Consider the following 55,976-nt stretch of genomic DNA (forward strand, 5'->3'; position numbering starts at 1 on the left):
GCCGGAGCCGGAGCAGCGCCCGCGGCCGGCGCGGCGGCGCCGTCGGCCGGAGCCGCGGCGGCGGCCGGACGCGGCGGCGGGACCGGCAGCTTGCTGCCCAGGCTGTGCAGGTAGGCGATCATCGCGATGCGGTCTTCCGGCTTCTTCAGACCCACGAAGGTCATGTTGGTGCCGGGGACGTCCTTACCCGGGGCCTTCAGGAAGGTGTAGAGGGCGTCGTAGTCCCAGATGGGCTGCTTGCCCGCGAAGTCCTTCATCGCGCCCGAATAGTTGAAGCCTGGGTGCGCGGCCGGCTTGCGGCCCACCACGTCCCACAGGCCGGGGCCGGTGGCGTTGGCGTTCGACGCGTCCAGCTTGTGGCAGGCGGCGCACTTGGCCGAGACGGCCTGGCCGGCGGCCACATTTGCCGGCGTCAGCACGGCGTTCCAATCCGGCGGGGTGTCCTCGGCGGCGGCGCCGCCGCCGGCGCCTTCTTCCTGGACCGCGATTTCGTAGCCGGCCTTCTCGACTTCAGTCTTCTTGAAGACGATGTCCGATGCTTCCCGCAGACCGAAAATAACGAGGCCGGTCAGCAGCACGCCGCCAGCGATCTTGTTGAACGTCAGGTCGCTCATGTCAGCCTTGTCAGCCTCTTGCCAGCCCGCCCTACGGCCGGGCTCGTATCCTTCGACGCCGTGGGGCCCGCGGACGAGTCCCGATGCGCGTCATGTTGCGCTCGCGTCTCTTACACGCTACCGCCCCTCGCGCAACCGGGCAGCAAAGATTTGACGCCATGAACCCCATCGTCCTGATCCCCGCGCGGATGGCGGCGACCCGTCTTCCGGGCAAGCCGCTGGCCGACATCGGCGGCCTTCCGATGATCGTCCGGGTTCTGAACCAGGCGCGCGATGCGGCGATTGGTCCCGTGGCCGTGGCGGCCGGCGATCCGGAAATCGTCGAGGCGGTTCAAAAGGCTGGCGGGACGGCGGTTCTGACCGACCCCGACCTGCCGTCCGGCTCCGACCGGATCCTGGCGGCGCTCGCTGAACTCGATCCGGGTTTTGCGCATGACGTGGTGATCAATCTGCAGGGCGACATGCCGTTCGTCGATCCGGCCGTACTCAGCGACTGCGCGCGAATACTTAAGGAGTTTGGCGACGCCGATATCGCCACCGTCGTCGCCCCCGAAGCGTCGCCCGCCGACCGGTCCAACCCGGACGTGGTCAAGGCGGTTCTGGCGATGGAAGAGGACGGTCAAAGCGGCCGCGCCCTCTACTTCACCCGCTCGACCCTCTATGGCGACGGTCCCGTCTGGCGCCACATCGGCATCTATGGCTATCGCCGCGAGGCGCTGGAGGCCTTCAACGCCGCCGCGCCGTCGCCGCTCGAAAAGCGCGAGAAGCTGGAGCAGCTGCGCGCCATGGAGCTGGGCCTGACGATCCGCGCCGCCGTGGCCAAGACCGCCCCGATCTCCGTCGATAACCCTTCCGACCTCGAGGCGGCCCGCGCGGCCGCCGGAAAGTAAGTTCATGAGCATCCTCAAAAAGATCGCCTTCCAGGGCGAGCCCGGCGCCAACAGCCACGAGGCGTGCCGGACCTACTTTCCTGACTATGAGGCCTATCCCTGCAAGACCTTCGAGGAGGCCTTCGAGGCGATCAAGACAGGCGTCGCCGCCCTGGGCATGATCCCGATCGAGAACTCGATCGCCGGCCGCGTCGCCGACGTCCACCACCTGCTGCCGGCCTCGGGGCTGAAGATCATCGGCGAGCGCTTCAAGCCGATCCGTTTCCAGCTGATGGCCAACAAGGGCGTCAAGCTGGCGGACGTAAAGACCGTGGCCTCGATGCCGATCGCGCTCAGCCAGTGCCGCAACAGCCTCAAGAAGCTGGGCGTCGCCACCGAGGCGGCCGGCGACACCGCCGGCGCGGCCAAGGACCTGGCGGCCAAGCCCGATCCTACCCGAGGCGCGGTCGCTCCGGCCCTGGCGGCCGAGATCTACGGCCTCGACATCCTGGCCCGCGACATCGAGGACGAGCGTCACAACACCACGCGCTTCCTGGTGATGACGGCCGACAAGACCCCCGAGCCGCCGCCGTTCACCCACCGCTGCGTGACCAGCTTCGTGTTCCGCGTCCGCAACCTTCCCGCGGCGCTCTACAAGGCGCTGGGTGGCTTCGCGACCAACGGCGTCAACATGACCAAGCTGGAAAGCTACATGGAGGGCGGCAACTTCACGGCCACCTTCTTCTACGCCGAGGTCGACGGTCGGCCCGAGGACCGCAGCCTGGCCCTGGCGCTGGACGAGCTGAAGTTCTTCTCGGAGAAGTTCGAGATCCTGGGCGTGTATCCGGCTGACGCGTTTAGGGATCGAGGAAAATAGCGGTTTTTTGTCGGCAGGGCGTAGGCCACGCGTCTAGAAAACCGGAATGATTATCAATTCCATCGCTCCGATTTTCGATGAGGTGAAAGGAATAGACAGCGGTGTCTCCGGTCGTGGGGCAGCATAGCGCAGCCTATACCTCGATGCTTCGACAAGGATTGGCGCTCGCTTAATTGGCCAATTAAGGGTGGTTCCGTACGGTAGTGTTCTTGCGCGGACTACCCGCTATCCTTGCGATCATTATGCAATCATTTGGCGTGCGGCAATCTGTCGCTCGTGCTATGGTTTTACCATTTCGTTGCTGGCGCTCGGTTAGCGTTACCTCCTCAGGCATCCGCCAAATCCAAGGGGGGCGAAGTGCTGATCAAGCATCGTATGCTCGCGGCGGTCACCGTGCCGCTTCTCGTGTTGTCCGCTCTAAGCGTCAGTATTTGCGTCGGCCTCGCGGGCCAATACCGTTCCGCTAGCGAGGCGGCCGGCTCGATCTCCGCTGCGGGGCCGATAAGCGCGGCCGTCGACGCGCTGCAGGTCGAGCGCGGCGTGACCTCCGGCATGATGGGCGCGGCCGACCGCTCTCAGTTTCTCGGCAAGGTGACCAAGGCTCGCGTCAGCGCGGACGCAGCTATCCTCGCCCTGACCGACATTCGGGACGCCGGCCACCATAGCAGCGGCATGGAGTTGGCGCTCGACAAGGTCTGGAACAGGGTCGAAGGGGTCAAGGCCCTGCGCGCGAAGGCCGACGCGCCGGGCGCGGACCGCGCCGAGGTGGTCGGTGAGTACACTCGCGCCATCGACGGCCTGATCAGCGCCGCCGAACAGATTCAAGTCTCCAATCTCGGCCACGAGACGGTCGAGGCGGTCAACGCTTATTCGGCGCTGATGCGCGGCAAGGAGGCGTCCGGCCAGGAGCGCGCGGCCGGCTCGGCGGGCTTCGCCGGTCAGGCCTTCTCGGCCGACATCCTGGCCAAGATGCGGGCGCTGGAAGGCGAGCAGAAAGGGTGGATTGGCGACGCCTGCCGAGAGCGCGCGTCGGTCTGCGAGCAGGTCAAGGCCGTGGAGGCCAGCCCCGCCGGCGCGAAGGTGATCGCGATGCGCGGTCAGGCGCTGGCGGCCGTCCGCGACGGCGTCAAGGCGCCCGTGACGGGCCCCGAATGGTTCGACGCGGCCACGGCTCGCATCGCGGGGTATGGCGCTATTCTGAAATCCGAGAACCAGACGCTGCGCGCCATGGCCTCCAAGGCGGCGCAGCGCGCCCTGACCAGCCTGATCGTGGCGATCGGCTTCACCCTGGCGGGCGGCGCGGCCGTGCTGTTCGTCTGCAGCCGGGTCTGCGCCAGCATCCTGAAACCGCTGGCCGAGCAGACGGGCGCGATGCGCAAGTTGGCCGACGGCGACATCGACATCGAGATTCCCGGCAAGACGCGTCGTGACGAGTTCGCGGCCATGGCCTCGGCCCTCACGGTCTTCCAGGCCAACGAGCGCGCGCGGCGCGACAGCGAGGCCCAGCGCGAGCGCGAGCGCGCGGAGGCGGCCGAAGCCATGGAGCGAGCGCGCCTTCAAGCGCAGGCGGCTAGCGAGGCGGCGGTCAACAAAGCCTTCGGTGGCGCGCTCAAGCGCTTGGCGCAGGGCGACCTGACCACCCGCGTCGACGGCGCCGTGCCGGAAGCCTTCCGTCCCCTCCAGGCCGACTTCAACGCGGCCGCCGAGACGCTGGGCGCCACCATGACCAGCCTGATCGCGGTCTCGGGCGGCGTCGGATCGGCGTCCGGCGAGATCCGCTCGGCCGCCGACGACCTGGCGCGTCGCACCGAGCTTCAGGCCGCGTCGCTGGAGGAAGCCGCCGCCGCCCTGCACGAGGTCAGCCAGTCGGTGACGAGCGCCGCCGCTGCCGCCGGCTCAGTCCGCGACTATCTGGGCGAGATGCGCGGCGTCGCCACCAAGGCCCGAGACATCGTCCAGGAGACCTCCGAGGCGGTGTCGGGCATCGAGCGCTCGGCCAACGAGATCGGCAATATCATCGGCGTCATCGACGAGATCGCCTTCCAGACCAACTTGCTGGCCCTGAACGCCGGCGTGGAGGCGGCCCGAGCAGGCGAGAGCGGCAAGGGCTTCGCCGTGGTCGCCCAGGAAGTTCGCGCCCTGGCGCAACGCTCGGCTGAGGCCGCCCGGGAGATCAAGGCGCTGATCAACGACAGCAACAGCCAGGTTCAGAACGGCGTCGAGAAGTCGATGGCCTCCGGGCAGGCGCTCGAAGAGATTGTCGATCGTGTCGGCTCGCTGGTCGAGCGCATCCACGAGATCGCCGCCTCGTCTCGGGAACAGTCGGTCAGCCTGGGCCAGGTCACCGAGGCGATCACCGAACTGGACAACGTGACCCAGCAGAACGCGGCGATGGTCGAGGAGGCCACCGCGGCGGCCAATACCCTGGCCCGCGAGGCGCGGGGCATGAACGAGATGATGTCGGCCTTCGTGCTCGATAACGCCCAAGCCGCGCGGCACGCGGCCTGACCTAGCGGGCGCCTTTAAATAACGTCGTTCTTTGAATAGCCTCTCCGCTTTGGCGCGCTAGACGCCAAGCGGGGAGGACGAGTCGATGAACACGATGATCGCGCCGGTGATGGCGCTGGTGGCCTGGTCGCTGGTGGTCTGGGTCTGGATGTACGTCCAGCGGATCCCGGCCATGCAGAAGGCCGGAATCAAGCCGCAGGACGCGCGGTTTCCGGGTTCGCTGGACAAGCTGCCCGACGCCGCGCGCCAGGCGGCGGACAACTACAACCACCTGATGGAGCAGCCGACGATCTTCTACGCGGCTGCCCTGGCGATTCAGGTCGCGGGCCACGCCGACGGCATGGCCGTGCATTTCGCCTGGGTCTATGTCGGTCTGCGGGCGCTGCACAGTCTGGTCCAGGTCAGCATCAACCTAGTGGCGCTACGCTTCCTGTTGTTCGCCGCCTCGACCGGGGTGCTGGCGGCGATGGTCGTGCGGGAGCTGATGAAGATCTTCGGCTAGATAAAATCCGTGTCATCCCGGCCGAAGCGTAGCGTAGAGCCGGGACCCAGGGGCGACGCGCTCGGCGCTCTTTCACCCCCTGGGTCCCGGATAGCCTCTGCGAGGCTTCCGGGATGACACTGTACTTGTTTTGAAAGCCGCGCTTTAAACCGCGTCCAGGCCGATATCCAGCACCGGCGCCGAGTGCGTCAGGGCGCCGACGCTGATCACGTCGACGCCGGTCTCGGCGATCGCGCGGACGGTGGTCAGGTTCACCCCGCCCGACGCCTCCAGCACCGCGCGGCCCTTGGCGATCGCGACGGCGGTCTTCAGGTCGTCGAGGCTGAAGTTGTCGAGCATGACCACGTCCGGGCCGTGCTTCAGGGCCTCTTCCAGCTGATCGAGGCCGTCGACCTCGACCTCGACCTTCACGAGGTGCCCGGCGTGGGCGCGGGCGCGGCGGACCGCCTCGCCGACCCCGCCGCAGGCGGCGACGTGGTTGTCCTTGATCAGGATGGCGTCATCCAGGCCGAAGCGGTGGTTGACCCCGCCGCCGCAGCGGACGGCGTATTTCTCCAGCGCGCGCAGGCCCGGGGTGGTCTTGCGGGTGTCGACGATGGTCGCGCCGGTGCCCTCGACCAGGCGGACATAGGACCGCGTCAGGGTGGCGACGCCCGACAGGCGGCCCAGCAGGTTCAGGCCCGTGCGCTCGGCGGCCAGTACGGCGCGGGCGTTGCCCTCGGCGCGGGCCAGGATCGCGCCGGGCGCGGCGTCGGCGCCGTCGGGGGTGACCACCTCGAAGGTCGCGGTGGGGTCCAGGGCGGCCAGCGACAGGCGCGCGCAGGAAAGACCCGAAACCCTCCCATCCTGCCGACTGGCCCAGACCACCGACAGGCGAGCTTCAGGGTCGATGCAGGCCTGGCCGGTGATGTCGCCGGCGCGGCCCAGGTCCTCGGCCAGGGCGTGGTCGACGATCGGGCGGACGAGGATGTCGTCCAGAGGAACAATGCTCATTCGGCGGCGTAGCGGACGGCGGCGTCCGCGCTCTCCAGGGTCACGAAGGTGCGCAACGGTTCGGCGGTCGCCGGGAAGTCCGAACGGTAATGGCCGCCCCGGCTTTCCTGGCGGGCCAGGGCCGCCTCGACGATCAGCCGGGCGGCGACGATCGTGGGGCAGGGGCCGTAGGCCGGCTCCAGCGCCTCGATCTGAGCCAGCAGGCGAGTGAGGCCGGCGGCGTCGCGGATCACCCCCGCGTCGCGGCTCATGGCCTTGCGCAGCGTCTGCAGCGCGGCGTCGGGCAGGTCGGGCAGGGGTTCAAGGCTGACCGGCTCGCCGCCGTGCGTTCCTTCCGCCGCCGCCGCGCGGCCAGCGCGGGCGCCGAACACGGCCGCTTCCAAGAGGCTGTTGGAGGCCAGGCGATTGGCGCCCTGCACGCCGGTCGAGGCGCACTCGCCGGCGGCGTAGAGGCCCGGCAGGCTGGCGCGGCCGTCGAGGTCGGTGGCCACCCCGCCCATGTGGTAGTGCACGGCGGGCGTAACCGGGATCATCTCGCGGCGCGGGTCGATCCCCGCGCTCTGGCAAGCCTCGAACACGGCCGGGAACTCGTGCGGGAAGTGGGCGCCGACGGCCTCCGTCGCATCCAGGAACGCGCCGCGACCGGCTGCGCGCTCGGCGTGAAGCGCGCGCGCCACGACGTCGCGCGGGGCCAACTCCTTGGCCGGGTGGTAGTCGACCATGAAGGCGCGGCCATCCGCATTGCGCAGGATCGAACCCTCGCCGCGCAGGGCCTCGGTGGCCAGGGGGGCGGGGTCGCGGCCGATGTCGATGGCGGTGGGGTGGAACTGCACGAACTCCGGATCGGCGATCGTCGCGCCGGCCAGGGCGGCCAGGCCCAGGCCTTCGCCGCGCACTTGGGCGGGCGTGGTGGTCACGGCGTAGAGGCCGCCGACGCCGCCCGTCGCCAGGATCACGGCCGGGCTACGGATCTCGACCAGGGCGCCGTCGATCTCGGCGAGCACGCCGATCACGCGGCCGGTCTTGTCCTGCAACAGGCGGCGGGCGCGGGCGTTCTCGCGGATTTCGATGGTCGGCGTGGCGCGGACCGAGGCGATCACCGCGGCCATGATCGCCGCGCCGGCCCCGTCGCCGCCGACGCGGGCCACGCGGGCCTTGGAGTGGGCGGCTTCAAGGCTCAGCACGAAGCCGTCACTTTCGCCGTCTTTGGGGGCCTTGCGGTCGAACGGCGCGCCCAGGGCGGCGAGGTCGCGGACGGCCTGCGGGCCTTCGCGGGTCAGCAGCTCGACGGCCTTCGGATCGCACAGGCCCGCGCCGGCTGCGATCGTGTCGGCGGCGTGCAGGGCCGGCGTGTCCTCGCCGGAGAGGGCGGCGGCCATGCCGCCTTGGGCCCAGGCGCTGGAGCAGCCGGTCGCCAGCGGCGTCGGCGACAGGACGAGCGCCATCTTGGCGGCCAGCGCCGCCGAGAGACCGGCCAGGCCGGCGCCGAGGATGACGGGACCGTCGAAGGTGATGCGCTTGGTCATTCTACACTCCACTCCCTTCCCCTTGATGGGGAAGGGCCGGGGATGGGGTGAACGCGGCGGTTCAGCCTCATCGAGAAAGTCCGGAGAGGGCGGCGAAGCGGATCGGCCGCGTCACCCCCTTCCCCAACCCTTCCCCCATCGAGGGGGAAGGAGACCCTTTGTCTAGATCAGCTCGACATCCACGTGATGCCGGGCCTTCACCAGGTCGTACCGGGCCGGCGTCACCGGCGGCGGCAGGTCGATCATCCGCTGCACGGCCAGCCGCGCGCGGTCGAGGACGCCTTCGTCGACGCTCACCTCGAACTGCTCGTGGACCAGCGAGTCGTAGATGTTCTGCAGGGTGATCCGCTTCATGTGCGGGCACATGTTGCAGGGACCGATGAACTGGGTCGCCGGGCTTTCGGCCTGGACGTTGCTGGCCATCGAGCACTCGGTGATCAGCACCACCTGGGCCGGCTTTTTCGCGGCGACATAGTCGTTCATCGCCGCCGTGGAGCCGGCGAAGTCGGCGGCTTCCAGGATCTCGGCCGGACATTCCGGGTGGGCCAGCACTTCCGCGCCCGGCCAGGCCGCGCGCATGTCGGCGATGTCCTGGGCGGTGAAGCGCTTGTGCACCTCGCAGTGGCCGGCCCAGGCGATGATCTTGATCTCGGTCTGGCGGGCGACGTTGCGGGCCAGGAACTCGTCGGGGATCAGGATGACCTTGTCGGTCCCCCATTCCTTGGCCGCCCATTCGACCACCTGCACGGCGTTGGCGCTGGTGCAGCAGATGTCGGTCTCGGCCTTCACGTCGGCGGTGGTGTTGACGTAGGTCACCACCGGCACGCCCGGATAGCGCTGCTTGATCAGCCGCACGTCGGCGCCGGTGATCGAGCTGGCCAGCGAGCAGCCGGCCTTCAGGTCCGGGATCAGGATCTTCTTCTGCGGCGACAGCACCTTGCTGGTCTCGGCCATGAAGTGCACGCCGGCCTGGACGATGATCTGGGCGTCGCTCTTGGCCGCTTCCTTGGCCAGGGCCAGGCTGTCGCCCACGAAGTCGCCCACGCCGTGGAAGATGTCCGGCGTCATGTAGTTGTGGGCCAGGATCGCGGCGTTCTTCTCGCGCTTGAGGCGGTTGATCTCGACGATCAGCGGGGCCTGCGTCCGCCACTCCAGCGGCGTGACGTGGTGCTTGACCTTATCCCAGATCGACGCGGTCTGCGCCTCGATCTGCGCGGTGAACTCCCCCTTGAACGCTTGGGGGGCGGCGAACCCGTCGGCCATCTGATCCTCCGTTATGCTCAAAGTGAGCATTTCCAGGGCCTCAAAAAACGCCGGGACCTTTTCGAGGTTTCCGACGTCTGGGTTATGCTGAAACTGAGCATAACTGACCTGACACATATAGCGTCTCTCGCGGCAATTGCAAACCTGCCCCTGGGGCCGCCTTCGATGGACGGCCCAGGCGGGGTGTCAGCCTCGCCAGGCGGTGGCGACGATCGGCGTGGCCTCAGTGGCGAGATCGCGGGCGTCGAACGCGGGCGGCTTGCCGTGGTCCAGCACCATCGGGACCAGCGAGATCACCAGCAGCACGGCCATGGTAATATTGAAGCTCCGCAGGACGGCGGGACGATCCAGGAACGGCCGCAGTCCCTGGCCAAACCCCGCCCAGGCGGCGCTGCACGGCGCGCCGACCAGCATGAAGGTTCCGGCGAGCAGCGGCACAATCGTCCAGGAGCCGCCTTCGGGCGCATAGGTGGTGACCGCGCCCAGGGCCATGGCCCAGGCCTTGGGATTGACCCACTGGAACGCGGCGGCCTGGAGGAAGGTCATCGGCCGGCTGGCGGCCTGCCGGTCGCTGACCTTGTCCGAGGTCCCGATCTTCCAGGCCAGCCACAGCATGTAGCCCGCCCCGACCCAGCGCAGGACTTCGTGCAGCACGGGGAAGGCCTTGAACGCGCCGCCCAGGCCAAAGCCCATGCACAACACCATGAAGCCCAAGCCGCAGCTGATGCCCAGGATGTGCAGCACCGTCGCGCGGAAGCCGAAGTTCGCCCCGGATGCCAGCAGCATCATGTTGTTCGGGCCCGGCGTGCCGGCCGTGGCGAAGCAGAACAGGACGTAGGCGAGCAGCAGCTCCGGGGTCATGGCGGCCTCTTTGTCTCGATCAGCGAGAGCGGAATGTCACCGTCATGATTTCCATTGTATCGTGAGTCAAATTGCATATTGTCATCATGACAATAAAGGAGCTCGCGCGTGGTTTCGGCTTGGGCGCCCCAGATCCCCGATGGTGACGGCCCGCTTTACGAGCGGCTGGTCGCGGCGTTGCGCGCCGATGTCGCCTCGGGCGCCCTGGCGGCGGGGGCGCGGCTGCCGCCTCAGCGCGACCTGGCCTATCGGCTGGGGATCGGGCTTGGCACCGTCACCCGCGCCTATGTCGAGGCCGAGCGAGCGGGGCTGGTCAGCGCCCACGTGGGGCGGGGCAGCTTCGTCAACGCGCCCGCCGATCACCGCGCGCCGGTCCGCGACGGGCCGATCAACCTGGCCCAGAACATCGCGCCGACCGGACCCGCCGCCAGCCGCCTGGCGGAGGCCCTAGCGCGCCTGCGCCGGCGGCCCGACCTCCTGGAGCACCTGGCCTACGCCCCGGCGGCCGGACACGAGGCCCAGCGGCGGGCGGGGGCGCGGTGGCTGGCGCGGTTTGGCGGCTATGACGGCGCGACCTGGTCACGGCTGGTCTGCTGCAACGGCGCCCAGCAGGGCCTGGCCCTGGCCATGAGCGTGTCGGCGCGGGCCGGCGACACCGTGCTGTGCGAGGCCTCGACCTATAACGGGGTCAAAGCGCTGGCCGCCCATATGAGCCTGCGCCTGAAGGGGCTGGCCCTCGACGACGAGGGCGTGCGGCCCGACGCCCTGGAGGCGGCGGCGAAGGCGACGGGGGCGCGCGTGCTGTCGCTGATCCCGACGCTGCAGAACCCGACCGGCCGGATCATGAGCCTGGCCCGGCGCGAGGCCATCGTCGCCATCGCCCGGCGCCTCGACCTGACGATCATCGAGGACGATATCTACGGCGCCTATGCGCCCGACGCGCCGCCGCCTTTGGCGCTGTTGGCTCCCGAACGCACGTTCCACGTCTCGGGGGTGTCCAAGACCCTGGGGCCTGGCCTTCGCGCCGGGTTCCTGGTCGCGCCCAGCCAGGCCGCCTTCGAGCGGGTGCTGGACGCCGTCCGCGCCGTGACCTTCGCGCCCTCGGGCTTTGGCGGACTGGTCGCCACCCAGTGGATCGAGGACGGCGCCGCCGACCAGATCGTCGCCGAGGTGCGGGCCGAGGCGACCGCGCGCCTGTCCCTGGCGCGGGAGATCCTGGGGGCCGCGATCGAGGCGCCGCGCTCGGACTGCGCGCCGCATGTCTGGCTGCCGATGAGCGAACTGGAGGCCGAGCGCCTCTCGGGCCGCGCCCTGCGCGGCGGGGCCGAGGTCACCCCGCCCGACGCGCCGATCGTCGAGCCGGGCCTGGTCACGGGGGTGCGCGTCTGCCTGGGGGCGGCGCCGGACCTGCAGACCCTTCGCCGGGGCCTGGAGACCGTCGCCGGCGCGCTGTCGAGCGAGGTCGGCGAGCGGTCGCGGGCGGTGATCTAGTCGGCTACCACAGCAGGGTCTTGACCCAGATCGAGCCGTCGGGCGCGGGCGAGACGGTCTTGACCACCACCTGGCTGTCCTTGGCCAGCCAGAAGCGGGCCAGCGGCCATTCGGGGTGGTTGTAGTCGGTGGTGACCACCCAGCAGTCGACCTTGCCGCCCGCCGAGCTGGTCAGGGTTTCCGAGCCCGCCACCTTGAACAGATAGGCCGCCGGCGCCTCGCCGCCCGGATGGTGGAAGATCACCGACGCCTCATAGCCCGCCGCCCACGGCAGGGCCTGGAGAAACTCGGTGTCCGTTTCGAAATTGAAGGCCGGCTGGGGCGAGGCCATGTCGTAGGCGGCCTGGGTGTTGCCGGGCAGGTCCTTGAGGCCGACGATGCGGTCGGGCTTGAAGTCGAAGCCCTCGATCTTCGTCTGGCCGTCCTTGCCCGTCGTGCTGCGCTGGTGGGAGAACGGGCGGAAGGTGCCGAGCTCGAACCACGAGTCGAGCTTCTTGACCGTCCCCGGCGTCGCGCCGTCCCAGTGCTGGACGATATGCAGGCGCTTGACCCCCGCCGCGTCGGGCTCGATGCGGATCTCGCGCGTCCAGACGTCGATCGGCGTGATCATCTCGCCCATCTGGCGGTAGCGAAGGTAGCGGTGCGTGGCGGGCTTGAGCTTGTCGAAGCGGGCGAGGGCCTGGCCGACCGGCACGGGCGTCGGGGCGGCCAGGGCGGCGGTGGCTGCGGCGGCGAGCGTGAAGGCGAGCGCGGCGACGGCGGTCGCCCGGTACGGAAGACGCATGGGAACCCTCTGAGCGGAAAGCCCGGGCATGTGACCCCGTCGCGCCCGGAAGGCCTACTTAAGGTTCGGTAATGCGCCCTCAGAGCGCCTTTTCCAGCACCATGAACGCCAGGTCGTCGCGCTGCGGCTGGCCGAAGCGCTCGTCGCCATAGGGGAAGGGCTGGGTTTCGCCGGTCGGCTGGTAGCCGCGCCGCTGGTACCAGGCGATCAGGGTGTCGCGGATCGAGATGACCGTCATCCGCATCCGCCGGCCGCCCCGGGCGCGGGCGTGGGCCTCGCAGGCGTCCAGCATGGCGCGGCCGAGGCCCCCGTCCTGGCGCAGCGGCGAGACGGTGACCATGCCCACGTACCAGGCCTCGCCGTCGGTGGGCTCCAGCCAGGCGCAGGCATAGGGCTTGGCGGCGGCCGCGTCGCGGAAGGTCAGGATGGTCGCGCCCGGCTTGCCCGCGAGATCGGCGCGCAGGCTTTCCTCGTCGGTTCGCTGGCCGCCCAGCAGGTAGCTCTCGCTGGTCCAGCCCTTGGTCGCCAGCTCGCCGCGATAGGCGGAGTTCACCAGGGCGGCGATGTCGACGAGTTCGGAGTCTTGGGCGGGGACCAGCAGCATGGCGCGGTTTTAGCCGGCGCGCCCGGGCGAAGCCAGGCCGAGAGAATCGTCTAGTGTCGCGGCCTGGTTTGACGGCGTTTGGGGGACAACGATGCCGGAGCTTCTGATTGGCTGCGGCAATCGCCGCGACAAGCGCATCGGCTCGGCGGCCAGCCCCGGCTGGACCGAGCTGACCACCCTGGACATCGATCCCCACGCGGGGGCCGACGTCATCCACGATCTGAACGTCCTGCCGTATCCGTTCGAGGACGACCAGTTCGACGAGATCCACGCCTATGAGGTGCTGGAGCATACGGGCCAGCAGGGCGACTGGCGGTTCTTCTTCGCCCAGTTCAGCGAGTTCTGGCGCATCCTGAAGCCCGGCGGGCTGCTGTGCGCCACCTGTCCGTCGGTCGCCTCGCGCTGGGCCTGGGGCGATCCGGGCCATACGCGGGTGATCCAGCCCGAGACCCTGATCTTCCTGCAGCAGCCCCAGTACGCCCAGGCGGGGATCACCTCGCTGACCGACTACCGCGCGGTCTACCAGGCCGATTTCGACCTGCCGTTCAGCGAGGACAATGGCGAGACCTTCCGGTTCGCGCTGCAGGCGGTGAAGCCGTCCAGGATCCAGATCTAGCCTACCGGCGGCGCACCTTTCGCCAAGCCCCGCCGGTCATTCGCTTTACGGCGCCGGCTTCGCGCTTGATCAGGTCCCAGGGGTGGAAGGCCAGGCCCACCGTGTCGGCCATGGCCGCCCCGCGCGCGCCCATCGGCAGCTCCGGGCCAGTGGTGGAGTCGACGGCGGTCTGGTGCTCGATCTCGGCGTTCAGCTCGGCGCCGATCAGGATCGCCATGATCGAGAACCAGACCCAGACCATGAAGGCGATGATCGCCCCCAGCGGGCCGTAGGTCGCGTCGTAGTGGGCGATCTGGTTCACATAGACCGAAAAGCCCAGCGAGCCGATCAGCCAGCCGGCCGAGGCGGTGACCGCGCCGATCCACACCCAGCGCCACCGCGCCTGCGAGCGGCTGGGCGCGAAGCGGTAGAGCACGCCGAAGGCCACGGCCGTCATGCCCATCACCACCAGCCAGCGGATCGGCGTCAGCAGCGCGTCCAGCGACGACAGGCGCGCCGCCTTCAGCAGCCAGGGCGTGACGATCAGCATCGCCGAGACGGCGGCCGCATAGATCAGAGCGCACAGGGTGAAGGCGTAGCTGAGCAGGGTGCGCCGGACGATGTGGCGCTTTTCCTCCTCGTCGTAGGCGACGTTCAGCCCGTCGAACAACGCCCGCATGCTGGCGTTGGCGCTCCACACCGACAGCAGCAGGGAAAAGCCGAACGCTACGCCCAGCTTGGTCTCGCCCTGGCTGGCCAGGCGCAGCATCTGCTCGCCGACGATCTTGACGACGCTGGGCGGAAACACCCCGGACATGTCGCGTAGCTGCTGCTCGACCGTGCGCACGTCGGCGAACAGGCCATACAGCGAGACGAAGGCGCCGATGGCCGGGATCAGGGCCAGCAGGGTGTAGAAGGTCACGCCGCCGGCCACCGCCGGCAGCCGATCGACGGTGATCTCGCGCCAGGTCCGCCAGATGATGTCGCGCCATCCCAGCAGCGGGATGTGCGTCGGATGGCGGGCGGCGCGGCCCCGGCGCGGCTCGGCCGCTTCGAAGTCGTGCGGCGGCATGGCGCGCGGCTCGGAGAGGCCGGGCGGGGCGTCCAGGTCCGTCTGCGTCCGCTTGCGGGGTAGGGCGAACGGCGCGGCCGCCAACAGCACGATCCACGGCGCTAGGTGATAGGGCCGCGACTTCAGCCAGGACAGGATTGGACGCGGCTTAGCGTCGGCCATGGAACGCCTCCGACCTGCAAGAACCCCGACGGCCGCCCTCCGTTCCTGCCAAGCCTTGCCATGGGGCGAGTCGAGCCGGATGGTGCGCCCCCATGGACGCCAAGATCGCCTCGCTCTATCGCCACCCCGTCAAGGGCTTCACGCCCGAGCGACTGGCCTCAGCCGTGCTGGAGGCCGGGGCGTGCTTTCCCTGCGACCGGCTCTACGCCGTGGAGGATGGCCCCAGCGGCTTCGACCCGGCCGCGCCCCAGCACATCTCGAAGATGAAGTTCACGGTGCTGGCCAAGATCCCGGCCGTGGCCCGCGTCCGCACGGCTTACGACGAGACCAGCGGCGCGCTTTCCGCAAAGGCCGAGGGCTATCCCGACTTCGCCGGCGACTTGCGGGTGGCCGAGGGCCGCGCGGCGTTCGAGGCCTGGCTGGCCGCGTTCCTGGGCGAGGAGGCCAACGGCCCGCTCCGTGTCATCGAAGGCCCCGGCGCGCACCGCTTCATGGACAGCAAGTCCGGATTCGTCTCGGTCGTGAACCTGGCCAGCGTGCGCGACCTTGGTCAGCGCCTCGGCCGTGAGCTTGATCCGCTACGCTTCCGGGCCAATCTCTATGTCGAGGGCTGGCCGGCCTGGGTCGAGAACGACTGGACCGGCCGGGCCCTGGCGATCGGCGGCGCGACCGCCGAGGTCCTCAAGCCGATCGTCCGCTGCGCGGCCACCCACGTCGACCCCGACACCGGCGCGCGCGACGCCGACCTCGTCAAGGCGTTGTTCGACAACTACGGCCACATGTTCTGCGGCATTTACCTGGCCGTGACGAAGGGCGGGGCGGTGAGGGAAGGGGATGGGGTGGCTGCGCTTTAGCGCCTAACTCAGCCGGTTCGTCACATCCATCTGCTGGTGCAGAACCCGAACCACGACAACACCGCCTTCAGCCATCGCATAGAAGATGATGTGCGACCGAAAGATTTGCTTGCGGTGAGTTCCGTCATCCAGGGCGACGCCTAGATAAGGATCGGCGGCGACGGCTTCGATGGCGGCGGTCAATTCGCGGATATATCCATCGGCCATTCGCCGCCCCCACTGCTGGACGGTGTAGGCCCAGATCTCGCGCATATCGAAACGCGCGAGGGGCGTGAGGTGGTAACCGCTCACGACTTGGCGTCGTAGTCCGCGTTCACATCGGTAAGGAAGGCTTCGACATCGAAGGGTTCAGGCTCGCCGCTTTCCCACCCTTCCTTGAGCGCATGGCGCAAAGCCGCCAGCTTGGCTTCTTGGTTCTCCAACAGGCGCAGGCCGGCGCGAACCACTTCGCTCGCCGAGCCGTATCGTCCCTCCTCGACCTGTTCGGCGATGAAGGCTTGGAAGTGCTCGCTGAGCACGATGGATGTGTTCTTGCTCATGGCGAACCTCCAGGCTGACACGGAAATACCAAAAACTGGTATCGCATTCAATCTCGCCTCCCGGCCGCCGACGCGCTAAATCCCCGCTCATGACCCTGACCCTCGTCAAAGCCTGGACCGCCGCCAAGGACCGCCTGAAGGACGCCGGCATCGATCAGCCTTCGATCGACGCGCGCCTGATGCTGGAGGTCGCCGCCGGCGTCACCCGCACCGAGATCGTCACCGATCCCTATCGCGAACTCACCGCCGAGCAGCAGGCGATGCTGGAAGATTTCCTGGCCCGCCGCGCCCGCCGCGAGCCGGTCAGCCACATCATCGGCCGCAAGGGCTTCTGGAAGATCCTGCTGCAGGTGAACAAGAACGTCCTGACCCCGCGTCCGGAGACCGAGGTCATCGTCGACGAGGTGCTCAAGGCCTTCCCCGAGGCCATGCCGTTCTCGATGCTGGACCTGGGCGTCGGCTCGGGCACGATCCTGCTGGCGGTGCTGGCCGAGCGGCCGGCCGCCAAGGGGCTGGGCGTCGACGCGTCCGATGAGGCCCTGGCCGTGGCGCGCGACAACGCCGCCAACCTCGATCTCAACAACCGCGCGGCCCTGATGCATGGCGACTGGACGGCGGGGCTGGGCGACGCCAGCTTCGACCTCGTCGTCTCCAACCCGCCCTACATCCCGACGGCGGTGATCGAGACGCTCGAGCCGGAGGTTCGCGACCACGAACCGCGCCTTGCTTTGGACGGCGGCGCCGACGGCCTGGACGCCTATCGCCTGCTGGCGCCGGAGATCCTGCGCGTGCTCAAGCCCGGCGGCATGTTCGCCGTCGAGATCGGCTACGACCAGTCCAAGGATGTCGAAGCGCTGTTCAACGCGGCCGGGGCGCAGCAGGTCCGGACGATCAAGGACCTGTCGACGCACGACCGCGTGGTCACCGGGGTGAAAAATCCCTTGGAAACCGGGGCGTGAACCGCTAGACGAGTCTTGTCTCCTTCCAGATCGTCGGGTGATGGGAAAAGCGAGCGCAGACGCTTAAGGGCGTAAGGCGTTGGCGAGGCTCCCCCGGCAGGCGCGCCCGGTCCGCCGGTCGCCGCGCCGTAAAGAGCAGGACGGGGGCTCTACGGAAACCAGTGTCTCTGACATCGACGAGGGGTCGACCCGCCTAGAGACCAGCAAGGCCGGATGCGCCAGCTCAAGACTGACCTCCCGGACAGGTTCAGAAGAGAACATGAGAGATTTCAAAGGCATGAAGCGCCAGCGCGGCCGCAACAATCGCGGTGGCAGCGGCGGCAAGCCTCAGCAGCACAACGCTAACCGCGCGTTCGATTCGAACGGTCCGGAAGGCGTGAAGGTGCGCGGCGCGGCCCAGAGCGTCTATGAGAAGTACCAGCAGCTGGCCCGCGACGCCTCGTCGTCCGGCGACCGGGTGCTGGCGGAAAACTATCTCCAGCACGCCGAGCACTATTTCCGCGTCCTGCGCGCGATCCAGCCGAATCGTCCGGTGGCCGACATCGTCGGCAAGGACGTCTACGCCGCCTACGAGATCGACTTCGAGGCCGAGCCGCCGGAAGAACCCGAAGTCGCCGAGACGCCCGCCGAGGGCCAGGGCGAGGGTTCCGACAGCGAAGGCGGCGAGCAGCGCCGCGACCGCTTCGAAGGCCGTGACCGCAACCGGGATCGCGACCGCAATCGCGACGACCGCCAGCGCGACGACCGCAACCGCGACAACCGCGACGGCGAAGGCCGCCGGGACCGCTGGCGCGACCGCGACGATCGCTCGGAAGGGCGCGACCGCAACCGCGACGATCGTCCTCGTGACGACCGTCCCCGCGAAGACCGTCCCCGCGAAGACCGCTTCCGCGACCGCGACGACCGCCCGCGCGACGACCGTCCGCGCGAGGATCGTCCGGCCGCCGAGGGCGACCAGCCGCAGGGCGAGGGCCAGGGCGAGCAGCGCGAGGGCCGCCGCCGTCGCGACCGCAATCGTGACCGGGACCGTGACTGGCAGCCGCGCGGCGATCGCGATCCGCTGGCCGTGATCGAGCCGGAAGCCTCGCCCCTGACCGCCGAAGCCCCGGCCGAGGAGGGCTCGCCCCTCCTGCGCGGCCAGGACGGCGCGGTCAGCCACGCCCCCGCCTTCCTCGGCCGCAAGACCGAGCGCGCCGCCCCCGAGTCCGCGCCGGAAGCCGCGCCCGAAGGCGAGGAGGTCAAGAAGCCCCGCCGCCGCCGCGCGCCCCGCAGCTTCGAGGCCAGCGAAGCCGCTCCGGCGGAAACCAGCTCCGACGAGGGCTGATCGCGACGGACAGTCTGCCGTGAAAAGGAGCCGCGAAAGCGGCTCCTTTTTTCGTTGCGGCGCGTTCTGAGGACGACCTGCGGCGTTACGCGCCATCCGCTGCGCTTGGCTGAACGCCGTTTTCGGCGATAGGGTCTGATTTGCAGCCAGCGGAGCGACGTATGGCGTCAAGACGCAAGTCGACCTCGAGATCGTTTGGCGGCGGCGCCGATGGCCAGGACGCGGCGGTCGACGCTCGCTACCGCGCCATTGTCGACACCGCCGTGGACGCGATCGTGGTGATCGACGAACAGGGACGGATCCAGGCCTTCAATCCCGCCGCCGAGCGGCTGTTCGGCTACCCGGCGGGCGACATGGTCGGCCAGAACGTCAACCGGCTGATGCCCGAGCCCTACCACGCCGAGCACGACGGCTACCTGGCGCGCTATCACCAGACCGGCGAGCGCCGGATCATCGGCATCGGCCGCGAGGTCAGCGGTCGCCGCAGCGACGGCACGACCTTTCCGCTGGAGCTCTCGATCGCCGAGTGGCGGGACGATGGGCGCCGATACTTCACGGGCGTCATGCGCGACGTCACCGACCGCAAGCGCGCCGAAGAGCTGCAGCGGCTGATGATCCATGAGCTGAACCACCGGGTGAAGAACACCCTGGCCACGGTGCAGTCGGTCGCGGGACAGACGCTGCGCAACGCCGACGACCTGCACGGCGCGCGCGAAAGCCTGACGCGCCGGCTCCTGGCCCTGGCGCAGGGCCACGACATTCTCACGCGCGAAAGCTGGGACGGGGCGGAGCTGGGCGACATCGTCGCCGCGGTGGTGGCCGCCCATGCCGAGCCCGAGCAGTTCCAGATCGAAGGCCCGCCCGTGCGCCTCGCGCCCAAGGCGACCCTGGCCCTGTCGATGGCGCTGCATGAACTAATGACAAACGCCGCCAAGTATGGCGCGCTCTCCCAGCTTGACGGACAGGTGCGCCTGACCTGGCGGCGGACGGACGGCGTCGCGGACGAGCGGCTGCAGCTGCGCTGGGAGGAAATCAATGGGCCGCCTGTCAACGAGCCGACCCGGCAAGGTTTCGGAACACGCCTCATCACCGGCGGCCTGGCGCGCGAGCTTGGCGGCTCCGTCGCGCTCGACTACCGGCCGGGCGGCGTCGTTTGCGAGATCGACGCCCAGCTCGCCCGCACCGGCCAGTCGAACCGGTTCATCCACGGCGCGGCCTGAGCCCCTGCGCATCCTCGTTGTCGAGGACGAGCTGTTCGTGGCCATGCTGGTCGAGGACCTGCTGGGCGACCTGGGATGCCAGGTCGTGGGGCCGGCCTCGTCGGCGGCGGAAGCGATCCGGATCGCCGAGAGCGGGACGTTCGACTTCGCGCTGCTGGACGTCAATCTGGGCGATGGCGCGACGTCGTTCGACGCCGCCGAGATCCTGCGCCTGCGCGGCGTGCCGTTCGCCTTCGTGACCGGCTACGGCGAGCAGGGCGTGCGGGCGGACCTCCGGGACGCGCCGATTCTCTCCAAGCCGATCGACCCCTCGCGCCTGGCCCGGATCGTCGACGCAATAGGCTGAAGGCCGGCGCCGCGGGGCTCAGTCGCGCAGCTGCCTTTCGATCAGCCGCATCATCTCGTCATAGTCCTCCGGCGTCCGCTGCTCCTGGCCCAGTAGCGCGATGGACGCGTGGCGCGTGGTGCGGAAGACGATGGCCTGCCCGAGCAGCGAAAAGGCGCGGATCATGTCGCGGCGCTCGACCGCGCGTCCGTCCAGGGCGGCCAGCAGCTCCGCCAGCACCGTCATGTACGGCCGTGTCAGTTTTTCATGCAGAACCTGGGTCGCGGGCGAGGGATTGAGCTGTTCGCGCAGCAGGATCCGCGCCCAGTCCAGGCTGCCGTCTTCGCTGTGCGCCTCGAGGAGCGCGCGCAGGACCTGGCTGATGGCGGCGACCAGGGTGTCGCGATCGGGACGCGCGCCGCCCAGGATCTCGCGCGCCTTGTCCTGGGCCGGGCCGATCAGCTCCAGCCCGCGCTCGGCGATAAGCTCCGCGACCGCGATATACAGACCTTCCTTGCCCCTGAAGTGATAGCTGACCATGGCGACGGTGACGCCCGCCTGGGCGGCGATGTCGCGCACGCTGGCCGCTTCATAGGTGTGGCGCGCGAACGCCTTCAGGCCGGCCTCCAGCAGGCGCGCGCGCGTCAGGGCCGCGTCTTCGCGCCGGCTTTCTTCGGACTTTCGTCTCATGGGCCGGGACGATGCTGCGATGACCTGAACAAAGTCAAACATCAGTGTGCTCGCGATGATTGCGCTGTCTTTTTTCGACTATTTTGAAGTGCCGCTCCCAAACCGCCCCGGAGGAAACGGACTGTTAACCTCGATGCTAAACATCAGTTTTGCATTCGAGGGCGCCAGGCCGTTTCTATTCCGAAGCGGCGACGGCGCAGGGCTGGGGGCCGCTGCACATCATGAACAATCTCAAGATCGGCACGAAGATATCGGTGCTCGTCGTGGCGCTGGGGGCGATCTGCCTGGCCATCGCCGGCTATGGGGCGCTGCGGGTCAAGGGCGTCGACGACGCCTACACGGTGATGACGGACGTGCGCATGCCGGCGCAGGTGGCGCTGATCCGCGCCAACCGTAGCGTCAGCCAGATGGGCTATGCGAGCGCCCTCAGCGTGATCAGCGCCGACCCGAGCCACACAACAGAGGCCGTGGCCAACTACAAGAAGGCGCGCGCCAAGACCGCCAGCTACCTGGAGGCGGCGGCCGCAGGCCTGCCGAAACAGGAAAAGAACTTCGTGCAGTTGCAGGACAAGCTGCGGCGCGCGACGGCGGCGATGGATCGCGCGGTGGCGCTGGCCGAGCAGGGCCGCAAGGCCGAGGCCAGCGTCGCTCTCGAAGCGGCCGCGCCCGTCGTGGCGTCCTATTCGGACCTCGCCGTCAAGATGACCGACGCGACCATCAACACGCTCAACGCCGAGTCCAATACGTTGAGCAGCGACTCCCAACGCACGGGGCTGAAGCTGCTGGCGATCGCCGCCCTCGCCGTGGCGGCGGCGGTCGGCGCGTCGCTGTGGATGGCGACGACCGCGATCGCCCGGCCGCTGAAGGGCCTGGCCGGCGACATGAAGCGCCTGGCGGGCGGCGACCTCGAGGTCGCGGTCACGGGGCAGGAGCGTCGTGACGAGGTCGGGCTGATGGCCCAGGCGGTCCAGGTGTTCAAGGACAACGGCCTCAAGGCCCGCGCCCTGGCCGCCGACGCCGAGCGCCTGAAGGCCGAGGCCGACATCGCCAGCAACCGGACCGAGGCGCAGCGCCGCGCCAACGAGGCCGAGCAGGCGATGGTCGTGCAGGCCCTGGCCGCCAGCCTCAGCCGCCTGGCCGAGGGCGACCTGACCACCCAGATCGAGGCGGAGTTCCAGGGCCAGTACGCCCAGATCAAGGCCGACTTCAACGCCGCGGTCGAGAGCCTGCGCGGCGCCATGTCGGCGATCTCGGAATCGACCAGCGGCATTCGCGGCGGTTCGGAGGAGATCGCCGTCGCCTCGAACGACCTGTCGCGCCGCACCGAGCAGCAGGCGGCCAACCTGGAAGAGACCGCCGCCGCCCTCGACCAGATCACCGCCACCGTCCGCACCAGCGCCGCCGGCGCCCGCGAGGCCTCCGACGCCGCCGCCCAGGCGACTCGCGACGCCACCAACTCGGGCAAGGTGATGCGCGACGCGGTCTCGGCCATGGTCGAGATCGAGCAGAGCTCCAGCCAGATCAACAGCATCATCAGCGTGATCGACGAGATCGCCTTCCAGACCAACCTGCTGGCCCTGAACGCCGGGGTCGAGGCGGCGCGGGCCGGCGACGCGGGCAAGGGCTTCGCGGTGGTCGCCCAGGAGGTGCGGGCTCTGGCCCAGCGCTCGGCCGAGGCGGCCAAGGAGATCAAGGACCTGATCGCCGGCAGCTCGGCCCACGTCTCGCGCGGCGTGCAGCTGGTGGGCGAGACCGAGAAGGCGCTCAGCGACATCGTCTCCAAGGTGACCCAGATCGACGGCCTGATCTCGCGGATCGCCCAGTCGTCCCAGGAGCAGGCCACCGGCCTGAACCAGGTCAACCAGGCGGTGAACCAGCTGGACCAGGTGACCCAGCAGAACGCGGCCATGGTCGAGGAGGCTACGGCCGCCGTCTCCAGCCTGCGCGGCGAAGCCGGCAAGCTGACCAGCCTGGTGGCGCGGTTCAACCTGCAAGGCGGGAGCGCGCGCGCCCTGGCCGGCCGACCCGGCGCTTCGGGCGGGCTGACCGTCGCCGAGGCCCAGCAGCGCGCCGCCGCCTTTGCGAGCGCTTCGGCCGCCTAGTCAGGACCTTCAGCGAGAGCCTATCCCGCGGGGAGTCGCGCAAGCGGCTCCCCGTCTTCGTGAGCGTTATGCTCGGACGCTCCCGGCCGGGCGCGAACCTCCGCCGCCCCCTGGCGTTAGGTTTACACGCCCAAGTTCAGGAGCCCTCCATGCGCCTCGCCGCCGTCCTCGTCCTGTCCCTGTCGACCGCCGGTCCCGCCCTGGCCGCCTCCGCCGACTGGCGCGCGGACGCCCGGCGCGCCGATGTCCGCCGGCTGGAGCGGCTGGACGAGGCCTGGACGACGGCGCTGGCCGAGGCGCGGGCCCAGGGCCAGGGCCGCGCGCTGACGCGCCTGGGCGTCCTGGCCGATCCGCGCGTGTCGCTGCCGCGTCCGCAGCCGACGCCGGGCGCCTACCGCTGCCGCACCGTCAAGATCGGCTCCCCCAACGGCGGCCCGGGCCTGGTGACCTATGGCTGGTTCCGCTGCCGGGTGGCGCTGAGCCCGGGTGGCGACCTGACCCTGGAGAAGGTCACCGGCTCGCAGCGGCAGGCCGGAAACCTCTATCCCGAGGCCCCGCGCCGCCTGGTGTTCCTGGGCGCCGTCGCCTGGGGAAGCGGCGAGGGCCGCGCCCAGTACGGCCGCGACGCCGAGCGCGACCAGATCGGCGTGTTCGAGCGCATCGGCGCCGACCGCTACCGCCTGACCCTGCCGTGGCCGCACCAGGAGTCGACGCTCGACCTGCTGGAGCTGCGGCGCTGATCCGCGTCGGGAAGGACTAGAGCGTTTCTCGATCCGACAGCCGTTTCACGCCGATCGGATGCTCTAGGCGGCGCGGGCCTCGGCCACGTCCCGCGCCAGGGTGAACTCCCCGACCCGTCGCGCCAGCTCCAGGGCTTCGGAGCGCAGGGAGTGGGTGGCGGCGGTCGTCTCCTCGACCATGGCGGCGTTCTGCTGGGTCACCTGGTCCATCTGGTTCACGGCGGTATTGACCTGGCGCAGGCCCGTCGACTGTTCCTCGGACGAGCGGGCGATGTCGCCGACCAGGCCATGGACCCGGACCACCTCGCCGACGATCCGGCTGAGCGTCTCGCCCGTCCGGTTGACCAGCTCCACGCCGGAGGCGACCTGGGTTCCGGACTCGCTGATCAGCGCCTTGATCTCCTTGGCGGCTTCGGCCGAGCGCTGGGCCAGGGCCCGCACCTCCATCGCCACCACCGCGAAGCCCTTGCCGCTCTCGCCCGCCCGTGCGGCCTCGACCCCGGCGTTCAGCGCCAGCAGGTTGGTCTGGAAGGCGATCTCGTCGATGACCCCGATGATCTGGCCGATCTTCTCCGACGAGGCCTGGATCTGGCCCATGGCCGCAATGGCGCGCGAGACGATGTCGCTGGACTGCTCGGCGTCGGCCTTCGCCTGGCTGACGACGCTCGCGGCGGTGCGCGCGCCCTCGTTGGCCTTGTGGACGGTCGCGGCGATCTCGTCGAGGGCGGCGGCGGTCTCCTCCAGGCTGGCGGCCTGCTGCTCGGTGCGGCGCGACAGGTCGTCGGCGGCGCTGGCGATCTCCTCCGAGCCCGAGCGCATGTTGGCCGCGCTCTGGGTGATGGCGCCGAGCGTCTGGGCCAGGCGGACGATGGCGGCGTTGAAGTCGCCCCGCAGTTCCTCGTAGGCGGGCGGGAACGGCGTCTCCAGGCGCGTGGCCAGATCGCCCTCGGCGAGCCGGCCGAGACCTTGGGCCAGATTGCGGACCACCGCCTGGCGCTCGGCGTCGGCCTCCTCGCGTTGGCGGTCGGCGGCGCGACGCTCGCGCTCGTTGGCGTCCCGCTCGGCGTCCTGGTCGAGCCGCGCCTGGCGCCGGTCGAGCGCGGCCTGGCGGAACACGCCGATCGCGCGCGCCATGCCGCCCAGCTCGTCCTGCCGATTGCGGAAGGGAGGTTCGCGCTCATAGTCGCCGTCCGCCAGCCGTCCCATATAGCCGCCCAGCACCGACAGCGGCTGCAGAAGCCGGGCGCGGGTCAGCAGCACCGCCACAGCGCCCAGCGCGCAGGCCGCCAGCGCCGCGCCAATGGCCACGGTGATCGTCACGGTCTGCTGGCGCGAGAGGCCGCCCTCGATGGCGGCGTCGTGCTTGTCCTGGACGGTTTCGAGGGCCGCCAGCTCGTTGCGGGCGGCGTCCATGCGGCCGGCCAGATTTTCGCTGGCCGCGTCGAACGAGCCCATCATCGCATTGCCGGCGTCCGAGCCGCCGGCGACATAGGCGCGGGCCATCCGCTGACCGGCCTCGTAATAGCCGGGGAAGGCGGCCTCGACGTCGGACAGCGCCTTGTCCATGCCCGGCGCGTTCAGCTCCCGCGCCAGGACGTGGATGCGGGCGGCGTCGCGGCGGAAGCCGGCGGCGTTCTTCTCGGCTTCCTCCCAGCCGTCGTCGAGCCCGTCGCGGCCGCGGGTCGCCGAGACGTCGGTCAGGAACTGCTGGACCTGCACGATCTCCAGCTGGATCTGCTTGGACAGCACGGCCAGCTCCAGCATCCGGGCGTTGGTGGCGTCATCGCGCGCCGACTCGACCTTGCGGGCCTCGTTCTGCATGTGAACCATGGCCGCTCCGCCGCCGGCGCTGAGCACGCAGAACAGGCTCAGGCTGCCGATCAACAGGGTGATGAAACGCTCCAACCGGCGCGCGGAGGCCGCCGCCGGTCCCTTGGACGTGTCGCTCATGTACGCGGTCCGTATTTTCTTCTGCCCCAACTTGCTCCTGGTATCTATTTCGCACGCTTAATAAGCCGTGGAGACGCCATTACAGTCGAACTCATATTAGGGATCGCCGAAAACTATGCGCTCTTAAGATGAGCGGGGGTGCGACATCTTGCGCTCAACTTCAATCTTGGGTGGACGCCGTCGCCTCGTGCGGGCGGTTGCGCCCCCCGCCTCCACCATGGATAAGCTTGTGTCGTGTTGGAAACATTCGTCGCCGAGACCATGGCCCCTGTACGCCGCCTGACCCTGCCGCTGCTTCTCGCCGCCGCGACGGCGCTGGGGGGCTGCGCCTATAACGCCGACCTCGGTCGCGACCAGCTGCTGATCGTCAATGACGACAGCCTGGCCCGCGATGGCGAGAAGGCCTGGGCCGACACGCTGCGGACGGCCTACATCTCCAAGGAGCCGCGCAAGAACGAGCGCGTGCGCGCCGTTGGCCAGCGGGTGATCGACGCGGCCGGGTTGTCGAACCGGCCGTGGGACTATGCGGTGTTCCTGGACGAGGCCCCCAACGCCTTCGTGCTGCCCGGCGGCCACGTCGGGGTGACGGTGGGCCTGCTGTCGATGGTCCAGAACGACGACCAGCTGGCGGCCGTGATCGGCCACGAGGCCGGCCACGTCGTCGCCCACCACGCCGCCGAGCGCGCCTCGCAGCAGACGACCGCCAAGGTGCTGCTGGGCATCGCGGGCGCGGCGACGGGCGGAAGCGACCTAGGCAAGCTGCTCAAGGACCACGGCGACGATGCGGCCAAGTACGGCGTGCTGCTGCCGTTCTCGCGCAAGCAGGAGCTGGAGGCCGACCGCCTGGGCGTCGACTTCATGCAGCGCGCCGGCTACCGCCCGCGCGAGGCGGTCAAGCTGTGGGAGAACATGCAGGCCATGGACCAGGCCAAGGGCGCGGCGGGCGCCGGCGGCGATCTTGGCTCGACCCACCCGTCGGACGCGGTGCGGATCCAGGCCCTGGAACGATATCTGGCGAGCAAGGGCTGGTAGGCCTTGTGTGGCCGATCAGCCACACCTAAATGCCCCTCAGGACGCGTTGTGCTTGATCAAGGCGACGCGTCCCGATCCGCCTAGGAAGGGGACATTATGAACATCGATCTCTACTCTGATCGCGCCAAGCAGGCCGTTCAGTCGGCCCAGAGCCTGGCCCTCGCGCGGGGCCATCAGCAATTCGCGCCCGAACACATCCTGAAGGTCCTGCTCGAGGAGAAGGACGGGCTTTCCCGCGCCCTGATCCAGAGCGCCGGCGGCCGCCCCGACCAGCTGGACGGCGGCGTCGAGACCCTGCTGGCCAAGACCCCGCGCGTCGACGGCGCCGGCGGCCAGCTCTACATGAAGCCCGACACGGCCCGCGTCTTCGCTGAGGCCGAGAAGGCCGCCAAGGCGGCGGGCGACGCCTTCGTCACCACCGAGCGCCTCTTGATCGCCATCGCCAAGGAAGGCGGCGAGGCGGCTAAGCTGTTCAAGGAGGCGGGGACCTCGGCCCAGGCCCTGGAGACCGCCGCCAACGCCATCCGCAAGGGCCGCACGGCCGACAGCGCCAACGCCGAGGAAGGCTATGAGGCGCTCAAGCGCTACGCCCGCGACCTGACGGCGGCGGCGCGTGACGGCAAGCTGGACCCCGTGATCGGCCGCGACGAGGAGATCCGCCGCACGATCCAGGTCCTGTCGCGCCGCACCAAGAACAACCCCGTCCTGATCGGCGAGCCCGGCGTCGGCAAGACCGCCATCGTCGAGGGCCTCGCTTTGCGCATCGTCAACGGCGACGTGCCGGAAAGCCTGAAGGACAAGAAGCTGCTGTCGCTCGACATGGGCAGCCTGATCGCCGGCGCGAAGTACCGCGGCGAGTTCGAGGAGCGCCTGAAGGCCGTGCTGGCTGAGACGACGGCGGCCGAGGGCTCGATCATCCTGTTCATCGACGAGATGCACACCCTGGTGGGCGCCGGGAAGAGCGACGGGGCCATGGACGCCTCGAACCTCTTGAAGCCCGCCCTGGCGCGCGGCGAGCTGCACTGCGTCGGCGCCACCACGCTGGACGAGTACCGCAAGCACGTCGAGAAGGACGCGGCCCTGGCCCGTCGCTTCCAGCCGGTCTTCGTGCAGGAGCCGACGGTCGAGGACACCATCTCGATTCTGCGCGGCCTGAAGGAAAAGTACGAGGTTCACCACGGCGTGCGGATCAGCGACAGCGCCATCGTCGCCGCCGCCACGCTGTCCAACCGCTACATCGCCGACCGCTTCCTGCCCGACAAGGCGATCGACCTGGTCGACGAGGCCTCCAGCCGCGTGCGCATGGCGATCGACTCCAAGCCCGAGGAGCTGGACGAGATCGACCGGCGCCTGGTGCAACTGAAGATCGAGCGCGAGGCCCTCTCGAAGGAAACCGACGCCGCCTCCAAGCAGCGCCTGGAGAACCTGGAGGTCGAGATCGACGACCTGCAGTTCCGGTCCGACGAGATGACCGCCAAGTGGAAGGCCGAGAAGGAGAAGGTCGGGGGCGCGGCGCAAGCGCGTGAAGCGCTCGACCGGCTGCGCGCCGACCTCGCCAACGCCCAGCGCGCCGGCGACTTCGCCCGCGCCGGCCAGATCCAGTACGGCGAGATCCCGGCCCTGGAAAAGCGTCTGGCCGAAGCCGAGCAGGGCGACGCCCAGGCCCTCACGCCCGAGGTCGTCGACGCCGAGCAGATCGCCGCCGTCGTCAGCCGCTGGACCGGCGTGCCCGTCGAGAAGATGCTCGAGGGCGAGCGCGAGAAGCTGCTGAAGATGGAGGACGAGCTGCGCGGTCGCGTGGTCGGCCAGGACGAGGCGCTGGAAGCCGTCTCCGACGCCGTCCGCCGCGCCCGCGCCGGCCTGCAGGATCCGTCCAAGCCGATTGGCTCGTTCCTGTTCCTGGGCCCGACGGGCGTGGGCAAGACCGAGCTGACCAAGAGCCTGGCCGAGTTCCTGTTCGCCGACGAGGCGGCCATCACCCGCATGGACATGTCCGAGTACATGGAAAAGCATTCGGTCAGCCGCCTGATCGGCGCGCCTCCCGGCTATGTCGGCTATGACGAGGGCGGGGCGCTGACCGAGGCCGTGCGCCGGCGTCCGTACCAGGTCGTGCTGTTCGACGAGATCGAGAAGGCCCACCCCGACGTCTTCAACGTGCTCTTGCAGGTGCTGGACGACGGCCGCCTGACCGACGGCCAGGGCCGCACGGTCGACTTCCGCAACACGCTGATCATCATGACCAGCAACCTGGGCGCGGAGTACCTGGCGAACCAGGAAGAGGGCGAGGATGTCGAGGCCGTCCGGCCGATGGTGATGAACACGGTGCGCGGCCACTTCCGCCCCGAGTTCCTGAACCGGATCGACGAGATCATCCTGTTCAAGCGCCTGTCGCGCTCGAACATGGGCGACATCGTCCGCATCCAGCTGCACCGCGTCGAGAAGCTGCTGGCCGACCGCCGCATGGCCCTGGCGCTCGACGCCGAGGCCCTGAACTGGATCGCCGACAAGGGCTACGACCCGGTCTATGGCGCGCGCCCCCTCAAGCGCGTGATCCAGAAGGAGCTGGTCGACCCGATCGCCAAGAAGCTGCTGGCCGGCGAGATCGAGGACGGCGGCGTCATCGCCGTCGGGGTCGCCGATGGGCAGCTGTCGTTCGGCAAGGCGGTGCTGCAGTAGGGATAGGCGAGCCCCTCCCTCTTCGTGAGAGCGAGGGGCCCATCGCCTTTGGCGATGGGGGGGAGGTTTCACCGCCCCCCAGGGTAGGATGGGGCAAACAGCCGTTTGACGGCCTCCACGCCGCCGCCTAGCTTCCCTCCAAACAGAGGGAGAGACGCCATGGGCTGGGACCTGCTGGTCGCCAAGGACGACCTGCGCCGCGCCGAGATCCGCGAGACCGCGCCCGCGCCGCTGGCCGAGGGCGAGGTCCGGCTGGCCATCGAGAGCTTCGCCCTGACGGCCAACAACATCACCTATGCCGTGTTCGGCGAGATGATGCGCTACTGGGATTTCTTCCCGGCGCCGGAGGGTTTTGGCCGGGTGCCGGTCTGGGGCCACGCGCGGGTCGAGGAGAGCGCCCATCCCGAGATCGCCGTGGGCCAGCGCTTCTACGGCTATTGGCCGATGTCGACGCACCTGACGGTGCAGGCCAGGGCCGGCAAGAGCGGCTTCCTGGACGCCGCGCCGCATCGCCAGCCTATGGCCGTGATCTACAACCAGTACGCCGCGGTCGGCGACGAGGAGCCGCTCGAGGCTTATCGCGCCCTGCTGCAGCCCTTGTTCATGACCTCGTTCCTGATCGAGGACCAGCTTGAGGAGGCCGGCTTCCACGGCGCCCAGAGCGTGGTGCTGTCCAGCGCCTCGTCCAAGACCGCCATCGCCCTGGCGGCGCTCTTGAAGCAGCGCGGCGCGGTCAAGGTGGTCGGCCTGACCTCGCCGCGCAACAAGGGCTTCGTCGAGGGGCTGGGCTTCTATGACCAGGTCGTCCTCTACGACGACATCGCCACGGCGCCGATCGCCGCGCCGGCCGTGTTCGTCGACTTCGCGGGCGACAGCCCGGTGCTGGGCGCGGTCCATAACCGGTTCCGCGACGATCTGGCGGCCTCGATCCTGGTCGGCGGCACCCACTGGGAGGTCCCGCGCGTCCAGGCGGCGCTGCCCGGCCCGACGCCGGCCTTCTTCTTCGCCCCCGACCGCATCGCCAAGCGCCGCCAGGACTGGGCCGGCGGCGAGTTCGAGCAACGCTACGGCGCGGCCTGGACGCCGTTCGTGGCGGACGCGGCGCGGTGGTTGACGGTGAAGGAAGGCCAGGGACCGGAGGCGATCCGCGCGGCGTACCTGGTGCAGGTCGAAGGCGGGACGGCGGCGGATGTGGGGGTGGTGTTGCGGCCTTAGGAGGAGGGATCGGTCGAGAGGCCGGGGAAGCCCTCAGTCCTGGGCGTCGCGGGCCAGCAACGCTCCTTCGGCAGGATAGACGGCGTCGAACCGATCCAGATCTTGGCTCCAGTCAAAGGCGGGCGGCGACAGCCAAAGCGTCAGCTCGCGCAGCTGGCGATGATGGCGCTGGAGATCCCAGTGCAGAATCGGCTCGTGATGGGCGATCCTGTTTCGTAGAAGCCGGATCTGGGTCAGCGGCCGCGAGAAGTCCTTGCGCGCAAGGCCCTTGCCTTCGCGGGTGGCGATGAACCGCAGGGTCGAGCGCCAGAGGTCCTCGTAGGCGGGGCTGAACATCGCCGTCCAGAAGCTGAAGCTCAGGGCCGCGACCACGCGACCGGCGGTGGGCTCCTTGCCGTTGGCCTCGATCTCGGCGATCGCGTCGGCGACCTGGGCCGTCTGGTGCTGGGCCTTTATGAGCGCGGGGTCCCGGGACCAGCGCTCGCCGTACTTGGTCGACATCACCGTGTGGATGCGGTTGCGCAGGCTGATCTCCAGGGTCTGGAGCGCGATATAGAGCGCTTCAGAGACCTGGGTGTTGAGCGTGTAGAGCCTCAAGGCCTGCTCCCGATCGCCGCCCGCCCAGGCGACGTAGCGGCCGAACCGTTCCAGCGAGAGCGCAGCCTCCATGTCGTCGATCCGCGCCATGGCTCAGCCCATTCTTGCAACGGGGTGGGGTGTCATTTATATCCACCTGTGGACACCCCGGTTTCGCCTCTGCGCCAGCATGCGGCCGGGGTAATTCATTTTCGGGCCTTGTTAGTCACGCTTGCCCGCCGGGTTCGCCCCGGCGGATGATGTTGTTGTTGGCTTACTCTAGGTTGTAGAGCGGTCTGGGCCAACGGAAATTTTCTCGATTGGGTTGTGTTCTGGTCTGAGTTCTTCTTCGTCCCCCTTATCGCCTAGAAGCCGCCCTGAAGCCTTTCGTGGCTGACGCGCCACGCTGACTGACGGTGAAGGAGGGGCGGGGGGCGGAGGCGATCCGCGCGGCCTATCTCGAGCAGGTCGACGGCGGAACGGCGGCGGATGTGGGGGTGGTGTTGCGGCCGTAGGGAGCGCTATGCCGCGACCCGGCCGTCCTCGTCCAGGGTCACCCCCAACCGCTCGCGCAGCGCCTGGGCGCCGTCGATCGTCAACCGCACCGCGCGTCCCTTCGGCTCCAGGGTCAGCCACCCACGGGCGGTCATCGCGGCCAACAGCTTCACGCCCAGCGGGCCTGCCAGGTGATGACGGCGCTCGGTCCAGTCCAGGCATTGGCGGGCGACGCCGCGCGATGAGCGCAGGCCTCCGACCGATACCCCCAGGTCTTCGAACCAGGCGAGGCCGTCCGGCGTGACGTCATACAGCTTGTCGGCGGCGGGGCGCAGCAGGTGGCGGGCCACCAGCGCTTCGCAGACCCGCACGCCCAGGCGGCCGGCCAGATGGCCGTAGCAGCAGCGGGCGTCGCGAAGGGCGCGAGCCTTGGCCGAGCGAGGCGTCTCCAGGGACCGCACCGGCGCGGCCAGGACCGACAGGGCCTCCAGGGCGTGAGCGACCTCGGCCGAGGCCAGGCGGTAGTAGCGGTGGCGGCCTTCACGTTCGACGGTCAGGAGGCCGCCATCGACCAGCTTGGACAGGTGATTGCTGGCCGCCTGGGCGGTGACGCCGGCGGCCCAGGCCAAGGCGCTGGCGGGCTGGGCCCGACCGTCCTGCAGGGCCTGAAGCATCGCCGCGCGGGTCGTGTCGCCAATCAGGGCGGCGGGGGTGGCGATATTGGCGTCCATGTCGCCACTCTAGACCCGATCGACGCGGAATGGTTCATCGGCGCGTGTAACATCGTCTCGCCGCGTCCAGGCAAAGGCGGAGCATGACCACCGCGCCCTCCCGTCTCCCCTGGATCACCGCCGCCGCCAGCTTCGGCTTCTTCGTCACCCAACTGGACGTGACGATCGTCAATGTGGCGCTGGATGCGATCGGACGCACCTTCGAAGCCTCGACCGCCCAGCTACAGTGGTTGGTCGACGCCTATGTGCTGGCCTTGGCGGCGATGCTGCTGTCGGCCGGGGCGATCGGTGACCGGGTCGGGCCGCGCCGCGCCTTCGTGGCCGGCCTCCTGCTGTTTGGCCTGACCTCCGCCGCCTGCGGCTTCGCACCTGATCCCTTGGCGCTGATCGCGGCGCGCGCGGCGCAAGGCGCGGCGGGCGCGTTGCTGATCCCGCCCTCGCTGGCCCTGATCGCCCACGCGGCGGACGGCGACGCCCGGCGGCGCGCCGCGGCCGTGGGGTGGTGGACCGCCGCCGGCGGGGTGTCGATCGCCGCCGGGCCTGTGCTGGGCGGCCTGCTGGTCGAGGTCGTCGGATGGCGCTGGGTGTTTCTGGTGAACCTGCCGATCTGCGTGTTGGGCGCGGTCCTGACCCTGGCGGTCGCCCCGCCGACTCCGGCCAAGCCAAGAGTTTCGCTGGACCTGCCCGGCCAGGCTCTCGCGGTCGGCGCGGTCTTGCTCCTGGTTGGCGGGCTGATCGAGGGCGGCCATCGCGGCTGGACCGGCGGGCCGCTGGCGACCCTGTTCGCTGGCCTGGCCCTGGCGGGAGGCTTCGTGCTGTTCGAGCGCCGAACGCCGCATCCGGCCATGCCCCTGGACGTCTTTCGCCAGCGTCCCGCCTGGACCGCGCTGGTGGTCGGCCCGGCGCTGAACTTCACCTACTACGGTCTGATCTTCGTCCTCAGCCTCTATATGCTGCGCGCCCTGCATTGGTCGCCCAGCCAGGCGGGCGTGGCGTTCCTGCCGCTGACGGCGACCTTCATCGTGTCGAACCTCTTGAGCGGGGGCCTCGTCGCCAGGTTCGGCCCCCGCGTGGTGACGGCGGGCGGCGCGCTGATCGCGGCGGGCGGCTATGGGCTAACGGCGCGGTTGGGCGCGGGAAGCGGTCTTGCCGAGATGCTGCCCGGCTTCGCGCTGATCCCGGGCGGCATGGGGCTGGCGATTCCAGCACTCACCAGCGGCCTGCTGGCCAGCGTCGATCGCCACGACGCCGGAGCGGCCTCGGGCGCGCTGAACGCCTGTCGCCAGGTGGGTGGCGCGGCGGGCGTGGCGATCTTCGGCGCGCTGGCGGGCGCGGACGTGGTGGCGGGCCTCCGGCTGTCGGCGATCAGCGCGGCGGCGTTGCTGGTCGGCGCCGCCCTGATCGTTCTTCGCTCGCGCGCGAAGAGGGGGACGTAAAAACGCCCGCCCTGGTCTCCCGGGGCGGGCGTCTTCGTATCAGTTCAGCTCAAGCTCAGACCAGCGAGCCGTGGCACTGCTTGAACTTCTTGCCCGAGCCGCAGGGGCAGGGGGCGTTGCGGTTGGTGCGCTCCCAGTCTTCCGGCAGGGCCGAGACCGGCAGGGCCTCGCGCTGCTGCGGCGACAGGCCGTCGGGGATGGCGCCGGCCACGGCCGCGTTCTCGCCGGTCAGCGGGTCCAGGTGGACCTCTTGCAGGCCTTCCAGCGGCTGGTGCGGGACTTCCGGCTCGGCGTAGGCGATCTCGACCGTCATCAGCCAGCGGGTGGTGTTGGTGCGGAGATCCCCGAGCAGCTTCTCGAACAGCGAGAAGGCCTCGGTCTTGTACTCGTTCAGCGGATCGCGCTGGCCGTAGCCGCGCAGGCCGATGACGTTGCGCAGGTGATCCAGGTGCATCAGGTGCTCGCGCCACTGCAGATCGATCATCTGCAGCAGAAAGTTCTTCTCGACCGAGCGCATCTGCTCGGGCGTGATGATCACCTCGCGCTGGGCGGCGTACTCGTCGGCCGCCTTGGTGATGCGGTCCTTGATCTCCTCGTCGGCGATGCCTTCCTCGGCGGCCCACTCGGCGATCGGCAAATCGAGGCCCAGGATCGACTTCACGCGCTCGGTCAGGCCCTCGATGTCCCACTGCTCGGCATAGGCCTTGGGCGGCAGGTGGCGGGCGACCAGGTCGTCGATCGTGTCGTGGCGCATCTCGGTGATGATGTCCGAGAGGTCGGTCGACTCCATGAACTCCTGGCGCTGCTCGAACACGGCCTTGCGCTGATCGTTGACGACGTCGTCGTACTTCAGGAGGTTCTTGCGGATCTCGTAGTTGCGCTGCTCGACGCGCTTTTGCGCCGTGGCGATGGCGTTGTTCAGCCACTTGTGGGTGATGGCCTCGCCTTCCTGGACGCCGAAGGTGCGCATGATCGCGTCCAGGCGGTCGCCGGCGAAGATGCGCAGAAGATCATCTTCGCACGACAGGAAGAACTTGCTGCGGCCCGGGTCGCCCTGACGGCCGGTGCGGCCGCGCAGCTGGTTGTCGATGCGGCGGCTTTCGTGGCGCTCGGTGCCCAGCACGAACAGGCCGCCGGCGTCGAGCGCCTGCTTCTTGCGATCGGCGATCTCGGCCTCGAGGCGGGCGCGCTCCTCGACCTCGTCCTCGTGGGTGATCTCCAGGCCCATGCCGCGCTGCTGCTGACGCCAGTTGGCGATGCGCATGTCGATGCTGCCGCCCAGCTGGATGTCGGTGCCGCGGCCGGCCATGTTGGTGGCGATGGTCACCGCGCCCGGCACGCCGGCGTCGGCGACGATCACGGCCTCCTGTTCGTGGAAGCGGGCGTTCAGCACCTGGTGCGGGATGCCCTTCACCTTCTTGCCGTCCTTCTCGAACGAGTAGGTCGACAGCAGCTTGGACAGCTCCTCGGACTTCTCGATCGAGACGGTGCCGACCAGGATCGGCTGGCCGCGCACGTGGCAGTCGGCGATCTGCTTGAGGATGGCCTCGTTCTTCTCGCGCTCGGTGCGATAGACCTCGTCGTCGTCGTCGATGCGCTGGATGACGCGATTGGTCGGGATTTCCGACACGCCCATCTTGTAGATGTCGTCGAATTCCTGCGCCTCGGTCGAGGCCGTGCCGGTCATGCCCGACAGCTTCTTGTAGAGGCGGAAGTAGTTCTGGATGGTCACCGAGGCCAGGGTCTGGTTCTCGGGCTGGATGTCGGCGCCTTCCTTGGCCTCGATGGCCTGGTGCAGGCCTTCCGACAGGCGGCGGCCGGTCATCATGCGGCCGGTGAACTCGTCGATCAGGACAACCTCGCCGCCCTTGACGATGTAGTCCTTGTCGCGCGTGTAGAGGATGTTGGCGCGCAGGGCCTGGTTGACGTGGTGCACGACCGAGACGTTGGCCGCGTCGTAGAGGCCTGCCGAGTCCTCGGCCAGGTGGCCGCCGGCGATCAGCATCTCCTCGATCTTTTCCTGGCCGTCCTCGGTCAGGATGACCTGCTTCTGCTTCTCGTCGTGGTCGTAGGTGGTCTTGTCGAGGATCAGCTGCTTCACCAGCAGATCGATGGTCTTGTAGAACTCGCTGCGGTCCTCGGTCGGGCCCGAGATGATCAGCGGCGTGCGGGCCTCGTCGATCAGGATCGAGTCCACTTCGTCGACGATCGCGAAGTTGTGGCCGCGCTGGACCATCTCCGAGACGTCGTAGACCAGGTTGTCGCGCAGGTAGTCGAAGCCGAACTCGTTGTTCGTGCCGTAGGTGATGTCGCTGCGATAGGCGCGCTGGCGCTCGCCCTGGGAGAGGCCGTTGACGATCACGCCGTAGCTGAGGCCCAGGAAGTTGTAGACCTGACCCATCCAGTCGGCGTCGCGGCGGGCCAGGTAGTCGTTGACGGTGATGACGTGGACGCCCTTGCCTTCCAGGGCGTTCAGATAGGTCGGCAGGGTGGCGACCAGGGTCTTGCCTTCACCCGTGCGCATTTCCGAGATGCCCGAGAAGTGCAGCACCATGCCGCCGACCATCTGGACGTCGAAGTGGCGCATGCCCAGCACGCGCTTGGAGGCTTCGCGCACCGTGGCGAAGGCTTCGTTCAGGATGTCGTCGAGCGACTCGCCCTTTTCCAGGCGCGCCTTGAACTCGGCGGTCTTGCCCTTCAGGGCTTCGTCCGACAGCGCGGCGTATTCGGCTTCGTAGGCGTTGATCTTCGCCACCCGCGCCGCCAAGGCCTTGACCTTGCGTTCGTTTGAAGAGCCGAAGAGCTTTTTGGCGAAACCGAGCATGTAGAGGAAATCCGGAGCGATTATTATTAAGGCCGGCGCAAAGGCTTTGGCGGCCTCGACTACGGGGTTTTCGGGGCGTGTTGACCGACGGAAAAACCGCTCGACTTGCACGCGCGCGAGACTTAAGCACCGGTCAAAGGCCTGTCAACGCGACGGGTTTCTGACCAGTCCCCTAAGGTTTCACGGAAACAGGCAGCGCGCATGGCGAATACGCAGGGCCGGGCAACGGGTGGACAAGGCGGTTTCTTCTCCCTCGGCGGCGTCGGTCTGGCGGTCGCGATGGCGCTTATGGTCGTCGCCTGTGGCCAGAACAAGGTCGCCGAGCGCCCGCCCGAGCCCGGCGACACGGCCGTGGCCCGCGTCAACGGCCAGGTGATCTGGGCCAGCGACGTCAAGCGCGAGGCCGTCGCCCAAGGCCTGATCAGCGAGGGCGAGCCGCTGGACGTCTCCAGCGAGGTGTTCCGCCAGCGCCTCGACGAGGTCATCGACCAGAAGCTGCTGGCCGCCGAGGCCATCAAGCGCAAGATCGACAAGGAGCCGGTGGCCCAGCGCCGCCTGGCCGCCGCTCGCGAGCGGATCCTGGGCGACATGCTGGTCGAGGGCGTGGTCGAGAAGGCCGTCACCGAAGACGCCATCCGCAAGCTCTACGCCGAGCAGCAGAAGCTCTCGAAGCGCTCGGAAGAGATTCGCGCCCGCCAGATCATCGTCGGCAACCAGGCCGAGGCCGAGAGCGTCAAGAAGCTGCTGGCCTCCGGCGCCTCGTTCGACGCCCTGGCCATGGAGCGCTCGACCGACCAGGCCACCCGCTTCAACGGCGGCGACCTGGGCTATTTCACCCTGGACGTCATGCCCGAAGCCTATGGCGTGGCCCTGAAGGACGCCCAGAAGGGCGCCCTGGTCGGCCCGTTCGCGGCCGAGGGCGGCTGGGTGCTGGTCAAGGTCGAGGACAAGCGCGTCGAGGAGCCGATCACGCTGGAGGCCGCCCGTCCGCAGATCGTGCGCTTCCTGACCTATGACCAGGTCCGCGACATCCTCGAGAAGCTGCGCGGCTCGGCCAAGGTCGAGATGCTGATCGGCAAGCCCCAGGACGCCCCGATCAACGGGCCCCAGGAGCCGGCCTCCGCCCCCGCCGACATTCCGGGCGGCCCGCCGGCCTCGGCGCCGCCTCCCGTTCAACCCGCCAAGAAGTAGACGCGGTTCCCATGAACAAGACCCCCAAAGCCTCCGGCAAGAAGATCGCCGCGAAGGCGCCCGAGCCCGCGTCCGCCCCCGTCGAGCGGGGCGTGATCGACGCGATCGTCGATCCGCTGACCTCGGCCCTGAAGCGCGCCGGCCTGCGCCGCGCCCAGAAGAACGCGGGCGAGACGACGGCCGCCGCGCCGGCGGCGCCGGCCTCGACGGGCGCGGGCAAGCCGGGCCTGGCCGTCTCGCCGCTGGCCGTGCCGTTCCCGGTCATCCCGCCGATCGCCGGCGTCGAGATCGCCACCGGCCGCGCCGGCTTCTACAAGCACGAGCGCGAGGACCTGCTCTTGATGCGCTTCGCCGAGGGCACCTCGGCCGCGGGCGTCTTCACCCGTCACGGCGTCGGCTCGGCCCCGGTGGACTGGTGCAAGCGCCAGCTGGCCGCTTCGGGCGGGGCGGACGTGCGGGCCCTGGTGGTCAACGCCGGTTGCGCCAACAGCTTCACCGGCAAGCCCGGCGCCGATGCGGTCCGCCGCGTGGCCACGGCGGTCGGCAAGCGCTTCGACTGCCGCCAGCGCGACGTGATGATGGCCTCGACCGGCGTGATCGGCGTGATCCTGGACGACAGCAAGATCACCGCCCGCCTGCCGGAAGTGGAGACCCGCCTGACCGCCGACGCCTGGGCCCAGGCCGGCCGCGCGATCATGACGACCGACACCTTCCCGAAGGGCGCGTACGCGACCGCCATGATCGACGGGGTCGAGGTCAAGATCGCGGGCATTGCCAAGGGCTCGGGCATGATCGCGCCGGACATGGCCACCATGCTGGCCTTCGTCGCCACGGACGCGGCCATCGCGCCCGCCGCCCTGCAGACCCTGGTCTCGCTCTACACCCGCACGACCTTCAACTGCGTGACGGTGGACGGCGACCGCTCGACCAACGACACCCTGCTGCTGTTCGCCACCGGCCAGTCCGGCGCGCCCAAGATCAGCCGCCCGGGCGACAAGCGCCTGGCCGACTTCCGCGACAAGCTGGAGCACGTGCTGCTGGATCTCGCCCTGCAGCTGGTCCGCGACGGGGAAGGGGCGACCAAGTTCGTCAAGATCACCGTCAACGGCGCCGAGAGCCCCGCCTCGGCCCGCAAGATCGCCCGCACCATCGCCGAGAGCCCGCTGGTCAAGACCGCCTTCGCCGGCGAGGACGCCAACTGGGGCCGCATCGTCATGGCCGTGGGCCGCGCCGACGAGCCGGTCGCCCGCGAGCGGATCAGCGTCAAGTTCGGCGACCTCTACGCCGCCCGCGACGGCCTGATCTCGGCCGAGTACGACGAGGCCAAGATGAGCGCCTACGTCAAGAACCAGGAATTCGAGGTCAGCGTCGACGTCGGCGTCGGCAAGGGCTCGGCCACGGTCTGGACCTGCGACCTGACCAAGCAGTACGTGGCGATCAACGGCGACTACCGGAGCTAGGGATATTCCCTCTCCCCTTGCGGGAGAGGGTGGCCCACAAAGTGGGTCGGGTGAGGGGTTGCGCTCCGCTGTCGGAAAGGCTCTTCAACCCCTCATCCGGCGCTGCGCGCCACCTTCTCCCGCAAGGGGAGAAGGGAAGGGACATCGTCGCCGCGCCTTCGTGCTAAATCCTCTCCGCCCCAAAACCCCGGAGCCCCGCCCATGCCCGACCTCACCCCCGACCAGGAAGCCGCCCAGCTGGCCAAGCTGACCGAGGTCTGCCGCGCCGCCGGCTATGTCGTCGAGGCGATCGACCGGGGCCTGGAGGTTTCGGGGGAGGACGAGGAGGACGGCGCCTTCTACCTGCTGCCCGACCACGGCTGGGTGCAGGCGCGCTGTCTCGTCTTGGATCCCGAGGACCTGAACCAGGCCCGCGACCTGACGGCCCTGTTCGAGACCATCGCCCGCGTCCAGTTCCGCCTGATCGGCTGCCGCTTCGCCTATGACGCCGAGAGCGGCCTGTGGCTGGTCGAGGATCTCTATCCCGGCTTCGATCTGGCTGGCGTTCCGGCCGTGCTGGAGCAGCTGACCTATGTCTGGGACGCGCTGGAGCCGCTGTTCGCCCAGGCCCTGCTGGGCGAGATCCCCGGCGAGGACGCCCTCGACGCCGCCTTCGACCTGGAAGCGGCTTCGCTGCCGAACTAAGCTTGGCCTTAAACTCAGCCGAGGCCGGAACCGCACGCGCCGCGCGCCGTTCCTGATCGGTGTTTACTGGGTGGAGGGCGAAGATGTCCGTGAAGCGATCGGTTCTGTTCGGGGCGCTGGCCCTTGCCCTGGCGGCGACGCCGGCCCTGGCCGGCCAGGCCAAGCCGGAGCAGGCCAAGTCCGACTCCAAGACCCCGCAGCAGGCTCAGGAGCCGGGCCGCTGGGACGAGGCGCGCAAGAAGGCCATCGACATCGGCGCGCAACCGGCCCGCGACGTCGGCATGTCGCGCCGCGAGATCCCCCCGATTTTGCAGAAGGCCTATGACGATCCCTACAGCCTGAAGGGCCTGAAGGCCTGCAAGGCCCTATCGGCCGAGGTCACCGCCCTGAACGGCGTGCTGGGCCCCGACTACATCGTCGGCAACGCCTACAAGGAAAACCGCGCCGGCAAGCTGGCCGAGGCCGGCGGCAAGACTATCATCAACAGCATCATCCCGTTCCGCGGCCTGGTGCGCGAGGTGACCGGCGCCGCCCCCGCCGACCGGGCGATGAACGCGGCGGTCGACGCCGGCCTGGCCCGCCGCGGCTTCCTGCGCGGCGTGCACCTGAAGCAGGGCTGCAAGACGAAGTTCTAGGACGAGGGTTTTGTGGGATTGTAAAGGCGGGTATTGCCTCCTAAGGTTGATTCCGCGATAGCCTGGGGTGTCCTTTGACGGTAGCTCTCCAACTCGCGGCCTTGCTGGCCTTCGCGAATTCCGGGCCGCTACCGAGCGTTCCGACGGGCGCAGAGGCGCCCGGTTGGCTCGCTTTCGCGGAGGTCTGCCTGAAATCGGTCGTCGAGGGCCGTCCCATCGAGGACCTGGCCAAGGCCGCTGGAATGCTGCCCGTGTCATCCGGGGCCCTCGGCGGGACCGCCAAGGACAGGGCCTGGCGGCTTGGACTGCTCAAGCCGTCCTATGTCGTCGCCTGGACCGACGGCGGCTGCACGGCGATCGTGGAGCAAGGCGACGCCGCCGCGCTGGGCGAAATGGCCCGTGCGGCCATCCTGGCGCGCCCGGAGCGCTTCCGTCCTGGCCTGTCGGGCCTGTTCGACGGCGATCGGGTCCAGCGAGACGTCTATTGCGCCGAGCGGAACGGGCGCTGGACGCTCGCCACCATCACGGTCCCTGGACCGCAGGCGAACAAGCGCACCCGCGCCCTGTCCTCAAGCGTCTACGCCCGCCCGACGCCGTCCCTCCTCTGCCAGGCGAGGTGACGCGGAGACAGCGCGTTCACCGCATATCCACCGACACCGTCTCCAGCACCGCGTTGTCGTCGAGGCGCCAGACCTTGACCACGTGACGGCCGGCCGCCACCTCGGGGAAGCGGATCTCGACCGTGTGGACGTGGTTCTTCACCGCTTCGACCCAGGCCCGTTGTTCCGGACGGCTGGCCGCGCCGGGGGTGGGGATCAGGTCGGACTTCACGACCTGCATGGGGCCATCGTCGATCGAGATCCCGATCCGGATCCCGTCGCCGCCGGTGGCGTCCAGGGTGGGGGCCAGCGCCAGGCGCACCGTCGCCGGCCCCGAGCGCGGGACCTGCACGCCGTACTCCAGCCGAACGCCGTCGGCGACGGTGGTCGAGGGGCGGCCCTGCGGCAGGGCCAGCACCGCCTCGCCGTGGCCGAGGTGAGGGACCACGGTCCACGTCAGGCCCTTACCGCCGACCGCGCGGTCGAACTTGGCGGCCTCCAGCGTGACCAAGTTCGGATCGGCGGCGGCCGAGCGGGCGAAGACGACCTTGGCCGCCAGCTTGTCGGGCGGGGTGTCGGCCGACACGCGGACCACGCTGGGCATGGTCTGCTGGGTCGGGTCGTTCCAGATCACATAGCTCATATGCACCTGGTTCATCATGCCGTCCCACTTGCCGCCGTTCAGGGCGTGGTACTGGGCGGTCAGGTCGGCGTCGCGCTTGAAGGCGGCCTCGACCTTGTCGGCGAAGACATTGGCGCGGGCGTCGTTGCGGGCCGATAGCCGCCGGTTCCAGGCCGTGGCGTAGTACATCTCATAGAGATTGGCGAAGGCCGTCACCGGATATTCGACCAGCTGGTGGTAGGCGTCGAGCTGGTCGGGGCGCAGCCGGGTCTTGATCGCCGCGACCTTGGCGTCCAGCGCCCTCCAGCGCTCGACGATGTCGCCGAATTGGCCGCCGTCCAGCGGGCCCGCGCCGTTGTCCGGACCCAGCGGGAAGGTGTCCTGGTCCAGCAGTTCGGGCTTCCGCCGCGAGGCCAGGGTCTCGTATTCCGATAGAGCCTCGCCGATTTCCGCGCCCAGCGCCGGACCGAAGGTCTCGGAGGCCCAGTCACGCGGGAAGTCCGCCAGAGCCTTGGGCGTCATCGTCTCGGGGTTCCAGGCCATGCGCAGGAAGAAGCTCAAGGGATACTCAAGGGGCTTGATGTCGCCGACATTGACGATCCACAGGTTCCGGGCGCCGCGCTGATAGGCCAGGTCCATCTGCTGCCAGACCTTGGCGACCTGGTTGGTGTTGATCCACTTGTAGTTCCGCGGACCACCCACATAGTCGAAGTGGTAGTAGACGCCGTAGCCGCCGGCGCGCGGCAGCTTGTCCTTGCCGGCCACGGGCAGGCGGCGGATCTGGCCCCAGTTGTCGTCGGCGAACAGCAGGGTCACGTCGTCCGGGACCCGCATGCCGTGGTCGTAATAGTCCTGGACCTCCTTGTAGAGCGCCCAGATCTGCGGGGTCTGGTCGGCCGGCTTGCCGGTGACGTCGGCGATGATCTGGCGCTGGTCGGCGACGATCTTTTCCAGGAGCTGGGTCGCCGCGCCCTCGGCCATCGGCTCGTCGCCGTCGCCGCGCATGCCCACGGTCACGACGCTCTCGTAGGGCGTGCCGTCGCCCTTCGACATCATCCGCTCGATGCCGCCGCGCCAGAAGGTCCGCAGGTTCTCGGCGTTGATCGAATAGTCCCAGCGCCCCCCGGTGACGCCCTTGTCCTTGTTGCGATGCCACTCGTCCTGGGCGCGGGTCATCGGCTCGTGGTGCGAGCTGCCCATGACCACGCCCATCTCGTCGGCGATCACCTTGCTTTGAGGATCGTCGTCGTTGAACGCCTTGGGCGCCCACATGGCCGGCCACAGATAGTTGCCCTTCAGCCGCAGCATCAGCTCGAAGACGTGGGCGTAGGCCTTGGAATTGACGCCGCCGAACTTGGCCTTGGTCCAGCCGCTGAAGGCGGGGTTCTCGTCGTTGATGAAGAAGCCGCGATACTTGACGCGCGGATGGTCGGCGCGGGCGCCGGCGGTCAGGAAGAGGTCGCTCTTGCGGGTGACCGGGACGTCGGCCCACCAGACCCACGGCGAGACGCCGATCCGCTCGGAGAGGTCATAGGCGCCGAACACCGCGCCGCGCCGGTCCGAGCCGACGATCACCAGGGCGCGCGGGATGTTGGGGGTAGGGCGCTCGACCACCGCCTGGCGGAAGCCCTCCCACTGGCCCTGAAGGTCCTCGACCTTCAGCTTGCCGGACTTGACCAGGCCGTCGATCACCGGGCTCTGGCCCAGGACGCCCAGGATCACCACCGGACCCTTGGCCTTCGAAAGGTCGTCCAGCTTGGCCGACTCACCGCCCGCGACGCGGGCGAGGTCGCCGCGCAGGCTCTCGGCGGCGTGGCGCACGGCCGGGTTGGCCTTGGCGTCGACATAGACAGCGGCCGGACGGCCCTTCTGGATCAAAGCGAGGCTCGAAGCCTTGCCTGTGGGGCAGACGCTGACCGGCGTGTCGCAGGCGAAGGCCGCCGAGGCCGAGAGGGCGAGGGCCAGGCCGCACGCCGCCCGCACCTTGAACCTGAAGTCCCGCACGTCTTCTCCCTGTTCGGCTGTTACCGTTATCATCTGACCAATAGGACGGCGAGGTCAGACCAGCAAGACCCGCGTTCCACACCCTTGCCGTCCTTCGCGTAATCGCGTTCAACTCCCGGTCCGTGATCGTGTGTGGGGGCGGGTTTGACCGAAGCTTTGATCGTGCGGGGGCTGAGCAAGACGTTCGCCAAGCCCGCGGTGTCCGACCTCGACCTGACGGTCCATGCGGGCGAGCTCTACGCGCTGCTGGGGCCCAACGGGGCCGGCAAGACGACGACCCTGCGGATGGTGGCGGGCCTCACCCAGCCGGACAAGGGCGAGGTCTCGATCTTCGGCGTCGACGCCCGCAAGGACCCCGCCGCCGCCAAGGCCCTGCTGGCCTGGGCGCCTGACGAGGCGATGATCTACGACAAGCTGACGCCGCTGGAATATCTGGAGTTCGTCGCCGGGCTTTGGAACATCGACCCGGTCACGGCCAAGGCGCGGGCGGAAGAGCTGCTCGCCACCCTGGGCCTGACCGACGAGGCGCGGCGGCGCTGCGAGGGCTTCTCGCGCGGCATGAAGCAGAAGGTCGCCCTGGCCGGGGCCCTGATCCATGATCCCAAGCTCTTGATCCTGGACGAGCCGCTGACCGGCCTCGACGCCGCCGCCGCGCGCCTGGTCAAGGACATGCTGCAGGCGCGCGTCGACGCCGGCGGCACGGTGATCCTGACCACCCACATCCTCGAGGTCGCCGAGCGCATGTCCGACCGCATCGGCATCATCGCCGGCGGCCGCCTGCTGGCCGAGGGCACGCTGGACGAGCTGCGTGGCAAGGCCGGCGAGCGCGTCGGTGGCGGCACGCTCGAGGACATCTTCCTGCAGCTGACGGCCGAGGTCGCCTGATGGCGCTGTTCAAGCCGGCCAGCACGCCCTGGCTGCTGGCGCACGAACTGCGCCTGGGCTGGCGCGGCTTCATCTCGGGCCGCAAGCGCGGGGCCGTCGGGACCGCGATCGCCTTCACCGTCGCCGGCGTCGCGCTGCTGACGGTGGGGGTGCTGATCGCCATGGGCATCCGCGGCCACGAGATCCCGATCGGCCCGCTGTCGATCGCCATCGCGGGCCTCGCCCTGGCCGTGATCCTGACCCTGATGCTGTCCACGACCCTGGCCGGCGCCGCCGACGCCCTCTATGTGCGCGGGGACCTGGACCTGCTGTTCTCCTCGCCGCTGTCGCCGCGCAAGGTGCTGTTCGTCCGGGCCCTGGGCCTGGCGATCTCGGCCCTGCTCTGGTTCCTGGTCCCGGCGGTTCTGCTGCTGGCGCCGTCGATCGTGCTGGGCCATCCGGCCTGGGCCGCGGTGTTCGTCGTGCTGGTCGCCGCCGCCCTGGCCGCCGCCGGCGTCGGCCTGCTGCTGGCCATGGCCCTGTTCGCCCTGATCGGGCCGCGCCGCACGCGCACCGTGGCCCAGGTGATGGCGGCCCTGATCGGCGCGGCCTTCTTCCTGGCCAGCCAGTATCGCAACCTGATGGGCGAGAAGGCCAGCAACAGCCTGTTCGCCGAGATCGCCCGCGCCGCCAAGGAAGGCCGCATCACCCTGCCGCCCCTGGCCGACCTGCCGCTGCGGGCGGCGCTGGGCCAGCCCCTGCCGTTGCTGGCCGTGGTGGCGATCGGGGCGGGGATTTTCCTGCTGTCGGCCTGGACCCTGGGCCGCCGCTTCGCCGACGCGGCCGCCGCCACCCAAGGGGCCGAGACCCGCAAGGCCGCCAAGGGACCCGGTCGCGCCTTCGCCGCCGGCGCCTTCCGCGCCACCCTGCGCAAGGAGCTGCGGTTGATGGGGCGCGACGCGGCCCTGCTGTCCCAGGTGCTGCTGCGCGTGCTCTACATGCTGCCGCTGGCGCTGGTGCTGGCCCGCAACGCCTCTCACCAACCGGCCTGGATGCTGGCCGGCGGGGCGGCGGGCGTCGCCTTCCTGGCCGGGCAGGTGGCCGGCAGCCTGATCTGGATCACCGTCTCGGCCGAGGACACCCCCGACCTGCTGGCCCTGTCGCCGACGCCGGTGTCGGTGCTGAACCGCGCCAAGCTGACGGCGGCCCTGATCCCGGTGGCCCTGCTGCTGGTGGTCCCGGTCGCGGTCATGGCCTGGTTCCAGCCGCTGGCCGGCCTCTGGACCGCCGTGGGCTCGGGCCTGACCGCCTGGGCGGCCGGCATGATCGGCGTCTGGCGCCAAAAGCCCGGCAAGCGGGCCGACTTCCGCCGCCGCAAGGGCAGCTCCTTCCTGGCGGCGCTGGGCGAACTGGCGGTGACCATGATGACCGCCGCGGCGACCGCCCTGGCCGTCGCCGGCTGGTTGGCCTGGGCCCCGCTGCCGCTGATCGTCGCCCTCGCCCTAATGATGGCCCTGCGCCGCACCGAGGCGCAGATCGCCGCGGCCCTGCGCGCGGCGGCGGTGGGGTAGGGAACTTAAATCCGATCTTCCCGGCGAATGCCGGGAAGGTGGGTGGCATGGTGTCTGCGGCCGCGAACCTTAGAGCTTCAAGCCTCCAGCAGCGCGTCGATCTGGCAGACGACGCCGTCGGGGTGGAAGTCGATCTTCGCCGAGCCCGCCAGCTCCGCGGCCAGGCCGCGCTCGATCAGGCGCGAGCCGAAGCCGCGCTGGCCGGGCGGCTTGACCGGCGGGCCGTCCCGTTCGACCCAGGTCAGGTTCAGGCGCTCGGCCCCCGGCCCCGTCGTGACGTCCCAGGCGATGCGGACGCGTCCGCTCGGACTGTGCAGCGCGCCGTACTTGAGGGCGTTGGTGGCCAGCTCGTGCAGGGCCATCGACAGCGACAGGGCGGTCTTGGGCGACAGCCGAACCGCCGGGCCGCTCAGGGTGAAGCGGTCCGCCCCGCCGTGCAGGGCCGCCAGCCGCTCGGCGATCTCATGCAGGTCCGCGCCCTCCCAGTTCTCGCGGGTCAGCAGGTCGTGCGCCTCGGCCAGGGCGACCAGGCGATTGGCGAAGGCTTCCTGCGCCTGGGGCAGGGACTGGCTGTTGGTGAAGCTTTGCGCCGCGATGGCCTGGATGGTGGCCAGGCTGTTCTTCACCCGGTGGTTCATCTCGTTGACCAGCAGGCGCAGGTGCAGCTCGGCCCGCTTGCGGTCGGTGATGTCCACCGCCGCGCCGACAAAGCGCGCGGGCTTGCCGGTGGGGCTGAAGAACACCTTGCCCTTGGCGCTCAGCCAGCGCTCGACGTGGTCGTCGCGGCCGATCACCCGGTATTCGGCCGCGTAGTCGGCGCGGATCGTCGGGTCCATGGCGCGGGCGACGGCTTCACGGACCCGCTCGGCGTCGCCGGGATGCACGGGCTCCTGCACCATCGCCAAGGCCGGCGGCTCGCTGCGGTCCAGCAACCCGAACATGTCGTAGACCCGGTCCGACCAGACCAGATCCCCGGTCTCCAGATTGTAGTCCCAGGTGCCGACCTCGGCGGCGTCGACCGCCAGCCGCAGGGTTTCTTCCTGGCGCAGCAGGCGGTCGATGGCCTCGCGGCGTTCGGTGACGTCCGACACCACGCCGACGAAGCGGACGCAGATCCGGTTCTCGAAGAAGGCGCGTCCGAACGCCTCGACCCAGCGCACGGCGCCGTTCTGCCGGATGATCCGATATTCCTGGTTCATCAGGCCTGAGCCGCCGGGATCCAGGGTCGCCTTCACCGCCGCGCGGACGGAGGCCAGGTCATCGGGGTGGACCACCTTCTCGAACAGCGAAGTCGAGGGCGGGGCGTCCTGCGGTATGCCGAAGATGGCGCGCGCCCGGGCGTCCCAGTAGCGCAGCCCCTTGGACGGGTTGTGGTCCCAGCGGCCCATCCCCGCCGCCTGGGCGGCGAGGTCGATGTCGACGCGCGCCGCGGCCAGGGCGTCCTCGACCCGCTTGCGCTCGGTGATGTCGATGATGACGCCCGTGTTGCGCGAGGGCTTCCCCCGCGCGTCCAGGTAGGAGCGGCCGCGCGTGTAGATCCAGCGGACCGAGCCGTCGGCCTGCACCAGCCGGTACTCGGCGGAAAACGCGCCGCCGCTCTTCACCGAGGCCTCGGCGAGGGCGGCGATGCGATCGCGGTCGTCGGGATGCACGGCCGGCTGATAGGCTTCGACCGGCAGGCCGGCCGCCGCATACTCCGGCGCGACGCTATGCAGTTCGGCGTAGCGGGCGTCGGCATAGACCTTGTTGGCCCGGACGTCCCACTCCCAGGCGCCCACGACTCCGGCGGCCTCGCGCGCCAGCTCGTACCGTTCCTCGACGCCGCGCAGTTCGTTGGAGGCCTGGACCGTCTGAGTGATCTCGACGGCGCTGATCAGCACCCCGCCCACGCCATGCGGCGCGGTGGAATCGGGCACGGGGCTGTAGCTGACGGTGAACCAGGCGGTCTCCGGCTGGTCGCTGCGCAGCAGCTTGAACGGCAGCTTCTCGAAGATGAAACCCCGGCTGGCGCCGCTGAGCAGGTCGGCGTAGAGCGCGCGGGTCGAGGCCTGGAAGTCGGCCGAGGTGTTCTTGAACAGCACGCCCAGATAGTCCGGGTGGCGCTCGCCCAGCGCCGGCGCGTAGGCGTCGTTATAGATCAGGACCAGCTCGGGGCCCCAGCGCAGGGCCATGGGCAGCTGGCTGGTCAGCACCATGTCGACGGCGAAGCGCAGGCTGGGCGACCAGGCGTGGACGGGGCCAAGCGGCGTGGCGGACCAGTCGAACGCGCGCACGCGATCGGCCATCTCGCCGCGAGCGAGCATGGTCAATCCAGGCGCGGCGCTGGGCTCGCTCCCGCCCATACGTTGGCCCCCCAATCCGGCTCGTCAGCCGGCCTAAACGCGAGGGCCGAATCCTATAGCGGTTGCCGTTGCGCGGGCCTGCAACAAAAGGTCGCAGGCCCGGGCGGCGGCCTTAGTCGATCGGCGACCAGCGCTTCTCGGCCGGGGCCGGCGCGCGCTTGGGACCGCGGAAGCTGTTGCCGCCGCCCGCCGCTTTCTGGCCCTGGGGCTTGCCCTGGCCTTGGCCCTGAGCCTGCGGGCCCTTCTGGCCGCCGCCGTTGCGGGCGCCGCCGCCATTGCGGTTGCGCTTGCGGCGCAGTTCCGACGGCACGTCGTTGCGCGGGTCGGCGCGGCGCGGATCCACGTGCTTGTCGGCCGGGACCAGCTTGTCGGCCACGGCCGCGGCCGCCGCCAGCTGCTTGTCGTTGCGGCGGTCGAAGGCCGGGATCGTCTGGCGGGTGGCCTTCTGGATGTCCTTCAGCAGGCTGCGCTCGTCGTCGGCGCAGAAGCTGATGGCGATGCCGTCCTTGCCCTTGCGGGCGGTGCGGCCGATCCGGTGGACATAGGCCTCCGGCACGTTGGGCAGCTCGTAGTTGATGACGTGGCTGACGTCGTTGACGTCGATGCCGCGGGCGGCGATGTCGGTGGCCACCAGGGCCCGCATCTCACCGGCCTTGAAGGCGGCCAGGGCGCGCTCGCGCTGGCCTTGCGTCTTGTCGCCGTGGATCGAGGCGGCCTCGACGCCGGCGGCGTTCAGGTACTTGGCGACCCGGTCGGCGCCGCGCTTGGTGCGGGTGAACACGATGGTGCGCGAGAAGCTCGAGTCAGCGAACAGCTCGGCCAGCAGCGGACGCTTGCGCTGGGCCTCGATGAACAGGACGCGCTGGTCGATGCGCTCGACCGTGGTGGCCTGCGGCGCGACCGAGACCTGCACCGGATCCTTCAGCAGCTCGCCGGCCAGCTTGCCGATCTCGCTGGGCATGGTGGCCGAGAAGAACAGGTTCTGGCGGTTCTTGGTCAGCTGGGCGGCGATCTTGCGGATCGGCACCACGAAGCCCAGGTCCAGCATCTGGTCGGCTTCGTCGAGCACGAAGATTTCGGTCCCCGAGACGATGGCCGACTTCTCGGCCATGTGGTCCATCAGGCGGCCGGGGGTGGCGACCAGCACGTCGATGCCGCCGGCCAGGGCCTTCATCTGCGGGCCGTACTTCACGCCGCCATAGATGGTGTGGACCGACAGGCCCATGTGGACGGCGTAGGCCTTGAAGTTCTCGGCGATCTGGGTGGCCAGCTCGCGGGTCGGCGACAGGACGAGGCAGCGGAAGCCGCGGCGCGGGGCCGGCTTGCGGTCTTCGGCCAGGCGCTGGAGGATCGGCAGGGCGAAGGCGGCGGTCTTGCCGGTGCCGGTCTGGGCGATGCCCAAGAGGTCCTTGCCTTGCAGCACCACCGGGATGGCCTGGGCTTGGATCGGCGTCGGCTCCTTGTAGCCCTTTTCGGCGAGGGCCTTCAGCAGCGGCTTGGCCAGGCCAAGGTCGGAAAATTGAGTCACGTGTGTTGGTTCTTTCGTGCGCCGACGCGGGCCGTGCGTCATCGCACGGCGAACCTCTCGGCTATCGTTCGGGGGAGCGCCCCGCGTGCACGGGCGATCGGGTGAGAAAAGCTCTCAAGGCGCTCGACAGGCTGGCCCGAGAACGGACCCTCACGCGGCTGGAGCGCCAATAGCGCCGGAGTGGCGCAGGGCCCGTATCGGTTATCCCAGCGGGAAAGTCAAGTTTTGGGAAGGGCGGGGCTCTCGTGCGGCGAAGAGGCGTGCAAATGCGTTAACAAGGCTTAACCCGAAAAGCGGCGACTCAGGCGATTTTGAAGCGTTGTCACCGGAGTTGATTGGCGTGGTCGGCCAATCGGTGTTTCAAGAAGCCCCAAGGGAATCCCGATGACCATCCTTCGAGACGACATCGCCGCGTTCGAAAAGATGCGCGCCGAGCTAGAAGCCACTCATGCCAAGGAGTGGGTTGTCATCCACGGCGGCGAGCTTCAAGGCGTCTTTAGTGATTTCGAAGAAGCGGCGACGCTGGCCGTGGACCGCTTCGGGTCGGGGGCCTGCTTGATTAGGCAGATCGGCGCTCCGGATGCAATTCAGCTACCGGGCGGAATGATTTTCACGCCGTCACATGCCCTCAGCACAAGCCGGGTTTAAGGCCGGGACGCCAACTGCGTCCCCAGCCGATCTGCTGGTGCAACTGGGTCCAACGCTTCTGGTCGATATAGGCCTGAAGTCGCGATCGCCTGCGGGCGACAAGCCCGATCTGCCCAAGAAAAAGATCAAAGCGCTAATCGACACGGGCGCTGGCGGAGATTGCATCGATGACGATCTCGCCCGTTCACTAGGCCTTCAGATAATGGACGAAGGCGAGATCAGCGGCGTTGGCGGTCGCCATCGCGCCTACATCTACACGGCGCGAATCTACATTCCGAGCCTGGAGCGTCTGCTGTTCCAGCCCTTTACCGGCGTCAAGCTGCAGCAGGGTGACCAGTGGCACGGCGTCATACTCGGTCGCTCATTCCTGCGCAGCTACAAGCTCGCCTACAACGGTGCGGACGGAACCGTATCGATCGATGCGCTGTGACAGATTGATCTCGCGCCGCCTGGATTGACCCACAAGCTTCCCCGCGCCACACCGCCGCCATGAGCAAGCCGATCGTCCTTGTCGCCGCCGCCGCCCTGATCGATGTCGACGGGCGGGTGCTGATCTGCCAGCGCCCCGAGGGCAAACAGCTGGCGGGCCTGTGGGAGTTCCCGGGCGGCAAGGTCGAGGCGGGCGAGACCCCCGAGGAATGCCTGATCCGCGAGCTCGACGAGGAACTGGGGATCAAGGTCGCGCAAGCGTGCCTGGCGCCGTTCGTCTTCGCCTCGCACACCTACGAGACCTTCCACCTGTTGATGCCGCTCTATCTGCTGCGCCGATGGGAAGGGCAGGTGACCCGCAAGGAGCACGCCGGCTTGGCCTGGGTGAAGCCCGACAAGCTGGCGGATTATCCGATGCCGCCCGCCGACGAGCCGCTGGTGGCGTGGCTGCGGGATGTGCTCTAGGCGCTCTTCGTCGCTAAACCTCCTCGTCATCCCGGCCGGAAGACCGCGTAGCGGGCTGCAGCGCCGGGACCCAGGGGCAAACGCGATGCGCCGGCCCCTAGGTCCCGGCTCTCCGCTTCGCTGCGGCCGGGATGACGAGCTATTTTTGAGCGGATAGAGGCGCTAGTCTCCTAAGACCCCGTCTTGTCCCCCGCCGGCTGCTCCTTGACCCCCAGCGCATCGGCCAGCCGCATCTTGGCCGAGCCTGGCCGCAGCGGTTTCTGCTGGCTTTCGTGCGGCGCCCAGCCGGTGACCGAGACGATCTCGAAGGTCGCGGGGACCTTGCCGTCGGCCTCGGCGAAGCGCTCGACATAGAGCTCCATCGCCCGGAACAGCACCTTGCGGGACAAGGGCTTGCGCGAGCGGTCCAGCAGGACGCTGGTCTCGCCCATGGCGCGCAGGTCCTGCAGCAGCTTGATCGGATGGGAATACCGCACCTTGACCCGGTCGACGTCGGCGACGGGCAGGGCGAAACCGGCGCGCTGCAGCAGGCCCGCCGCGTCGATGGCGTCGGCGAACGGCGAGACGCGCATGGCCGCGCCGTCGGTCAGCTCGGACTCGGCGGCCAGCAGGCATTGGCGGAGCTCCGTCAGGGTGGCGCCGCCGAAGATCGCGCCGACGAACAGGCCGTCGGGCCGTAGCGCCCGGCGGATCTGGATCAGGGCCCCCACGAGGTCATTGGTCCAGTGCAGCGACAGGGTCGAGACGATCAGGTCCAAGGTCGCGTCGCCGAACGGAAGGCGCTCCTCGTCGGCGACGACCCGCAGGGTGTCCCGGCCGGCCAGCATCCGCCCCGACAGGTCGGCCTCGATCAGGGTGTCGATGTTGGCGCGGGCGTCGCTGGCCTCCAAGGCCTTGAAAAAATGGCCGTTTCTCGCGCCGAGGTCGACGGCGACCGGAAAGCGTCGCAGGATCGTCTCCAGCCGCATGACCACGTCGCCGGCCGCCCGTTCCTTCAGGAAATCGGCGGCCGCGTAGGCGGGCGCGGCGCGGTCCAGGCGAGCCCGGTGCAGGGCGCGGTCGAACAGGAGGGGCGAGGGGGTCATGGGGGCGGAACATGGCGACTCCGCCGCGACATGGAAAGGCGCGCCGGCGCCGCTTGCGCCTTTTTTGAAGCAGGTGGGGCGCGGCGTGCTGGACTTGCTGCTGCCGCCCGCCAGCCTGGACGGCGAGGCGGCCCAGACCGGCGGGCTGGCCGCCCACGCCTTTTCCAAGGTGACCTTCCTGGACGACCCGGTCTGCGACGGCTGCGGCCTGGCCCAGACCTACAAGGCCGAGACCCGCTGCGCGGCCTGTCAGACCAAGCCCAAGGCGTTCCAGCGGGCGCGGGCGGCCTGCGTCTATGACGAGCACTCGCGCGAGCTGGTCCTGAAGCTGAAGCACGCCGACCGCACGGACCTGTCGGGCCTGTTCGCGCGCTGGCTGTCGCGGTCCTGCGCGGACCTGCTGGCCGAGGCCGACGCGGTGGTCCCGGTGCCGATCCACCGGAGCCGGTTGCTACGTCGCCGCTACAACCAGGCCGCCGAGATCGCCCGGCCGTTGGCGAGGATGGCGGGCCTCGCCTACCTGCCCGACGCGCTGGTCCGCAAGCGCGACACCGACAGCCAGGGCGGCAAGTCCGCCTCGGGCCGCCGTCGCAACGTCGCGGCCGCCTTCGCCGTGCCGCCCGGCAAGCGTCGCCTGGTCGAGGGCAAGGCCATCGTCCTGGTCGACGACGTGCTGACCACCGGCGCCACCGCCGAGGGCTGCGCGCGGGCCCTGCTGGCGGCCGGCGCGAACAGCGTGAGCCTATCTGTCGTCGCCCGCGTTACAGAAGGCCAAGCGCGTCCTATATGAGGACGACGGAACACCACGAGTTAAAGAGCATGGCCAAAGTCACCATCTACACCCGCCCCTTCTGCCCCTACTGCTCGCGCGCCCTGGCGCTGCTGAACGAAAAGGGCGCCGACTTCACCGAGATCGAGGCGGGCATGGATCCGGCCCTGCGCCAGGAGATGATGCAGCGCTCGGGCCGCAACACCTTCCCGCAGATCTTCGTGGGCGATCAGCACATCGGCGGCTGCGACGACATGATGGCCCTGGAAGAGCAGGGCAAGCTGGACGCGCTCCTCGCCGCATGACGGGGCAGGGCGGCACGCTTCGCGTCGGTCTCGTCCAGACGCGCACCCCGGCCACGCACGCGGCGGCGCTGGCGCATGTCGCGCCGCTGGTGCGCGAGGCCATCGCTCAGGGCGCCCAGTTCGTCCTGACGCCCGAGTGCACCAACGTCCTGCAGAGGGACCGCGCCAAGCTGCTGCCCACCCTGACGGCGCTCAAGGACGATATCGTCGTCAATGGCCTGCGCGAGATCGCGGCCGAGACCGGGACCTGGATCGACATCGGCTCGGCCCTGGTCCGCCGCGAGGACGGCCCAACTGGGGACAGGAGGGCGGCCAACCGGCAGGCGGTGATCGACCCGACCGGCGCGATCGTGGCCACCTACGACAAGCTGCACATGTTCGACGTCGATCTGCCGACCGGCGAGACGGCCCGGGAGTCGGAGGCCTATGCGCCGGGCGAGCGGGCGGTGGTCGTCGAGACGCCGCTCGCCAAGATCGGCCTGACCATCTGCTACGACATGCGGTTTCCGGCCCTGCACCGGGCCCTGGCCCTGGCCGGCGCGACGGTGATCACGGCTCCGGCCGCCTTCACCCGCCCGACCGGCGAGGCGCACTGGGAGGTGCTGCTGCGGGCCCGCGCCATCGAGACCGGCTCGTTCGTGATCGCCGCCGCGCAAGGCGGCTTCCACGAGGACGGCCGCGGCACCTGGGGGCGCTCGATCGCCATCGGCCCGTGGGGCGAGGTGCTGGGAAAGCTTGACCACGACGAGCCCGGCGTGCTGATGGCGGACCTCGATCTGGCCGCCGCCGACAAGGCGCGCGCCGCGATCCCGGTTCTCAAGAACGCCCGGCCTTTCGTCGGGCCGTAAAGGTTCCCATCTCCAGCCCATGATCAAGTACGCGCTTCAGTGCGATCAGGCTCACGCGTTCGAGGGCTGGTTCGGCTCGTCGTCGGACTATGACGACCAGGCCGCGCGCGGCCTCGTCGAGTGCCCGGTCTGCGGCTCGCGTGGCGTCTCCAAGCAGATCATGGCCCCCGCCGTCGCCGGGACCAAGGCCCAGCGCGCCGAGCCGTCGCCGGACCCCAAGATGCGCGAGATGATGATGGCCGCCATGGGCGAGGTCCGTCGGCACGTCGAGGACAATTTCGACTATGTCGGCGACGCTTTCGCCAAGGAGGCCCGCGCCATCCACGAGGGCAAGTCCGAGGAACGCGGCATCTACGGCGAGGCCTCGCCCTCGGAGGTGAAGGCCCTGGTCGAGGACGGCGTCCGCGTCGCGCCCCTGCCGCCGGGACCGCCGAAGAAGACCGAGGTCAACTGAGGGGGGGATTGATCCCCGCGAGGGCCGCCTCCGGGGATCGTGTCGGTCTGTTGGGACTCCGCATCCGCCGGAATTGGACCGCGCTTGAGTATCCGCTATCGAGCGCCTGACGACAACTCCCCCGTTATCGCGCGGCGCCTTGGCCGACTCTGGGTCGCGCCGCTAGACTGCCGCCGGTCGTTGAAAGGCGCTCCGCGATGAACGAACGGTCCCAGACGCTTACCGAGCGCGAGAAGGAGACGCTGCGGCTGCTCCTGGCGGGGCACGACGCCAAGTCGGCGGCCTCGGCGCTGGGCCTGTCGGTGCACACCGTCAACGAGCGCCTGCGCGAGGCGCGCCGCAAGCTGGGCGTCAGCAGCAGCCGCGAGGCGGCGCGGGCGATGGCGCGCGCCGAGGCCCCAAATTTCTTGGGGGACAAGCAATTGGGGGTCGCCCAGGCCGCCGCCCCGAGCCCAGAACCCCGTCCGTCAGACCAACGCCGACGCTTGGGCTCGCCCCTCGTCTGGCTCTCTGGAGGAATGGTGATGATGCTCGCAATGGTCGCCGCGGTGGCGATGACGATGGCCCCGCATGGCGACGGACAGGCCCGCCCGGCCAAGACGCCCGTGGCCTACGCCGCGGCCGATACGGCGTCGGACAAGGCCACGACGGAGTTCGCGCAAGCCTGGGCGAAACTGCTGGACGATCAACGCTGGGCCGATAGCTGGAAAGCGTCGGGCGGATTTTTCCGATCCCAGGTCGACGAGGCCAAATGGACCGCGATGGCGCAGCCCTTGCGCCAGCAGTTGGGTGCGGTGTCCTCGCGCCAGGTCAAAAGCGTTTCCAGCCCTCGCAGCCTGCCTGGCCTGCCGGACGGCGAGTACAAGATCATCCAGTTCGCCACGGCTTTCGCCAACAAGGCTGACGCCGTCGAGACCGTGGTACTGGCGCGAGAGGGCGGCGACTGGAAGGTCGAGGGCTACTTCATCCGCTAGGGCTCGGCGCTCGATCCGTTGAGATCATTTCCCTCGTCATCCCGGTTCGGCTGCGCGGCCCGGGATGACGAGAGGTTTGGTTCGGGCCTG

At 69.4% G+C, this 55,976-nt stretch carries 51 protein-coding genes and 1 pseudogene; 33 read left to right on the forward strand and 19 right to left on the reverse strand.

All coding sequences use genetic code 11. The features are described from left to right. A partial coding sequence (locus tag DI526_RS08565) for a cytochrome c family protein (protein WP_304276530.1) occupies positions 1–614 on the reverse strand: 614 nt, incomplete at its 3' end. 158 nt (positions 615–772) lie between these two features. On the opposite strand from DI526_RS08565, the gene DI526_RS08570 reads away from it, so the two are divergent. From DI526_RS08570 to DI526_RS08585, 4 genes are all read left to right on the forward strand, one after another. Beyond that, positions 773–1,504: a 3-deoxy-manno-octulosonate cytidylyltransferase gene (locus tag DI526_RS08570; RefSeq protein WP_304276532.1), complete on the forward strand. Its 732-nt coding sequence runs from the start codon at positions 773–775 to the stop codon at positions 1,502–1,504. Between the two features lie 4 nt (positions 1,505–1,508). Continuing rightward, entirely contained in the window at positions 1,509–2,360 is an 852-nt protein-coding gene (locus DI526_RS08575) for a prephenate dehydratase (protein WP_304276533.1), read from the forward strand. A gap of 357 nt (positions 2,361–2,717) precedes the next feature. Further along, positions 2,718–4,868 (forward strand): methyl-accepting chemotaxis protein, encoded by a 2,151-nt coding sequence (locus tag DI526_RS08580; RefSeq protein ID WP_304276535.1) that lies wholly within the window; start codon positions 2,718–2,720, stop codon positions 4,866–4,868. An 85-nt stretch (positions 4,869–4,953) separates the two neighbouring features. Next, entirely contained in the window at positions 4,954–5,370 is a 417-nt protein-coding gene (locus tag DI526_RS08585; protein ID WP_304276537.1) for an MAPEG family protein, read from the forward strand. A 144-nt stretch (positions 5,371–5,514) separates the two neighbouring features. Here DI526_RS08585 and nadC read toward each other — a convergent pair whose 3' ends face one another. From nadC to DI526_RS08605, 4 genes are all read right to left on the reverse strand, one after another. Further along, on the reverse strand, positions 5,515–6,363 hold the full coding sequence (nadC, locus tag DI526_RS08590) for a carboxylating nicotinate-nucleotide diphosphorylase (RefSeq protein WP_304276539.1): 849 nt from the start codon (positions 6,361–6,363) through the stop codon (positions 5,515–5,517). Further along, positions 6,360–7,889 (reverse strand): L-aspartate oxidase, encoded by a 1,530-nt coding sequence (locus DI526_RS08595; protein ID WP_304276541.1) that lies wholly within the window; start codon positions 7,887–7,889, stop codon positions 6,360–6,362. The genes nadC and DI526_RS08595 overlap by 4 nt, the downstream gene beginning before the upstream one ends. Before the next feature lie 162 nt (positions 7,890–8,051). After that, positions 8,052–9,152, reverse strand: coding sequence for a quinolinate synthase NadA (nadA, locus tag DI526_RS08600; RefSeq protein WP_304276542.1), 1,101 nt, complete (start codon positions 9,150–9,152; stop codon positions 8,052–8,054). A gap of 186 nt (positions 9,153–9,338) precedes the next feature. Next, positions 9,339–10,013 carry a LysE family translocator gene (locus DI526_RS08605; RefSeq protein WP_304276543.1) on the reverse strand — a complete coding sequence of 225 codons (675 nt, stop codon included), beginning with the start codon at positions 10,011–10,013 and terminating at the stop codon, positions 9,339–9,341. Positions 10,014–10,121: 108 nt separating this feature from the next. On the opposite strand from DI526_RS08605, the gene DI526_RS08610 reads away from it, so the two are divergent. Next, positions 10,122–11,504, forward strand: coding sequence for a PLP-dependent aminotransferase family protein (locus tag DI526_RS08610; protein WP_304276545.1), 1,383 nt, complete (start codon positions 10,122–10,124; stop codon positions 11,502–11,504). A 4-nt stretch (positions 11,505–11,508) separates the two neighbouring features. Here DI526_RS08610 and DI526_RS08615 read toward each other — a convergent pair whose 3' ends face one another. Together DI526_RS08615 and DI526_RS08620 are read right to left on the reverse strand one after the other, a co-directional pair. Further along, positions 11,509–12,288, reverse strand: a complete 780-nt coding sequence (locus DI526_RS08615) for a hypothetical protein (RefSeq protein ID WP_304276547.1) — start codon at positions 12,286–12,288, stop codon at positions 11,509–11,511. Positions 12,289–12,367: 79 nt separating this feature from the next. Next, positions 12,368–12,892: a GNAT family N-acetyltransferase gene (locus DI526_RS08620; protein ID WP_304276548.1), complete on the reverse strand. Its 525-nt coding sequence runs from the start codon at positions 12,890–12,892 to the stop codon at positions 12,368–12,370. A 91-nt stretch (positions 12,893–12,983) separates the two neighbouring features. On the opposite strand from DI526_RS08620, the gene DI526_RS08625 reads away from it, so the two are divergent. Further along, the gene (locus tag DI526_RS08625; protein ID WP_304276550.1) at positions 12,984–13,508 is read left to right on the forward strand and encodes a methyltransferase domain-containing protein; all 525 of its coding nucleotides are present in this window, start codon (positions 12,984–12,986) and stop codon (positions 13,506–13,508) included. Between the two features lies 1 nt (position 13,509). Here the strand turns inward: DI526_RS08625 and DI526_RS08630 are convergent, their stop codons facing one another. After that, positions 13,510–14,721 (reverse strand): YihY/virulence factor BrkB family protein, encoded by a 1,212-nt coding sequence (locus DI526_RS08630; protein ID WP_304276552.1) that lies wholly within the window; start codon positions 14,719–14,721, stop codon positions 13,510–13,512. Positions 14,722–14,813: 92 nt separating this feature from the next. On the opposite strand from DI526_RS08630, the gene DI526_RS08635 reads away from it, so the two are divergent. Then, positions 14,814–15,575, forward strand: a complete 762-nt coding sequence (locus tag DI526_RS08635) for an MOSC domain-containing protein (protein WP_304276554.1) — start codon at positions 14,814–14,816, stop codon at positions 15,573–15,575. A 3-nt stretch (positions 15,576–15,578) separates the two neighbouring features. Here DI526_RS08635 and DI526_RS08640 read toward each other — a convergent pair whose 3' ends face one another. Both DI526_RS08640 and DI526_RS08645 read right to left on the reverse strand, forming a co-directional pair. Next, complete coding sequence (locus DI526_RS08640) at positions 15,579–15,866, reverse strand: type II toxin-antitoxin system RelE/ParE family toxin (RefSeq protein WP_304276556.1); 288 nt, start codon at positions 15,864–15,866, stop codon at positions 15,579–15,581. Then, positions 15,863–16,114 (reverse strand): type II toxin-antitoxin system ParD family antitoxin, encoded by a 252-nt coding sequence (locus DI526_RS08645; protein ID WP_304276558.1) that lies wholly within the window; start codon positions 16,112–16,114, stop codon positions 15,863–15,865. Before DI526_RS08645 ends, DI526_RS08640 begins: the two co-directional genes overlap by 4 nt. An 89-nt stretch (positions 16,115–16,203) precedes the next feature. Between DI526_RS08645 and prmC the strand changes: the two genes are divergently transcribed. The 5 genes and pseudogenes from prmC (at position 16,204) to DI526_RS08670 (ending at position 19,963) form a co-directional block, all read left to right on the forward strand. Further along, the gene (gene prmC / locus DI526_RS08650; RefSeq protein ID WP_304276560.1) at positions 16,204–17,073 is read left to right on the forward strand and encodes a peptide chain release factor N(5)-glutamine methyltransferase; all 870 of its coding nucleotides are present in this window, start codon (positions 16,204–16,206) and stop codon (positions 17,071–17,073) included. 87 nt (positions 17,074–17,160) lie between these two features. After that, positions 17,161–17,336: pseudogene (locus DI526_RS08655) on the forward strand (hypothetical protein); the annotation flags it as partial. Continuing rightward, positions 17,333–18,397 carry a DUF4167 domain-containing protein gene (locus DI526_RS08660; protein WP_304276561.1) on the forward strand — a complete coding sequence of 355 codons (1,065 nt, stop codon included), beginning with the start codon at positions 17,333–17,335 and terminating at the stop codon, positions 18,395–18,397. The pseudogene DI526_RS08655 and the gene DI526_RS08660, both read left to right, overlap by 4 nt. Before the next feature lie 161 nt (positions 18,398–18,558). Further along, entirely contained in the window at positions 18,559–19,617 is a 1,059-nt protein-coding gene (locus DI526_RS08665; protein ID WP_304276563.1) for a sensor histidine kinase, read from the forward strand. Positions 19,618–19,627: 10 nt separating this feature from the next. After that, positions 19,628–19,963: a response regulator gene (locus DI526_RS08670; protein ID WP_304276627.1), complete on the forward strand. Its 336-nt coding sequence runs from the start codon at positions 19,628–19,630 to the stop codon at positions 19,961–19,963. Positions 19,964–19,981: 18 nt separating this feature from the next. Here DI526_RS08670 and DI526_RS08675 read toward each other — a convergent pair whose 3' ends face one another. Continuing rightward, positions 19,982–20,632: a CerR family C-terminal domain-containing protein gene (locus tag DI526_RS08675; RefSeq protein ID WP_304276565.1), complete on the reverse strand. Its 651-nt coding sequence runs from the start codon at positions 20,630–20,632 to the stop codon at positions 19,982–19,984. Positions 20,633–20,853: 221 nt separating this feature from the next. Here DI526_RS08675 and DI526_RS08680 point away from each other — a divergent pair, with 221 nt between their 5' ends. Both DI526_RS08680 and DI526_RS08685 read left to right on the forward strand, forming a co-directional pair. Next, positions 20,854–22,734 carry a methyl-accepting chemotaxis protein gene (locus tag DI526_RS08680; protein ID WP_304276567.1) on the forward strand — a complete coding sequence of 627 codons (1,881 nt, stop codon included), beginning with the start codon at positions 20,854–20,856 and terminating at the stop codon, positions 22,732–22,734. Between the two features lie 149 nt (positions 22,735–22,883). Next, positions 22,884–23,474 (forward strand): DUF4893 domain-containing protein, encoded by a 591-nt coding sequence (locus tag DI526_RS08685; protein WP_304276569.1) that lies wholly within the window; start codon positions 22,884–22,886, stop codon positions 23,472–23,474. A 63-nt stretch (positions 23,475–23,537) separates the two neighbouring features. Here the strand turns inward: DI526_RS08685 and DI526_RS08690 are convergent, their stop codons facing one another. After that, positions 23,538–25,424 (reverse strand): methyl-accepting chemotaxis protein, encoded by a 1,887-nt coding sequence (locus DI526_RS08690; protein WP_304276570.1) that lies wholly within the window; start codon positions 25,422–25,424, stop codon positions 23,538–23,540. Positions 25,425–25,685: 261 nt separating this feature from the next. On the opposite strand from DI526_RS08690, the gene DI526_RS08695 reads away from it, so the two are divergent. The 3 genes from DI526_RS08695 to DI526_RS08705 all read left to right on the forward strand — a co-directional run bounded on the left by DI526_RS08695 (position 25,686) and on the right by DI526_RS08705 (position 30,347). Continuing rightward, on the forward strand, positions 25,686–26,456 hold the full coding sequence (locus DI526_RS08695; protein ID WP_304276572.1) for a M48 family metallopeptidase: 771 nt from the start codon (positions 25,686–25,688) through the stop codon (positions 26,454–26,456). A gap of 96 nt (positions 26,457–26,552) precedes the next feature. Continuing rightward, positions 26,553–29,132 (forward strand): ATP-dependent chaperone ClpB, encoded by a 2,580-nt coding sequence (gene clpB, locus DI526_RS08700; protein ID WP_304276574.1) that lies wholly within the window; start codon positions 26,553–26,555, stop codon positions 29,130–29,132. Positions 29,133–29,291: 159 nt separating this feature from the next. After that, entirely contained in the window at positions 29,292–30,347 is a 1,056-nt protein-coding gene (locus DI526_RS08705; RefSeq protein WP_304276576.1) for a DUF2855 family protein, read from the forward strand. 33 nt (positions 30,348–30,380) lie between these two features. On the opposite strand, the gene DI526_RS08710 is transcribed toward DI526_RS08705, so the two are convergent. Together DI526_RS08710 and DI526_RS08715 are read right to left on the reverse strand one after the other, a co-directional pair. After that, the gene (locus tag DI526_RS08710) at positions 30,381–31,034 is read right to left on the reverse strand and encodes an Abi family protein (RefSeq protein ID WP_304276578.1); all 654 of its coding nucleotides are present in this window, start codon (positions 31,032–31,034) and stop codon (positions 30,381–30,383) included. A gap of 410 nt (positions 31,035–31,444) precedes the next feature. Beyond that, entirely contained in the window at positions 31,445–32,149 is a 705-nt protein-coding gene (locus tag DI526_RS08715; protein ID WP_304276580.1) for a helix-turn-helix transcriptional regulator, read from the reverse strand. A gap of 83 nt (positions 32,150–32,232) precedes the next feature. Here DI526_RS08715 and DI526_RS08720 point away from each other — a divergent pair, with 83 nt between their 5' ends. Beyond that, positions 32,233–33,585 (forward strand): MFS transporter, encoded by a 1,353-nt coding sequence (locus DI526_RS08720; protein WP_304276582.1) that lies wholly within the window; start codon positions 32,233–32,235, stop codon positions 33,583–33,585. A gap of 55 nt (positions 33,586–33,640) precedes the next feature. Here DI526_RS08720 and secA read toward each other — a convergent pair whose 3' ends face one another. Next, complete coding sequence (secA, locus tag DI526_RS08725; protein WP_304276584.1) at positions 33,641–36,409, reverse strand: preprotein translocase subunit SecA; 2,769 nt, start codon at positions 36,407–36,409, stop codon at positions 33,641–33,643. A 279-nt stretch (positions 36,410–36,688) separates the two neighbouring features. On the opposite strand from secA, the gene DI526_RS08730 reads away from it, so the two are divergent. From DI526_RS08730 to DI526_RS08750, 5 genes are all read left to right on the forward strand, one after another. Next, positions 36,689–37,600, forward strand: coding sequence for a peptidyl-prolyl cis-trans isomerase (locus tag DI526_RS08730; protein ID WP_304276586.1), 912 nt, complete (start codon positions 36,689–36,691; stop codon positions 37,598–37,600). Between the two features lie 11 nt (positions 37,601–37,611). Beyond that, positions 37,612–39,060, forward strand: coding sequence for a bifunctional glutamate N-acetyltransferase/amino-acid acetyltransferase ArgJ (gene argJ / locus DI526_RS08735; RefSeq protein ID WP_304276589.1), 1,449 nt, complete (start codon positions 37,612–37,614; stop codon positions 39,058–39,060). 201 nt (positions 39,061–39,261) lie between these two features. Continuing rightward, a complete protein-coding gene (locus DI526_RS08740; RefSeq protein ID WP_304276590.1) occupies positions 39,262–39,744 on the forward strand; it encodes a hypothetical protein in 483 nt (160 codons plus the stop codon). 83 nt (positions 39,745–39,827) lie between these two features. After that, positions 39,828–40,379, forward strand: a complete 552-nt coding sequence (locus tag DI526_RS08745; RefSeq protein ID WP_304276592.1) for a hypothetical protein — start codon at positions 39,828–39,830, stop codon at positions 40,377–40,379. Positions 40,380–40,453: 74 nt separating this feature from the next. Then, the gene (locus DI526_RS08750) at positions 40,454–40,999 is read left to right on the forward strand and encodes a hypothetical protein (protein WP_304276593.1); all 546 of its coding nucleotides are present in this window, start codon (positions 40,454–40,456) and stop codon (positions 40,997–40,999) included. 16 nt (positions 41,000–41,015) lie between these two features. On the opposite strand, the gene DI526_RS08755 is transcribed toward DI526_RS08750, so the two are convergent. Further along, positions 41,016–43,604, reverse strand: coding sequence for a glycosyl hydrolase 115 family protein (locus DI526_RS08755; RefSeq protein ID WP_304276595.1), 2,589 nt, complete (start codon positions 43,602–43,604; stop codon positions 41,016–41,018). Between the two features lie 132 nt (positions 43,605–43,736). Between DI526_RS08755 and DI526_RS08760 the strand changes: the two genes are divergently transcribed. Together DI526_RS08760 and DI526_RS08765 are read left to right on the forward strand one after the other, a co-directional pair. Continuing rightward, the gene (locus DI526_RS08760) at positions 43,737–44,489 is read left to right on the forward strand and encodes an ABC transporter ATP-binding protein (RefSeq protein ID WP_304276597.1); all 753 of its coding nucleotides are present in this window, start codon (positions 43,737–43,739) and stop codon (positions 44,487–44,489) included. Next, positions 44,489–46,039 carry a hypothetical protein gene (locus DI526_RS08765; protein ID WP_304276599.1) on the forward strand — a complete coding sequence of 517 codons (1,551 nt, stop codon included), beginning with the start codon at positions 44,489–44,491 and terminating at the stop codon, positions 46,037–46,039. The genes DI526_RS08760 and DI526_RS08765 overlap by 1 nt, the downstream gene beginning before the upstream one ends. 77 nt (positions 46,040–46,116) lie before the next feature. Here DI526_RS08765 and DI526_RS08770 read toward each other — a convergent pair whose 3' ends face one another. Both DI526_RS08770 and DI526_RS08775 read right to left on the reverse strand, forming a co-directional pair. After that, complete coding sequence (locus DI526_RS08770; protein ID WP_304276601.1) at positions 46,117–48,342, reverse strand: sensor histidine kinase; 2,226 nt, start codon at positions 48,340–48,342, stop codon at positions 46,117–46,119. 151 nt (positions 48,343–48,493) lie between these two features. Then, a complete protein-coding gene (locus DI526_RS08775) occupies positions 48,494–49,909 on the reverse strand; it encodes a DEAD/DEAH box helicase (RefSeq protein ID WP_304276603.1) in 1,416 nt (471 codons plus the stop codon). Between the two features lie 384 nt (positions 49,910–50,293). On the opposite strand from DI526_RS08775, the gene DI526_RS08780 reads away from it, so the two are divergent. From DI526_RS08780 to mutT, 3 genes are read left to right on the forward strand one after another with little or no spacing between them, the layout of a single operon-like run. After that, complete coding sequence (locus tag DI526_RS08780) at positions 50,294–50,557, forward strand: hypothetical protein (RefSeq protein ID WP_304276606.1); 264 nt, start codon at positions 50,294–50,296, stop codon at positions 50,555–50,557. A 37-nt stretch (positions 50,558–50,594) separates the two neighbouring features. Continuing rightward, complete coding sequence (locus DI526_RS08785; RefSeq protein WP_304276607.1) at positions 50,595–50,987, forward strand: retroviral-like aspartic protease family protein; 393 nt, start codon at positions 50,595–50,597, stop codon at positions 50,985–50,987. Between the two features lie 59 nt (positions 50,988–51,046). Further along, the gene (gene mutT, locus DI526_RS08790; RefSeq protein WP_304276609.1) at positions 51,047–51,451 is read left to right on the forward strand and encodes an 8-oxo-dGTP diphosphatase MutT; all 405 of its coding nucleotides are present in this window, start codon (positions 51,047–51,049) and stop codon (positions 51,449–51,451) included. Positions 51,452–51,621: 170 nt separating this feature from the next. On the opposite strand, the gene DI526_RS08795 is transcribed toward mutT, so the two are convergent. After that, on the reverse strand, positions 51,622–52,536 hold the full coding sequence (locus DI526_RS08795; RefSeq protein ID WP_304276610.1) for a methyltransferase domain-containing protein: 915 nt from the start codon (positions 52,534–52,536) through the stop codon (positions 51,622–51,624). Between DI526_RS08795 and DI526_RS08800 the strand changes: the two genes are divergently transcribed. From DI526_RS08800 to DI526_RS08820, 5 genes are all read left to right on the forward strand, one after another. After that, entirely contained in the window at positions 52,535–53,326 is a 792-nt protein-coding gene (locus DI526_RS08800) for a ComF family protein (protein WP_304276612.1), read from the forward strand. The genes DI526_RS08795 and DI526_RS08800 overlap by 2 nt on opposite strands. Positions 53,327–53,355: 29 nt before the next feature. Further along, positions 53,356–53,610 (forward strand): glutaredoxin 3, encoded by a 255-nt coding sequence (gene grxC, locus DI526_RS08805; protein ID WP_304276614.1) that lies wholly within the window; start codon positions 53,356–53,358, stop codon positions 53,608–53,610. After that, positions 53,607–54,458, forward strand: a complete 852-nt coding sequence (locus tag DI526_RS08810) for a carbon-nitrogen hydrolase family protein (protein ID WP_304276616.1) — start codon at positions 53,607–53,609, stop codon at positions 54,456–54,458. The genes grxC and DI526_RS08810 overlap by 4 nt, the downstream gene beginning before the upstream one ends. Positions 54,459–54,477: 19 nt before the next feature. Next, the gene (locus tag DI526_RS08815; RefSeq protein ID WP_304276618.1) at positions 54,478–54,912 is read left to right on the forward strand and encodes a DUF1178 family protein; all 435 of its coding nucleotides are present in this window, start codon (positions 54,478–54,480) and stop codon (positions 54,910–54,912) included. Positions 54,913–55,109: 197 nt separating this feature from the next. Beyond that, positions 55,110–55,886, forward strand: coding sequence for a DUF4019 domain-containing protein (locus DI526_RS08820; protein ID WP_304276620.1), 777 nt, complete (start codon positions 55,110–55,112; stop codon positions 55,884–55,886). Positions 55,887–55,976 lie beyond the last annotated feature (90 nt).

It is taken from the genome of Caulobacter segnis (assembly GCF_003243465.1).
In the GTDB taxonomy this organism is placed as follows: Bacteria; Pseudomonadota; Alphaproteobacteria; order Caulobacterales; family Caulobacteraceae; genus Caulobacter; species Caulobacter segnis_A.

Excerpts from the sequence above, each read along its gene's own strand:
- DI526_RS08620 (WP_304276548.1), bottom strand. The coding sequence starts at position 12,892 with ATGCTGCTGGTCCCCGCCCAAGACTCCGAACTCGTCGACATCGCCGCC.
- DI526_RS08810 (WP_304276616.1), top strand. The coding sequence starts at position 53,607 with ATGACGGGGCAGGGCGGCACGCTTCGCGTCGGTCTCGTCCAGACGCGC.
- DI526_RS08595 (WP_304276541.1), bottom strand. The coding sequence starts at position 7,889 with ATGACCAAGCGCATCACCTTCGACGGTCCCGTCATCCTCGGCGCCGGC.
- argJ (WP_304276589.1), top strand. The coding sequence starts at position 37,612 with ATGAACAAGACCCCCAAAGCCTCCGGCAAGAAGATCGCCGCGAAGGCG.
- DI526_RS08820 (WP_304276620.1), top strand. The coding sequence starts at position 55,110 with ATGAACGAACGGTCCCAGACGCTTACCGAGCGCGAGAAGGAGACGCTG.
- nadA (WP_304276542.1), bottom strand. The coding sequence starts at position 9,152 with ATGGCCGACGGGTTCGCCGCCCCCCAAGCGTTCAAGGGGGAGTTCACC.
- DI526_RS08800 (WP_304276612.1), top strand. The coding sequence starts at position 52,535 with ATGGGGGCGGAACATGGCGACTCCGCCGCGACATGGAAAGGCGCGCCG.
- nadC (WP_304276539.1), bottom strand. The coding sequence starts at position 6,363 with ATGAGCATTGTTCCTCTGGACGACATCCTCGTCCGCCCGATCGTCGAC.
- DI526_RS08630 (WP_304276552.1), bottom strand. The coding sequence starts at position 14,721 with ATGGCCGACGCTAAGCCGCGTCCAATCCTGTCCTGGCTGAAGTCGCGG.
- DI526_RS08770 (WP_304276601.1), bottom strand. The coding sequence starts at position 48,342 with ATGCTCGCTCGCGGCGAGATGGCCGATCGCGTGCGCGCGTTCGACTGG.
- DI526_RS08695 (WP_304276572.1), top strand. The coding sequence starts at position 25,686 with ATGGCCCCTGTACGCCGCCTGACCCTGCCGCTGCTTCTCGCCGCCGCG.
- DI526_RS08715 (WP_304276580.1), bottom strand. The coding sequence starts at position 32,149 with ATGGACGCCAATATCGCCACCCCCGCCGCCCTGATTGGCGACACGACC.
- DI526_RS08685 (WP_304276569.1), top strand. The coding sequence starts at position 22,884 with ATGCGCCTCGCCGCCGTCCTCGTCCTGTCCCTGTCGACCGCCGGTCCC.
- DI526_RS08615 (WP_304276547.1), bottom strand. The coding sequence starts at position 12,288 with ATGCGTCTTCCGTACCGGGCGACCGCCGTCGCCGCGCTCGCCTTCACG.
- mutT (WP_304276609.1), top strand. The coding sequence starts at position 51,047 with ATGAGCAAGCCGATCGTCCTTGTCGCCGCCGCCGCCCTGATCGATGTC.
- DI526_RS08690 (WP_304276570.1), bottom strand. The coding sequence starts at position 25,424 with ATGAGCGACACGTCCAAGGGACCGGCGGCGGCCTCCGCGCGCCGGTTG.
- DI526_RS08710 (WP_304276578.1), bottom strand. The coding sequence starts at position 31,034 with ATGGCGCGGATCGACGACATGGAGGCTGCGCTCTCGCTGGAACGGTTC.
- prmC (WP_304276560.1), top strand. The coding sequence starts at position 16,204 with ATGACCCTGACCCTCGTCAAAGCCTGGACCGCCGCCAAGGACCGCCTG.
- DI526_RS08635 (WP_304276554.1), top strand. The coding sequence starts at position 14,814 with ATGGACGCCAAGATCGCCTCGCTCTATCGCCACCCCGTCAAGGGCTTC.
- grxC (WP_304276614.1), top strand. The coding sequence starts at position 53,356 with ATGGCCAAAGTCACCATCTACACCCGCCCCTTCTGCCCCTACTGCTCG.
- DI526_RS08730 (WP_304276586.1), top strand. The coding sequence starts at position 36,689 with ATGGCGCTTATGGTCGTCGCCTGTGGCCAGAACAAGGTCGCCGAGCGC.
- DI526_RS08570 (WP_304276532.1), top strand. The coding sequence starts at position 773 with ATGAACCCCATCGTCCTGATCCCCGCGCGGATGGCGGCGACCCGTCTT.
- DI526_RS08605 (WP_304276543.1), bottom strand. The coding sequence starts at position 10,013 with ATGACCCCGGAGCTGCTGCTCGCCTACGTCCTGTTCTGCTTCGCCACG.
- DI526_RS08815 (WP_304276618.1), top strand. The coding sequence starts at position 54,478 with ATGATCAAGTACGCGCTTCAGTGCGATCAGGCTCACGCGTTCGAGGGC.
- DI526_RS08765 (WP_304276599.1), top strand. The coding sequence starts at position 44,489 with ATGGCGCTGTTCAAGCCGGCCAGCACGCCCTGGCTGCTGGCGCACGAA.
- clpB (WP_304276574.1), top strand. The coding sequence starts at position 26,553 with ATGAACATCGATCTCTACTCTGATCGCGCCAAGCAGGCCGTTCAGTCG.
- DI526_RS08780 (WP_304276606.1), top strand. The coding sequence starts at position 50,294 with ATGACCATCCTTCGAGACGACATCGCCGCGTTCGAAAAGATGCGCGCC.
- DI526_RS08745 (WP_304276592.1), top strand. The coding sequence starts at position 39,828 with ATGTCCGTGAAGCGATCGGTTCTGTTCGGGGCGCTGGCCCTTGCCCTG.
- DI526_RS08740 (WP_304276590.1), top strand. The coding sequence starts at position 39,262 with ATGCCCGACCTCACCCCCGACCAGGAAGCCGCCCAGCTGGCCAAGCTG.
- DI526_RS08705 (WP_304276576.1), top strand. The coding sequence starts at position 29,292 with ATGGGCTGGGACCTGCTGGTCGCCAAGGACGACCTGCGCCGCGCCGAG.
- DI526_RS08675 (WP_304276565.1), bottom strand. The coding sequence starts at position 20,632 with ATGAGACGAAAGTCCGAAGAAAGCCGGCGCGAAGACGCGGCCCTGACG.
- DI526_RS08680 (WP_304276567.1), top strand. The coding sequence starts at position 20,854 with ATGAACAATCTCAAGATCGGCACGAAGATATCGGTGCTCGTCGTGGCG.
- DI526_RS08625 (WP_304276550.1), top strand. The coding sequence starts at position 12,984 with ATGCCGGAGCTTCTGATTGGCTGCGGCAATCGCCGCGACAAGCGCATC.
- DI526_RS08660 (WP_304276561.1), top strand. The coding sequence starts at position 17,333 with ATGAGAGATTTCAAAGGCATGAAGCGCCAGCGCGGCCGCAACAATCGC.
- DI526_RS08795 (WP_304276610.1), bottom strand. The coding sequence starts at position 52,536 with ATGACCCCCTCGCCCCTCCTGTTCGACCGCGCCCTGCACCGGGCTCGC.
- DI526_RS08575 (WP_304276533.1), top strand. The coding sequence starts at position 1,509 with ATGAGCATCCTCAAAAAGATCGCCTTCCAGGGCGAGCCCGGCGCCAAC.
- DI526_RS08665 (WP_304276563.1), top strand. The coding sequence starts at position 18,559 with ATGGCGTCAAGACGCAAGTCGACCTCGAGATCGTTTGGCGGCGGCGCC.
- DI526_RS08720 (WP_304276582.1), top strand. The coding sequence starts at position 32,233 with ATGACCACCGCGCCCTCCCGTCTCCCCTGGATCACCGCCGCCGCCAGC.
- DI526_RS08645 (WP_304276558.1), bottom strand. The coding sequence starts at position 16,114 with ATGAGCAAGAACACATCCATCGTGCTCAGCGAGCACTTCCAAGCCTTC.
- DI526_RS08585 (WP_304276537.1), top strand. The coding sequence starts at position 4,954 with ATGAACACGATGATCGCGCCGGTGATGGCGCTGGTGGCCTGGTCGCTG.
- secA (WP_304276584.1), bottom strand. The coding sequence starts at position 36,409 with ATGCTCGGTTTCGCCAAAAAGCTCTTCGGCTCTTCAAACGAACGCAAG.